Origin of the sequence: Aeromonas caviae (genome assembly GCF_000819785.1) — a bacterium.
GTDB classification, from domain to species: Bacteria; Pseudomonadota; Gammaproteobacteria; order Enterobacterales; family Aeromonadaceae; genus Aeromonas; species Aeromonas caviae.
In genome coordinates, this window is the sequence record NZ_CDBK01000110.1 from 1 (window position 1) to 49,648 (window position 49,648).

Consider the following 49,648-nt stretch of genomic DNA (forward strand, 5'->3'; position numbering starts at 1 on the left):
GAAAACCAGGGGCGATTCACCCACCTCGATTGCCTCGTTCACCTTGTCCATTATTTATTTTCCCTATTGCCAACTACCAACGTAGACATTGTGTCTAGTTCGCCGTTGTAGCCATTTAATGTAACAGGACCGCTACTGCTACAGCTGCCCTTGAAAATAAACTCCCGCTGAATCATGCCCCCGAGATAGCCCAGTTCCAGCTTGATGGCCGAATTGGTATCCACACCCAGCGGCAGGGAATAGACCATATCATCCCAACGCCCTCGTAGCGTCTCTATCACCTTGGGTTTCATTGCAGCCAGATAACGGTCCAGCTCCTGTTTGGAGCGCGCGGAGATCATTTGGCCAGCACTGGCAAGTGGTTGCAAAGTGACATTTAACCCTATGGGTTGTCCTCGTAAATGGGCAGGGAGTGAGAGTTCCAACTGTCACTAGGAACGACCTGTGTCCATCCACCCCTGAGGTGCGGTGCGTACCACAGTCAAACTGCCCCCTGGCTTATTGACCAGCATTTCAAAAGGAACCAGATCATCTACGATAGACTGATTGCACCAGAGTTGATTGAAATCACCACTTTTTTGACACCAATAATTTCTCTATAACTGTCACATCTGACAAATGTATTACTCGAAGGATTTACTTATTGATCTCATCCATCCTTCTTGGCGTGCCAACATCCAATACACCAACGGGAGCTCTGCGAAGAGATAATTCGCTTTTAAACTCTCTATATTCATTACACCCAAGTTCTTTCATTAAGCTTGATAAGATTTTATATAGTTCACCTTCATTACAATATAAATAAGAGAACTCGAACCAACTGAATGGAATGATATCAAAGCGAATAAGGCTTCTATTTTTCACAACTTTCACAACATATTTTTTATCTTTATTAAAAACCGTGTATTCAACTGATACTTTCTTTTCGAAGTTAGTAAAAAAAACAGCAAAGAGCGCCATGCCACCTGCACCAACCAGTGCTAACGGTCCCAATACAGCCACCGCCATCACGCAAACCACCACCCCAAGCCAAGCCAAGCCACGCACTATGGTGTAGGCCACTTCGGGAATGGCATCATGATAAGTGGTGATTAAGCCTTCTGTCGTCAGCCGATAATGGTAGTTTTTATCAGCCATCACCAAGTAACGTAAATAGAGCGTCATCACTATCGACATTCCGACCATCATATAAACAAAAGTCCAATCATTATCCCCAGCAAACCATACCGCTGCACCTCCAAATAGCATCATAGAGCCAACGACTATTAATATCATTGGCCATGCAAATGCTGTAGACACCCGGATATCCCATTCATGAAGAGTTTGTGCCTCACGCACCCTTTTCTGATTGGCATCGATTATGCGTTGTTGCTCTTCCTGCGGTAGCTGATGGAAAGGAGTCTCCTGCTCATTGCCCTCAATAACTTCGTTTTTCTTTTCCATTATTTATTCCCTTGCTTTCCGATTACCAGCGTCAAAAACACCATGGCGGCGAACCAATGTAACAGGACCGATGCTAAGGTTGAGCCAAGAGCAATAAACATGAAAGTCTCTCAGAATGATTATTTTAGCTCATCCAGTGTTCTTGGTACGCCTACATCCAGAGAACTGTGAGGAGCTATATTTAATGACAATATAGTTTTAAATTCCCTATACTCCCGGCAATTTAATATTGGCAACAAGGATGCCAATATTTTTTTCAATTCGTTTTTATAGCAGTAAAAATTTGCAAAGCCTGAATAACCAAACGGAATGGTTTCGAATTGAACGAAGGCTGCGTTATTGACAACCTTAATCACATTGGTTTTATTTTTATTGAACAATGTATATTCTATATGCTCTTCCTTTTTGAAATCAGTGAAGAAAATTGCAAAAATAGCCATGCCACCAGCACCGACCAAGGATAGCGGCCCTAATATGGCTACTGCCATAATACATACAAGTACACCCAACCAAGCAAGACCACGGACTACGGTGTATGCAATCTCCGGGATGGCATCCTGATAAGTCACAATTAGACCTTCCGTAGTAAGTCGGTATTTGTAATTTTTATCCGCCATCACCAAATAACGAAAATAAGGTATCATTACAGCAGTAACGCCCAACATAATATAAACAACGCTCCAATCCTCACCTGCAGTCAATAACAGCCCCCCCCCCCCAAGAAATAGTATCGAAAAGAGGCTCGTTATCATAATGATAATCCAGGCTAATGGCGTGGGAACCCTGATATCCCATTCATGGAGAGTTGGTGCCTCACGCACTCTCTTCTGATTGGCATCGATAATGCGCTGTTGCTCTTCCTGCGGTAACAGATGAAATGGGGTTTCCTGCTCGCTCACCTCGATTGCCTCGTTCACCTTGTCCATCAATTATTCCCCAACTTGCCGACCACCAACGCGGGCATGGTACCCAGATCGCCGCTGCTGCTATTCAATGTGACAGGGCCGCCACTGCTACTGCTGCCCTTGAAAATAAACTCCCGCTGAATCATGCCCCCGAGATAGCCCAGTTCCAGTTTGATAGCCGAATTGGTATCAATCCCCAGCGGCAGGGTATAGACCATATCATCCCAACGCCCTCGTAGAGTCTCTATCACCTTGGGTTGCATCGCAGCTTGATAGCGCACCAGCTCCTCCTTAGAGCGCACCGGTACCATTTGACCGGCGCGAGCAATTAGCTGGCCGATGACCTTCAGCCCTATGCTCTGCCCTCGCAAGTGCGCAGGGAGCGAGAGTTGCAACTGCCACTGGGGACGACCGGTATCCATCCCCCCCTGAGGTGCGGTGCGTACCACAGTCAAACTGGCCCCTGGTTTATTGACCAGCATTTCAAAGCGAGCCAACTCATCTTCGGCAGACCAGTTGGCAGGCTGCTTGCCCCAGGTGGATTGCAACAACCACTTCTCCAGATCCGAGCGTTTAAAAATATTGAGCAGCACAGTCAACACCAGATAGGCCGCACCCAACACAAAGAACCCCACGCCCATCCAAGTTGCACAGATGGCTCCGATGGATGAATAACCCAGTAAACCATTGATACCTAATTGCACAATCTGTGCAAAAAAAATAAAGAACTGCCCGCCCAATACGCCCATCTTCATCTGTGAGAGGGTCTTCTCCATACCACTAATTAGGGGATCATGAGTTGCCTGCAAAGTGTCCCACATCTCTGCCCCTGCTGCTGCCATACCGAGGCCAGCAAATGCCAACATCCGTAGAGAGAAGGCTTTAACTAGGACGCCATGCTCCCCATCTTTTGCCGTCTTTATTGACAATAAAGTCAGCGCCTTATCTCCGGCACTTGATATCTTGATTTTCTCCCAGACAGCCCCCTGATAGAGCGCGGCGATGGCATTGCCCGTCCAGGCAAAGGCAGAGCCCAGCTGCAAATTGGCCCGTTCCCGGCCGATGGACTGGGCGTTTTGCGCCGTCCCTGCGATGACCACAGTCAGATTCCAGAGGTTGAGCAGGGCAACCAGCCCGCCAAAGGTCGCCAGATTGGGAATTCTCTCGTTCATGGCCGTGATGCGTTGATTCACGCCGCTACGTACGCTCGCCAGATAGTCACCAACATATTGTCTGGCTTGTTGCTGGTAGAGATCGCCTTTCAGTTTCACCAGCAGGGGCATTTCGCTGGCAATCAGGGTATCAAGCTGTTGCTGCAAGGTTTTTAGCTGACCGTTGATGGCCTTCACCGTGGTGCTGCGCCCAGGAGGGGGGGAGCTGATGGCCGACATCTCCTTCACAATGATCCAGACCTTCTGCTGGAAGCGGTTGTGGAGCATCCGATAGTCTCGGTTGACCTGCAGCGGCTGGTCGCCGAGCAGGGATTCCAGCAGTACCAGTCTGAGGTTGCCCGCCAGGCTGTTCTTCCAGGCATGGGGCAAGATGGCCGCCATGATCTGGGCGTGAGCCCCCTTGGCCATGGACTTTCCAGCCATTTTCATGGCTTCAATGACGGCTTCGATCGTCTGGAACCAGGACTTTTGCTTGAATCTCTCGTCCCCCAATAGCGTCTCCAGATCAGCCGTTCTGCCATAGAGGGCTGTCATATCCCCAGAGGAGGTGCTGAGCCAAGCATTGTCTACCGTCAGCTCGCTCAATCCCTTGTGCAACGCGGCATCAAAGCCATAAGGGGCTAGCGCCAGCAAGTTGTCGCGGCTCTTTTCGCCCAGCAGCTTCTCCAGCGCTTTCTTCCTCTCCTCCGTGCGGCAGCTAAGAGAGAGAACCGGCCCGGCCTCGGCAAACAGGGTCTGCAGATAGGCTTGTCCTTGGGTCGTTCTGTTGTCCAGACCGAAGGGCAGCGGATCGGCCTTGAGGCGGGTCACACCGTTGAACAGGTCTTCATGAGCCCGCGTCAGGGCCAGCTCCAGCTCATTGAGTGGCACCTGATACTGCTTGATAAAGGCATTGAGCCCGCTCCAGTTGACCTCATCCTGGAAGGCGGCGCGCTCTTTCCATTGGGAAACCTGTTTTTGGGATGGGTTGAAACCATATTGTTCCCGCAAGATTTTCAGCTTCTCATCAGCCCGTTTCTCCATGGGGGAGTTGAACCGCACCATCCCGGGCTCTGCCGTCATGCTCTCCATGTCGGCGAGGTAGCGATCCCCAAGATAATCATCCAGCGCCTCTTCAAAGGCCTGGGTCCTGGCGACATTGCCCCTGACGGAGGCGGGCAACTCCTTCTCGTCGAGCCGCACCCTGGCCAGGTTGCGCGTGACCTCCGCCATCATCAGCTTGTGGCTGTTGACCTTGATGGTGGCATCATCTTTCCCCAGCAGAGCTTCGCGCTTGGCGAGCAGTTGATTGACCTTCATGGAAAGGTCGGCAAGGTCGGCCAGCGGGTCCTCCAGAGCGACCACCATGGCGCTCTTGGGATCCGGTATGCCCGCCTTGTAGGCAGTCGCTGAACTCGCCGGTTTGTGAGCCAGCAACTTGATCCCCTGCTTGTCCTCTTCGGCAGGCTTGGCAAGGGGGGTAGAAGAGAGCACAAATCCCTTGTTGGACATCCCCAGGTCCGCAACCTTGTCGAGCACATCTGGCAGACCGCAATGAGGGGCCTTCATGGTGCTGGCAAAACTGCCCAGTTTCACCTGCCGCATCCAGGTGGTGCGCAAACCGCCGCTCTTTTCCATCTCATTCTTGATGCGCCCCGTCCAGCGCTGGGGAGAATAAGCGAGGGAGAGGGTATGGCTCGCCGGGTAGAGCAGATGCCCCTTGCTTCCCTTGCTCTGGCTGATGAAGGTCGCTCCCTTTATCTCGTACTCATCAAATGTCTTGGTCTTTTCGTCATACACATAGAGCCAGCCATCGCGCAGTTGGCGCAAGGCATAACCGCTCTCTTTCAACTTGAGAGGCACCACAAAGCCTGCTCCGGCGGGGACTGGGTGAGGCTGCTTTTGTGGCGGGGAGAACGGCTCATCCAGGGCATAACGCACCGGGATGATGGCAATCTTCTTGTTCTTGAGCGGACAGACTCCTGCCGGGCTCTTGCTGTCAGTCGTGTTTGCACACTGGGCGGCTTGATTGGGCGTACTCATGCGTCTTGATCCTTGTTGCTCAATGCGGCAGCAAGCTCGGCGGCCTGCTCGATACGTTGCGAAGGGGTCTGGGGCGAACGCTGGGTAATCAACGCCTTGATCCGGGGATGCTCATCTTCATCAAACCAGTCACTGCCGAGATACCCCATCACATTGAAAAACAGCAGCAGATCCCGCTCGCTCTCGAATCCCTGGGCATAGGCGTAATCAGCCCAATGGGCAATCCAGGCCATGGGTTCTTGCAGCGTCAGCATGCGAGCCCCAAACCAGGTGTGCATGTGTGCTCTTATCCCATCGAGGGTGCGCAACCAGCTCACCTCTCCCAGACGGCGCCACTGCACGTCGGAAAGTCGCAGACGTTCCCCCATGGGGGACCCCATTCCAGGCGCGGCAACCTTGTGCTGCCACACCTGCTCCTCCCCCTGCCGGGTCGGGATCCAGACTTGAGCCACCCCCTGCCAGAGCCAGGGTTCATCATCCATAAACAGCCGCCACATGGTCTCCGGCATGGCCAGCTTGAGCAAAATCCTGCTGCCATAGGGACTCTCCACCTCGATAAGCCCACGCAGTCGCTCGGCCAACGGCAACAGAGAAAGAGGGGACGATAACAGGTAACCCCATGATGCATCGCGGTTTTGCATAAACCAATCCAGCAGATTGGGCGTTGCACAGACCAGACAGGGGCTCACTTCTCGCAAGCTGTCCCAGGGGGCGTGAAGGTAAACGGGCTGATAGGAAGGCGATGGGTCCTGCTCGAACAACGCGCGCTCCAGCGCGGGAATGCGCGCCCCATCGAGCAACAGATAGAGTTGCTCACCGCTGTTCAGCTCGATGTCGGGACGCTCTGCGACGAAAGCCATGGCCATCAGCCACCACCCTCCTGTCTGGCCAGTTGCTCACAGATCTCACACACAGGTTCGGCAGACTTGAGCGTTGCAATTTGGCGCACCGGATCCATAGGCACAGGTGGCGCCACCACCTCAACCGCTCCGGGCTGGATCGGCATCTGGCCACCCCAGCCAGAGCCAGACCCCGTGCTGCCGCCTGAGTTCATCTTGATGGAGCCGCCCGAGAGGGTGACACCGCTCGGGTCGATTTTGACAAAACTCCCCCCCACCTTGAGGGTCAGCTCGGCACCCGCCTCCATCACTATCTTCATGCCCGCCTTGTGATGTACCTCGCTTCCAGCCTCAACCAGCAGGGACTGGCCGAGCTTCTGGTGCAGGCTGGCATCCACGGTCAGGGAATAGTCGGCCTTGATGTGATCGCGTTTCTCTCCATTGACGGTGAGATGGTCATTGGCCTTGATGCGGGTCACCCGCTCATTGTCGATGTCCCTGTGTTCGTCGTGCTTGATATGCCAGGCAGCATCGTTTTCGATAAGCACATTCAGGTCTTTCTGACCGTGGATGTAAATCTCTTCCTGCCCCGCCTGGTCTTCAAAGCGCAGCTCGTTGAAACCCTCCCCCTGGTGGGTTTCGGTGCGCAGCACGGTGCGGGTCTTGTTGGCAGGCAGCTCGTAGGGCGGCCGGTTGGTGGCGTGGAAGGTGCGGCCGGTCACGATGGGCTGGTCGGGGTCCCCTTCCAGGAAACTCACGATGACCTCGTGGCCGATGCGCGGGATGGCCATCATGCCGTACTGACCGCCAGCCCAGCCTTGCGAGACCCGCACCCAGCAGGAGCTCTGGTCGTTGGAGCTGCCATATCTATCCCACGGGAATTGCAGTTTCACCCGGCCGTGCTCGTCGCAGTAAATCTCCTCACCGTCGGGGCCCACCACCATGGCAATTTGCGGGCCATCCACCATCGGCTTATGAGGGACTTCCGGGCTGCCGATGCGCGCTCGCCAGGTGGTGCTGGCTTTCACTACGCCAAATTCGTTGTGATAGACGGTAGGGCCGCTCCCCCCCTCCTCCTCCAGCGCCTGGGGCTGCAAGCCGGTGTGCTGGATGCGCACCACTTGCCAGTCGGTGTTGAGGTTGCCGTTGGGATGTTCGGTGAGCGAGAAGCTCTGCCCCGGCATAAGGGCTGCGCTATTCGACTTGCCACTGCCCGCCACAGCATCATTGCGCAGGGCATCCAGCCGGTGCTGGGCAAACGCCTTGCCGCTCTGGTCCGCTTTGTAGCGGCCCGGGAAATCGAAGTGCTGGTAGGTATTCCGTTGATGCGCAAGCTCTGCCCCCACCTTCTTGTGGGAGAGGCCGTAGGCCGGGGTCTTGAAGCTGTAGTCTTTGAGCTCCACATCCGAGGGGCGCACAGCCTCCCGATAGTGGAACTGCCGCACATAGGGCCCTTGTTCCAGGGAGCGGTTGCCGAGGTTTAAGAAGAGCTCGGGGCCTTGAGTCAATGCCGCCGCGTCGTCGGCAAAGACGATGCGGTGCTTGCCCACTTCAAACTCGTGGAAGTAGAACATCCCCTCTTCGGCGGCGAGGCGGTTCACGAAATCGAGGTCGCTCTCCCGATATTGAACGCAGTATTCCCGCTTGGTGTGCTCATTCTTGAGGGCAAAGGCATAGTCGGTGATGCCGTGCTCTTGCAAAAGAATGCTGAGGATTTCATCGGGCTTCTGCGCCTGGAAGATGCGGGAATTCTGGCGCAAAGAGAGTCGCCACAGGGCCGGCTGCACCATGAGCTGATAGCGGGTGCGGCGAAAACCGCAGTCCCCTTGCGCGAAGTCACTGACCACCCCGCACACCCGGCGCTGCAGCTCGCCGTTGTACCACACCAGCAGCTCGCACGGCTGGTCCAGCACGGCGCCAACGTCGATGTCGGGCTGGGCACTCGCCAGCTCCAGGCGCAGATTGAACGGCCGGTTCAGCGCTTCATCCAGCGCAAATTCGGCCACCACGAAGGTGCTCTCGGGCAGAGCCCCTACCTTGACGGTAAATTGTAATCCTGTGCTGTCTGCCATCGCTGCGCGCCCCTGAAATATCGTGCGGCCCCATCAGGTGGGGCACATCAAGCCATGTGAGAGCTTCGCCATCGCCTGGATTTTTCTTTCACCATGGCTGCCGCACGCCCTTGACGGCGTGCGGCAAGACGTAAACTCGGATTTTTTCTTGCACCCGCTCACACTAGGCAAACGGACAGAAGAAAAAATGCGTGGGTTGAAAAACCGGAAAGAAGGTCTCCGGGCAGGTTGTCCTTGCAGAGACGATAAAAGGGCACCGCAAGCAGTGCCCTTGGGCTCGGAATTACGCTTCGATCGGCGCGCGCCAGTCATCCGCACCAGAGGTGCCGGCAACGGTGTGCTCCCAATCGATCTTGCGGTAGGCCATGGAGACCTGGATCAGCTGGGTGAAGTCGGACTTCGCCGGATCCTGGCAGTGGGGCATCTGGCAGTCGATGTCAACGATGGTGGCATCGGTCAGCACAGTGCTGAAGAAGTGCTCCTGCTTGCCCTCGACGGAGGTGCGGTACCACTTCAGGGTCACTTTCGGCAGCATCTCGCCGGAGGCCAGGGAGTTGTACATCAGCGGCACGGCCTTGTTCAGGGCAACGGTGAACTTGAACGGCTTGTGGACGCGCTGACCCGCCGGCTGACCGGATTGCGGATCGGTCGGCACGGTGACGACGTGCTGGAACTCTTGTACCAGCATCTCGTCTTCGTGGCCCTGCACGAAGATGTTGCCGACGGAATCGGAGGTGAAGGCACCGGCGGTGATGTTGCCCTGGGTTTTACCTTCGATGCTGATATAACATGGGGTTGGCATGGAATTGCTCCTGATGGTTGAACGGTTATGACACTCGCCCGAATCCGTTAGCAGCGTCCATGCCACTCTTTTTACCCATTACATTTCAATCAGTTATAAAAAAATCCCCCACAAGGCAGTAGGCTTGGCGCAATAAGTTGTACTTTTCAACACGTTTGACCATCAGTCATTGCACTGGCAGTTCAATCTTCTGGTATGCGCGCAATTTTTTGCGCCAATCCGACGGGAACACTACTGTTCATCCACATTGGCGACGGCGGCCAGCTCTACATTCAACCTCACCACCCCCTGTTTCAGCGCCCAGGAGATCGCCTGGCACTTGCTGCTGGCCCCCAGCTTGGTGACCACATTGTTCAGATGAAAGGTCACCGTGCGCGGGGTGATCCCCAGGATCTGCGCAATATCGCTCGTCTGCTTCCCTTCCGCCGCCCAGCGGCATACCTCCAGCTCGCGCAGGCTCAGGGCATCATGAGAGGACTCCCCTACCAGACAGACCCTCACCACCGCCTCGAAGATATGCATGGATAGCCAGCTGAGAAAAGGCACCGCGGAAAGCCACTGCGCTCTGGTGCGAGGCGTGCTGGTGATCAGGGAGAGCAGGCCCACATGACCGTTGGCTCCGTGCCAGGGAAACGTAATGCCGTCGCGCAATCCCGCCTGCTGCGCGAGCGTCATCACCGCAAGGCGCTCATCGTCACAGACCCCCTGCACCATGAGATCCGCCCACAGGATGGGGGTGCTCTGCTCCATGCCGCGCTGGACGACGGGATCGATGGCAAAGAAGTTGGCCTGGGTATAGGCGTCAACCCACTCCTGAGGACAACCATTGAAGATGGTGACATCCGGTCGCTGTATGGTGCTGGGAGACATCAGGGCCAATCTGAAGTAGTCAAATCCCGCCTGTGTCGTCAACTGGCGCAGCAACGCCACTATGGTGTGCTCATCGTCGGCCTGTTCGAACCGGGAGATGAGATCTAACGCGTAGCTTGTATCCATGTTGTCGAATTGTTTTCAAATGGTGTCGGCATTGTTTTTCATGAAACCCAATGGGAGCTGAATCACGTGCCAACAAATAGAAACGGAACCCGTGAAACCCTGATCTCAGGGCCCGCCACTAGCCTCGGGGGCTCGCTCTCGGCGGGATGGAGGGCATGACGCAGAGCGAAATACCAATAACCAGAACTTAACTGCATTAAAATCACGAGTTTTTGCAAAAAACATCGCAATCATATAACAGCACTCGACGGGGAAGGGATAATAAACTTTCCAGATGAGACCTTGGTCACTGACAGGCCGATCGTTTTGTGTCCCGTCCCCCGTTTCTGGCCCTTTACGGGCTTCCCCGGCCTGGCACCGGCTGTTAACATGCGCCCCTTATGCCTGTTATGTGCTCTGGGGTGGCCGTCACGCCGCCCTGACCCTGCCCTGTGCGGCCTCTGCCGCCTGACTCCGGTTATGCCGACCGGTCGGTTTACCCGGCCACCAACAGCCAATGCAACCCTGTGATCCCCGCCATTTCCCCTGATTTGCGGGCCTGTGGCCATGGACCCTCAACGAGCGAGAAAATCCCCATGCTGGAACGTGCAAGACAAGAGTGGTTCTCCAACATACGGGGCGATCTGCTGTCGGGTATCGTCGTCGCCCTGGCGCTGATCCCGGAGGCCATCGCCTTCTCCATCATTGCGGGCGTCGACCCCAAGGTCGGCCTCTATGCCTCCTTCTGCATCGCCGTGGTCATCGCCTTCGTCGGCGGTCGTCCCGGCATGATTTCCGCCGCCACCGGCGCCATGGCGCTCCTGATGGTGACCCTGGTCAGGGAACATGGCCTGCAGTATCTGCTGGCGGCCACCCTGCTCACCGGCCTCTTCCAGATAGCGGCGGGCTACCTCAGGCTCGGCAGCCTGATGCGATTCGTCTCCCGCTCCGTGGTGACCGGCTTCGTCAACGCCCTGGCCATCCTTATCTTCATGGCCCAGCTGCCCGAACTCACCAACGTCACCTGGCAGGTCTACGTCATGACCGCGGCCGGGCTTGGCATCATCTATCTGTTCCCCCTCGTTCCCGTGGTGGGCAAACTGCTCCCCTCCCCCCTGCTGTGCATCGTCGTCCTGACGGCGGTGGCCATCACCCTGGGCATCGACATCCGTACCGTGGGCGACATGGGCGAGCTGCCCGATACCCTGCCGGTCTTCCTCTGGCCCGACGTGCCCCTCAATCTGGAGACCCTGGCCATCATCTTCCCCTATTCAGCGGGGCTGGCGGTGGTGGGACTGCTCGAGTCCATGATGACGGCAGCCATCGTCGACGAGATGACCGACACCCCAAGCGATCGCAACCGCGAGTGCAAGGGTCAGGGGATCGCCAACATAGGCGCCGCTCTGCTGGGAGGCATGGCGGGGACCCTGCTCATCCTGATGGTGGTCTTCATGGATGAGTGGATCCGTCAGATCCCCATGGCCGCCCTGGTGGCCGTGATGATCATGGTCTCCATCGGCACGTTTTCCTGGGAGTCGGTACGCAACCTGAAGAGCCACCCCCTCTCCACCAACCTGGTGATGGTGACCACTGTCGCCGTGGTGGTCGCGACCCACAACCTGGCACTCGGGGTCTTCGTGGGGGTGCTGCTCGCCTCTCTCTTCTTCGCCCACAAGGTTGCCCGCGTCATGCTGGTCAAGAGCGACAGCGAGCGCAGCGGCGCCGTGCGTACCTATCTGGTGCGGGGCCAGGTCTTCTTTGCCAGCGCCGAGCAGTTCCTGGCCAGTTTCGATTTCAGGGAGGAAGTGGAGAAGGTGGTCATCGACCTGACGCACGCCCACTTCTGGGACATCACCGCCATCACGGCCCTCGACAAGGTGGTCATCAAGTTCCGCCGCGAGGGGAAAGAGGTGGCGGTCATCGGCCTGAACGACGCCAGTGCCACCCTGGTCGATCGCTTTGCCATCCACGACAAACGTCAGGAGGGAGAGCCCCTGCTGGCCGAGCATTGATCCCGGCGCCCCATGAGGGCGCTGCCTGCAAGCCATAAAAAAAAGCCCGTCTCTCCCCATGAGATGGGCTTTTTTTGGGCTGTTGGATCACAGTCAACACACGCGCCTCGGCTCGCCCATCCCGAGCCGATGCGGCAACGCGGGGTCATGACCTGCCGTCAGGGTGCAAGAGGGGCCATGAAAGCAGGAACAGGGTGCCGCCCCGCCCGCCGGGTTGGCAGACCGCACTGCCGCCGTGGGCCTCGGCAATCGCCTTGACCACGGCCAGCCCGAGCCCGCTGCCGCCACTCTTGCGTGAGCGTGACGGATCCCCCCGGCGAAACGCCTCGAAGATATGGGCGGCGACCTCCTCGCTGATGCCAGGCCCTTCGTCTTCCACGCTCAGGATGCACTGGGTGCCCGAACGATGCAGGCGCACGGTCAGCATGCCCGGCACCGCGTGCTTCTGGGCATTTTCCAGCAGCGCCATCAGGGCCTGACGGATGCGAAGTGCATCGCAACAGACACAGAGTTCGGCATCGAGCTCCCGTTTGAGGGTGAAACCGCTCGCAGCCAGAGGGGTGGCAAACGCCTCGAGCACCACGGCAAGCTCGTCGGCCAGCCTGATCGCCTCTCGTTGCAGCTCTAGGTGGCCGCTGTCGTTGAGACTGAGCACCCGCAAATCTTCGATCAGGTGGGTCAATCCCTCCACCTGACGCAGCAACCCTTCAAAGAGCGCACGCTCTGGCGGAAATACCCCTTCGGCCAGCCCCTGCAAGCGGCCACGCAAGATGGTCACCGGGGTGCGCAACTCGTGGGCGATGGCGGCATTCCAGAACTCCCGCTCGCGGGTCATGCTCTGCAGTCGCTCGGCCATGGTGTTGAAGTCCCGCACCAGTTGCGCCGTCTCCCCGATCGCCTGTTCATCCAGCGGCACGCGCGCATCGAGTTTGCCCTCTGCCACCTCGCGCAGGCTGTTCGCCACCGAATTGAGCGGGGTCAGGATGCGCCGAGAGAGGCGCACCGCCACGTACAGCGCCATCCCCAATGCAATAAGAATGGTCGAGCCGATCCAGATCATCTCGACCCTGGAGGGCATCCAGCTCTCGGAGATGCTGCCAGGCACATAGGTCACGGCAATGGCGTAGAACACATAGGTGCCGATCACCGCGAGGCAGATGATGCCGAGTGCCATCAGCCCCAGGGAGCGGATGATTTGCCTGCGCAGGCCGGGTGCCGATGTCACGCATCGCCCCCGAAGCGATAGCCGACGCCCCAGACACTGGCGGGCACCCCCTGGATGCCCTGTGCCTCCAGCTTCTTGCGCAGCTTGCTGATGTGGCTGTCCACCGTGCGCTCCTGGGTATCCCCCTCCGGCAGGCAGTGGGTCAGCAGTTCGGCGCGGCTGAACACCCGCTTGGGTGCCCGCATCAGGGAGGCGAGCAACTTGAACTCGGTCAGGGTCAGATCCAGCATCTGCTGCCCCTCATCGCGGCAAATGCTGGCCTCGTGGCTCTCCAGATCGATCTGGAAGGGGCCGACCCGCAGCACCCGGGCCGTGGCCTGTTTTGCTGCCTGGCTGCGTCTGAGCACCGCCTGTACCCGAGCCACCACTTCGGCCGGGTTGAAGGGTTTGACCACATAGTCATCCGCCCCCATGCGCAGCCCCATTAGCTTGTCGAGGTCCTGATCCAGAGCGGTCAGCATGATCACCGGCGTGTCGCCACGGGCCCGGATCTCGCTGAGCACCTGCCAGCCATCGAGCTGCGGCATCTGCACATCCAGCAACAGGAGCTCGGGTTTGCATGTCTGGTGCATGGCCAGGGCTTCGCGGCCATCGGCGGCATGCAGGGTGCGCAATCCGTGGCGTTGCAGGTAAGCGGCGAGGATGTCGGCTATCTCGGCTTCATCCTCTGCAATCAGTACCAGTGACTGGGCCGCCGGGTTGGCGGAAGCAGGAAGATACGACATGGTCGGCCTCGAAAATGGTGGGTTTGAACTTTATCACCGCCTCCATGGATTCTCCACAAAGCCTCGAATCATTCGCAATAGCCCCTCTCCATAATGCCCGCTCGATGTGCTCTCGCGGCAACACCATGCCCGGGAGGCGGTTTAACGAGGTGAGTATGATGTTTGTCAAACAGCGGTATGCGGGCGCTTTGCTCGCCGTCATTGCCGTATTCGGATTGGCAGGTTGCGATGGGGCGACGCAAGCGCAAGATGCGCCGGCCCTTCCTCAGGTGTCGGTGATGACGCTGGCAGGTCAGGATCTGGTCATCAGCGAGGATCTGCCCGCCCGGGTAGCCGCGGTGCGAAGCGCCGAAATTCGGGCCCAGATCAGCGGCATCGTGCAGCGCCGCCTGTTCGAGCAGGGTGCCGAGATCAACGCAGGCACCCTGCTCTTCCAGATAAATCCGGCCCCCTTCAAGGCGGATGTCGACAGCGCCGCCGCCGCATTGCAGCGCGCGGAGGCCGTGCTGGCCCGTGCCCGCATCCAGATTGACCGTCTGGTGCCGCTGCTGCGCACCGAGGCCATCAGCCGCCAGACCTATGACGATGCCGTCTCCCAGCGTGATCAGGCGGCCGCCGACGTGGCCCAGGCCAGGGCGACCCTGGCTCGGCACCAGCTGAACCTGCAATTTGCCAGCGTGGAAGCCCCCATCGCCGGGCGCATCGATCAGGCGCTGGTGAGTGAAGGGGCCCTGGTGTCCCCCACCGATGCCACCCCCATGGCCAGGATCCAGCAGATCGATCAGGTCTACGTCGATGTGCGTCAACCGGCCTCTGTGCTCGACACCCTGCGCCAGCAGGCTGGCTCGACGGCACCGGAACTGGCGGTGGACATCCTCGGCAGCGACGGCAAGCCGCTCGGCATGCAGGGGCACATCCTCTTCTCCGGCATCGAGGTGGATGCCGGGACCGGTGACGTACTGCTGCGGGTACTGGTGGACAACCCGGAGCGGCGGCTCTTGCCCGGCCTCTACGTACAGGCGCGCATTCCCCGTGCCCGCTATGCCAACGCCCTGAGCGTGCCTCAGCAGGCGGTGGTGCGCACATCGGGCCAGACCAGCGTGTGGGTGGTGGATGGCCAGGGGCAGGCACAACTGGTTCCGGTCAACACCGCTGAACTGGTGAATAGCCAGTACCGCATCGCGTCCGGGCTCAACGCCGGACAGCGGGTGGTGCTCGAGGGGATCGACCGCCTGACCCCGGGGACGCAAGTCATTGCCCATCCCTGGCAATCCCCCGCCGTCAGCCAGCAGGCTGACGCCGGTAACCGTTGAATCGGAGACATTTCATGCCGCAGTTTTTCATTCATCGCCCGGTGTTTGCCTGGGTGATCGCCCTGTTCATCGTGCTGGCGGGGGTCATCGCCATCCCCAAGCTGCCCATCTCCCGCTATCCCTCGGTGGCGCCGGTGTCGGTGACCCTCTATGCCACCTATCCGGGCGCCACGCCGCAGACCCTGAACGATGCGGTGGTGAGCCTGATCGAGCGCGAGCTGTCTGGGGTGAAGAACCTGCTCTACTTCGAGTCGTCGGTAGATGCCTCCGGCAGCGCGCAGATCACCGCCACCTTCAAGCCGGGCACCGATCCGGAGCTGGCCCAGATGGACGTGCAAAACCGCATCAAGGCGGTCGAGCCTCGCTTGCCACAGGCGGTGCGGCAAACCGGCCTGCAGGTGGAGTCCGCCTCGTCCGGCTTTCTGATGATGGTCGGCATGACTTCACCGGATGGCCGCTTCGATGAGGTCGTGCTGAACAACTACATGGCGCGCAATATCGTGCAGGAGCTACGCCGCATCGACGGGGTGGGGCGAGTGCAGCTGTTCGGCGCCGAGCAGGCCATGCGCATCTGGGTGGATCCGGGCAAGCTCGCCGCCTACGGGTTGACCATCAGCGAGGTGGCGCAGGCCATCGAGCAGCAGAACGTGCAGATTGCACCGGGGCGCCTCGGCGACGAACCCGCCCTGCCTGGCCAGCGACTGACGGTTCCCCTCACGGTAGAGGGGCAGCTGACCACTCCCGAGGCATTCGCCGCCATCGTGCTGCGGGCCGGTAGTGATGGCGCCAAGCTGGTGCTGGGTGACGTGGCCCGGGTCGAGCTGGGGGCGCAATCCTACGCCTTTTCCAACCGCGAGAACGGGGTGGCTGCCACCAGCGCCGCCATCCAGCTCTCCCCCGGCGCCAACGCCGTGCGCACCGCCGATGCGGTGCGCACTCGCCTTGCCCAGCTCGCCCCCACCCTGCCGGCGGGCATGGCCTATTCGATCCCCTTTGACTCGGCCCCCTTCGTCAAGGTCTCCATCGACAAGGTGATCCACACCCTGCTGGAAGCCATGGTGCTGGTGTTCCTGGTGATGTTCCTCTTCCTGCAGAACCTGCGCTACACCCTGATCCCGGCCATCGTCGCCCCCATCGCCCTGCTCGGCACCTTCGCGGTGATGCTGCTGGCCGGCTTTTCCATCAACTCCCTGACCATGTTCGGCATGGTGCTGGCCATCGGCATCATCGTCGACGACGCCATCGTGGTGGTGGAGAACGTCGAGCGCCTGATGGCCACCCAGGGGCTATCGCCCAGGGAGGCGACATCGCGGGCCATGAAGGAGATCACCGGGGCGGTGATCGGCATCACTCTGGTGCTCACGGCGGTGTTCATCCCCATGGCGTTCGGCAGCGGCTCCGTGGGGGTCATCTACCAGCAGTTCACCCTGTCGATGGCGGTGTCGATCCTGATTTCCGCCTTCCTCGCCCTGACCCTGACGCCGGCGCTCTGCGCCACCCTGCTGCGTCCGGTCAGCCCGGATCACCATGAGAAGCGCGGTTTCTTCGGCGCCTTCAACCGGGGCGTCGAGCGGCTCACCGCAGGCTACAGCGTTCGGGTCACCCGGCTGGTCGGGCGCAGCGGACGCATGATGGTCACCTTCGCCGCCCTCTGCGCCGTGCTGGCCATTGCGGCCACCCAGCTGCCCTCCTCTTTCCTGCCGGACGAGGATCAGGGCTACTTCATGACCTCCATCCAGTTGCCGACCGGCGCCACCAGCGAGCGCACCCTGGCCGTCATCAAGGAGTTCGAGGCCCATGTGGCCTCTCGCGAGGCGCTCGACACCAACCTGGTGGTACAGGGCTTCAGCTTCTCCGGCGCCGGCCCCAATGCGGCCATGGCCTTCACCATGCTCAAAGAGTGGGACCAGCGTCATGGTGCCACGGCCACCGAAGAGGCGGAGCTGGCACAGGCCGCCATGGCCAACAACAAGGAAGGCACTGTGATGAGCCTGTTGCCGCCCGCCATCGACGAACTGGGCACCTCTTCGGGTTTCACGCTCTTCCTGCAAGACAGGGCCAACCAGGGAGAGGCCGCGCTGCAGGCCGCCCAGGCGCAACTGCTGGCACTGGCGGCCCAAAGCGAGCTGGTGAGCGATGTCTATCCCGACAGCCTGCCCCCCGGCGAGAGCATTCACCTCGAGATCAACCGGCAGAAGGCCGAGGCCATGGGACTCTCGTTCACCAGCGTGAGCAGCACCCTGTCGGCGGCGATGGGATCGCTCTACATCAACGACTTTCCCAACGGCGGGCACATGCAGCAGGTCATCCTGCAGGCCGACGCGTCGGCGCGCATGCAGCTCGATGACGTACTCGGCCTGCGGGTGCGCAATGCCAGCGGCGGCATGGTGCCCCTGCGGGAGGTGGTGACGCCGACCTGGCGCCAGTCGCCGCAACAGATGATGCGTTTTGATGGTTTCCCCGCCGTGCGTCTTTCCGGGAGTGCCGCCCCCGGGGTGTCCAGTGGCGCCGCGATGGCGGAAATGGATCGCCTGGTGGCGCAATTGCCGCCAGGCTTCGCCCTGGCCTGGACGGGACAGTCGCTGCAGGAGCGCCAGTCGGCGGCCGAGGCCCCCCTGCTGATGCTGCTGTCGGCGCTGGTGGTCTTCCTGGTGCTGGCCGCGCTCTACGAGAGCTGGTCCATTCCGCTCTCCGTGATGCTGGTGGTCCCCCTGGGCCTGCTCGGCGCCGTGGCGGCGGTGATGCTGCGCGGCATGCCCAACGACGTCTTCTTCAAGGTGGGCATGATCACCATCATCGGCCTGTCGGCCAAGAACGCCATCCTCATCGTGGAGTTTGCCCGCCTGTTGCACGGCGAAGGGCGCTCGCTGCTTGACGCTGCGGTGACCGCCGCACGCCTGCGTCTGCGCCCCATCCTGATGACGTCGCTCGCCTTCACCCTCGGCGTGGTGCCGCTGATGCTCGCCAGTGGTGCCAGCGCGGAGACCCAGCATGCCATCGGCACCGGCGTGTTCGGCGGCATGATCAGCGGCACCCTGCTGGCCATCTTCTTCGTGCCGGTCTTTTTTGTCTTCGTCATCGGCACCCAGGCGCGCATTCAGGCCTGGCGAGCACAGCACCGATCATGCTGACCGCTGTGCGGGTTTGCTGGCCCTGGGGAAGCGATGAATATGCAATGCATGCCTGGCACCATTCTGCGTTCCTTCGAAGAGGATGAGCGCGCCATGGTGCCGGGCCTGTGGTTCATGACCGATGCCGCGGGGACCGCCTTATCGCGGGTTACCTCTCCAGGATTTGTGACCAGCCCTCCGTCGCCGGTGCATCCTTGGACTTCTCCAAGATGGCAATCTGCTATCTGGCACAGGGGGCTTGCACCATCCCGGGTTGGTGCCGACCCAGCAGGAACCCGGCCTCAGCATCGCTCTGACGACCGACTCCCTTGGCCTCATCGACTGCATGCTGTCTGCCATCACCAGTCAAGGCTGGACACTCCTGGTGCTTGAACCGCTGAAGAGGCCCCGCAAGGTTGATGACACCCTGGTTCTCATGCAATACACCATGAAATCGAAGTCAATTTAAGTGTTGCTCAGAAATCGACACATCGCAATCACCTCAGATACATTGCAGATCTACTCCGATACTTTCCCTCTGATCGTCAGTCTCAAGAGAAAAATAAAATAAACCATTAAAAACAACATCATAAACTCTTTTCATTTAAGGATAACTCTTTCTTGCACATCCCATCAGCTGGTCGTCAGGACACGTTTTCTGTGATTTGAAACACAAACTTTGATCATCACAGGGGATAAGCATTGCATTGGAAATCGATTTCAAGAAAATGAAGCCAGCATGATTTGTCTTGGCATCGATTGCATAGTGTCTGTTTGAGTCTTGACGGTTCATCGCGGTGGATATTTTTCCCATTGATTGGAGTGGTCAGTATGAATGCATCAAAAAAAGGACTTTTGGCGTCGTTGATCGCCGCTGCCCTGCTTGGCGGGTGTGGTGGGGCCGATAATATCGACTCGAATAGTGGCAACACCGGTGGTAATAACGGTGGCGACAACGGTGGCACCACGCCCCCTGGCGACAGCACCCTGATCCTGTTCGGGGTCGGTGCCAATGGGGGTACAACCCCCAGCATCCAGTCAGAGAAGGACAACTGGAGCTTGCAACCGGTCACCGCTTCTCCCGTCGCCATGACCAGCATCAGCGCCGTGCTCATCAACAATGCCGGTACCGATGACACCGCCGATGTGCAGGTAGCCGGTGACGGAGATGGCACCTTCATGCTCAAATCCGCCACCCCTCTGAACCTGAGCAAATACGCCTCCGGTTTCATCGAGTTCCAGCTGCGGACCAAGAGCAAGGTGCCGGAAGTGCTCAATGCCTCCATCGACAACGAGTATCCCAACCGCAGCAGCCTGCCCATTGCCAGCGCCCTGACCGGTTCCGGCGACTGGGAAACGCTCACGCTGCCCATCAACTGCATGAAGCCCTTCCCCGGTGCCACGGCCATCAACCTCGCCACTGTGGGCACACCGTTCCACCTGGCCACCAAAGAAGCCTTCAACTACGAAATCACCAACATCAAGTACCTGCTCACCACCTCGGCCAAGCCCGTTGTCGACCCGGTCACCTGTGAAGCGCCTGGCGGCGCTACCGACCCGGGCACAGACCCAGGCACCGACCCGGGAACCGATCCTGGCACCGATCCAGGTACCAATCCGGACACAGGCTCCGGCGTCAACAATGCCCCCGCGCTGGTGGCCACCGATGCCGCACTCTACTACTCCGGTGACAAGAGCCAGGCCTTGGACCGCAGCGCCGATTACCCGGCAGCCAGCTTCGGCGGCACCCTGACCGATGAAAACCAGGTCATCACCATGGACCTGCCAGGCAATGGCGCCGCCTTCCTCGGGACCGACAGCGCCAATGGGGATCTCTCCGCCTATCAGGACGGCGCCATGCTGCTCGACCTGAAAGTCTCCAGCTACGGTGACTCCCCCAACATCCAGATCCGCATGGACGGTACCGCAGGCCCGGACTTTGGCACCTTCTTCACCATGGACAGCAACATCGTGCCCGATGACGACACCTGGTACCGCTGCATCCTGCCGGTCGCCTCTCTCATTCCGGCGGCCAACACAGGCTCGGTGCAAAAGGCGCTCTACCTGAGCGGGGCCTGGGACTCCATGGCCGGTCTGCGCTTCGCCTTCACCAACGTGGCCCTGAAAACAGCCATCCCGGCAGACTTTGACAGCAATCAGCCCTGCCAGCAGATCAAGTGACAAGGCATTGAATCTTCGAGAAATCGATTGAAAATTATTTTCTACGGATTGGAGCAATAAGATGAAATTGAAGTCACTCGCCTTGTTTGTCGGGGCATGTTGCGGGCTGGCAATGCCCGCAGTATCGAATGCCGCCGAGAGTTTTGGCTTCCACGGTTATATTCGTGCCGGCTCGATGTTTGACGCCAAGGACAACTTCGCCAAGGCGGGGTACGAATATGAGATGGACAAGACCATGGGGCGCCTGGGCTCCGAGCTGGACAACAGCTGGGAAGCGGGGCTGAACAAGTTGTGGGATCTGGGCAGCAACAAGTCGGTCAACATCCACTTCAAGGTGGAGTCCGATGCCGATGGCCTGCAAACCCGTGCCGCGCCTCGCGAAAGCGGTGTGTCAGAAACCTATGTGGAGCTGGGTGGCATCACCCCGACCGGGACCATGTGGGGTGGCCTGCGCTATTACGACCGCGAGAACTACATCTGGACCACCGACTATTTCTACACGGACTACTCGGGAACCGGCGTCGGCATCAAAGCCATGGAGATGGCGGGTGGCAAGTGGGACTTTGCCTATATCAACAGCAACGACACCAGCCACTCCGACCGCGCCAATGGCACTGAAGCCACCATGCACACCCTCCACACCAGCGCCCTCTACGGTGCCTGGGACATGGAGATCGCACTCAAGCAGATGCCCAGCAACGAGTTCACCGGCGACAACAAGCAATATGCGACCAAGGGGGCAGAAGGAACCGTCATCTATTCCCGCGACGACTTCTTCTTCATGCCGGGGGGCTTCTCCAAGTTCATCGCCCAGGCAGGACGTGGGCTGGGTTCAGGGGACTTGCTGGGTGCCAACCTGACCAATACCGCCATGTATCGCAAGGGCTCCCTGTATCAGAAGACACTGCAGGACAAGGCGGATGGCTATAAACCCTACCAGTCCAAGGTGATGGAAGGCGATCAATCCTACCGCCTCTTCCTCTGGGGTGGCTGGTATGGCGCCAATATTCATCTGCTGCCGACCCTCTCCTACCAGTACAACGACTACGAGCTGGGTGGCCATGATTCCTGGTATGCCGCATCTCTGCGCCCGGTATTCCCGATCAATGAGTTCTTCTCCATCCAGACGGAAGTCGGATATGTGAAAAACAACCTGATCATCGACAACGTCGAACGGGGTGGCACCTCTCACAAGGTCAGCATAGTGCCGACCTTCACCGTCAATACCGGCATGGGGCCCTCACCGGAGATCCGCATTCTGACGACCTATGTCGATCACAACAACGAGACCCCCTGGCAGGAAGACCGGGAAGATTTCCTGGTCGGTGTACAGGCGGACATGTGGTGGTAGGTTAGGTCGCGATACTTATCTGCACTATAATCTCGGGTCCCTTGGGGGACCCGCATTGCATACGAGGAAACACGATGAAGGGAACGAAGCAGTGTCTGCCTTTCCTGGTCAGTCTGCTGATGGCCGGATGCGCCGGCATGGGCCCGGAGCATTCGCCAGGATCGGCAGTCTCCGCCCTGCAGCAACAGGTTGAGCAAGGTCGGGAACAATTGTCGAACAAGGTGGCGGTCGAGTCGTTCAAGGAACTTCGCTTCCAGTCCCTCGGGCAGGAGAGCCGCTGGGTCGATGTGAGCACCGACAGCCAGGTCTATGCATTTGATTCAGGCAAAAGCTATGTAATGGCCTTCTCGCTGCCCGAAGTCAGCCAGGCGACTCGCGTCAAAATAACCATTCCGGTCGACTATACCGTCTTCCTGCCCAGCATCCTGTTGCTGGACGAGCAATACAACGCCGTTCAAACCATTCCCGGTTCCACATTCAGTTATGACGGTCGTTCGTTAATTTCAGGGCAGAACATTCAGGGGGAATTCACCATTCCAGCCCCCATCGGCAGCGCTCGGGCCGCCTATATGGTGATCTATTCCACGGCGAAGGACATGCAGGGCAGTACCCGGCTCAACCCGGACGATCTCCAGCGCGCCATGCAATATGATCGCACCACGGATGTCGCCCGCCTCATCAATGTGGAAGTGCCTCACTCTGCTACCGGGCGCCTATATTTGACGCTGGACGCAGAGCCCGCTGCAAATGCGACGCAGATCGCAAAAACCATATCGCCCGTGATGGTCTCACCAGATAAATCGTTGGGTGAACTGGATTATTATCAGCATATTCGCACTGCCGTTCAGAGCAAAAACTATGAGCAGGCGCTCGCCTGGGTCAAAGCCGCCGAGCAAGCCGGTTTTACCAAGGCAAAAGAGGTCTTTTTTGCCGCCCAGCAGTAGCATTCCCTCCCCTGGCAAGGCGCATCATCGCTTGTCACCACCAGGGGAAACGGGTATCCTAACTTGCTGATTTATTAAGAAGATATTCATATAACACTGGCCATGACCAGGGGTTTTCACAGTCGAGTACGGAGGGGGGATGTCGAAGTCAGCTCAGGAGAAAAAAGCCACTGTCTATGATATCGCCCGCCGAGCCGGTGTCTCGGCAAGCACTGTATCCCGGATATTGAACGGCTCGGCCAAAGTGGCCGCAGATAAACGTCAGGCGGTGGAAGATGCCATTCAGGAATTGAATTTTCGTCCCAACCTGATGGCGCAATATTTGAAAACGGGTCAGTCCATGACTCTGGGTGTTTTGACCCAACATGTGGAGAGTCCATTTTCCAACGAAATGTTGCGGGGTGTTGAACACACTCTTCAGGGCATGGAGTATGTGCCGCTGATTGTCAGTGGTCACTGGAATGCGGAAGAAGAAGTTGAGCGGTTGCGCCTGCTGGTGGCCCGGCGGGTTGATGGCCTTATTATTTTGACCGGCCACGTCAATCAGCAAACACTGCTCGAGTTTTCCCAGCAAATACCGATTGTGGCCACAGGTCACAATATCATGACCGAGCGGGTACACTCCTTCAGCATCAATAACCGGCTGGGTGGCTACATGGCGACTCGCTATTTATTGGATCTGGGTCATCGTGACATCGCCCATATCGTCGGTTTACCGGATCATAACGATGCCATCGAGCGTCATCATGGCTATCGCCAAGCCCTAGTGAGCGCAGGTATCGAATATGACCCCTCCCTGGTCATCCAGGGGGATTTCGCCGAGGTCGGCGGGCTCAATGCCGTCAAGAAGCTGGTGGAGAGCGGCCGGAAATTCTCCGCCATCTTCTGCGCCAACGATCAGACCTGTTACGGGGCCATTCTGGGGCTCAAGCAGTGCGGCTTGCGGGTGCCTGAGGATGTCTCTCTCATCGGTTTTGACGACCTGCCCTTCTCCACCTTTTCCAACCCGCCATTGACCACGGTGCGCCAGCCCATCTACGAGATGGGAGTCAAGATGGTCAAGACTCTGTTGGGTTTGATTGAGAACACGGAGCTGAACTCGGACGAACTGCCCGAATTGAGCATTGTGGTGCGTGATACCACACTGCCCTACAAGGGGTGAACACAGACCGGGGCAGTTCCCTGCGCAGCATCAGATCCCTGCACAGCATCAGCGCAAAGCGGCCTTCGGGCCGTTTTTCTTTTGTCAGCCACCTGTCCAGCGAGCGACGAGTCCCTGCCGCGACTTCCACCTTGGCTCTCTGACATAGCACAGAGACCACACACAACCTGGCGTCCCTCTTCTGCCGGCCCCCAATCCGGCCTGGCCCCATGACACCAGCCAAAGCCTGGCAATGGCAACCCGATGGACCCGGTCGACCTGAATGAAACAAGGCGCCTGAAGGCGCCTTGGGGAGTGTGCAGATCCCTGCGGGAGCGTGGCCACCGTCAAGGCGCTGCGAAGGGGGATTCCGTCCCGGTGGCCGCGCTGGTTGCCAGCGTGGGGAGAGGCTCGTCCGCTTCACACAGACTGGCTCTTCTCGTGGCCGCCTTCTGGGGGGGATACCAGCTTGCCAACCCCTGCTGGATGCGCGCGGCAGCCGCTTCCGGCTTCATGGTGCCGAGCACCACGGATTGCGACACCTCCGCAAGCTCTGTGGTAAGCAATGGCTCACCCCGGGTGAGGAACTGCGCCCCCAGACGCAAGGTGGAATCGCAGGTATCCCGCCAGCCCATCATGGTGCTCGCCACCGGATCCTTGAGCTCGAAGAAGTGATTGGAGAGGGAGAAAAAGCCGGGCACCGAATTGGAGAAACGCTCGGCAAAGTCGGCGCTAGCCATCCACTCCACCAGTTTCAGGGCGGCCTCCTTGTTCGGGCTGGCGGCATTGATGCCGATCCCCATGTCGGTGTGATCGGTGAAATAGCAGGTGTCCCCCTCCCGCGCGACGGGGGGCGGGAAGGCACCAAAATTGACCTTGCCGGTGAACTGGGCCAGCGACCAGGAGCCCGCCACTATCATGGCGGCCTTGCCCGCGGCAAAGGCATCCACCGCCTGTGCTTCGGTGGCATCGGCCGGATGGTCCCCTATGTAGGGCCGCCAGCTCGCCAGCTCACGAAACGCCGCCACATAAGGGGCATCGGTCACTCGCGCCTGACCGTTGATCAGCGCCAGGCGGCCATCTTCCCCATGCCAGTAATTGGGACCGATATTCTGATAACCAAGCTCGGAGACCACCCAGCTGTCGTGAGCCGCCAGTGCCAGCGGCAGATAGCGGCCATCCTGCTTCACCTTCTCCAGCACGGCGAAGAAGTCGGCACGGGTTCGCGGCGGTGTCAGCCCAAGGGCGTTGAAGATATCGACATTGAAGTAGAAACCCTGGATCACGGAGGCAATGGGCAGGCAGAAGGTCTGGGCCCCGGAGTCGGTCTGCCAGGCGGCCTTGGCAAAGCTCGGGAAGTTCTCCATCCCGGGCAGGTCCGTCAGATCCAGCAGATGCCCCTGCTGGAACAGCCGCAGGGACTGATCATAAGGACGGCAAGTGATGAGATCCCCTGCCTTCCCCGCCGCCAGCCGCTCGGCAAGCTCCCGATCATAATCCGCCGAGCGCTGCGAATGCAGCTTAAGGGTGATCTCGGGATGGATCGCCTGAAAACGGGGCAGAAACTGCTCCTTCCAGAGCGCCTCGTCATCCACGCGCCAGGTTTCCAGCACCAGCTCCTGGGATACCGCCGCCGTACTCAGCCCCCAGACCAGCAGGGCACTCACAGATTTCCACATCGCCTCTCTCCTACACCTTGAAACGGGCCACCAGACTCTGCTGCTGGCTGGCCAGCCCCGACAACACCTCACCACTGCTCGCCGATACCCGGGACGCCTGCTCGGTCTCGTGAGCCACGTCTGCGATGGCCGCCACGTGCTGGGCCACTCCCTGACTCACCGAAATCTGCTCCGCTGCGGCATAAGCCATGTGATCCGCAATATCCTTGATGGCCTCCATGCGCGAGGCGATCCCCGCCAGGGCACTCTCGACATCCCGGGTCTGCTGCACACTCTGCTGGGTCTGCTCATGGCTCTGGGCCATCACGCTCGCCACATCGCGGGCGCATCCCTGCAGGTTGTCGATCATCACCTGGATCTCCTGGGTCGCCCCTTGTGAACGGGTAGCCAGCGCCCGCACCTCCTCGGCCACCACCGCAAAGCCCCGCCCGGCCTCCCCGGCACGGGCCGCTTCGATGGCCGCATTGAGGGCCAGCAGGTTGGTCTGTTCAGCCATGCCACGGATCACCTCGAGAATGTTGCCAATGTTGCTGCTGTAGCCTTCGAGCTTGCGGGTGATCGCCATGGCCCCGGCGATGTCGGTCGCCAGTTGCTCGATGCCATCCCGATTGGCCTGCATCAGATGACGTCCGCGCCGGCTCTCGTCATTGGCCTCCCCCACCTCCCGACGAACATGATCGCTCGAGCGCGCCACTTCGGTCGCACTGGTCTCCAGCTCGAAGATGGCGGCCGCCACCTGATCGGTCTGGGCCTTCTGCGCCTGCACCTGCGACATCACCTGCTCGCCGATCTCCGCGGTCTTGCGCGTCTCGCTCACCAGGTACTCAGAGCCGGTCTGGACCTCCATCAGAAGCGTCTTGGTGTGGTGGGCCAGCTGGTCGATGGAGTTCGCGACCTCACCAAGCTCGTTCCTGGCGGGGTAGCGAACCCGCAGCGTCATGTCCCCTTGTGCCATCAGACCGAGAACCCGATTGATCCGCCCCAGCGGCACCTGGATGCTGCGGGCCGTACTCCAGGCAACTATGAGGGCGATGAGCACGGAACACAGGGCCACCATCACGATCCAGGTGCGGGCGCTGTCAACCGCGACGTCGGCACTCAGCCTGTCCTCCTGCATGCTCTGGTTGCTGATGGCGATAAGCCTGTCCAGGACCTCCCCCAGTTGCTGGCTCTGCGCCTCCTGCTGTTCACGCAAGCCATGGAGTTGCTGGCTGATTTGCTGACGGCGCATCAGGGTGGCAATCAGCCCCTTGTCGCCAAATACCAGCTGGGGAATGCGCGCCACATGGCGGGTGAACCTGGCCTTGACGTCATCGGGGACAACAATCCGCTCCAGACGCTGGTTCGCAATGTCGATGTCTTTGGCCAGCACCCCCTGTAGCGCCACCAGATCCGTGTTGCCGTCGGCACGCAGGATCAGCTTGAGATCCCGTGCAATACCGCTGGTGATGAGCTCCGCCTTGTTCTGCAAAGAGCGCCGCCCCGCCGTGTAACGCACCAGCAGGTCCGCCGCCGAACGGTAGTTGTCGTCCAGGTGCAGCAGCTCGTTTCGCATCCGTGCGAGCACCCGCTCCAGCTCGACCGACTCTTCGTGCAGGCTCATCAACTGCTCAGAGATGGTAAACAGCCGGGGGGCCTGGTCGGTGACCCGGGCGAGTTGCCGCTCACTCTCGGTATCGAGTGTCAGGGCCGCGAATGCCTTGATGTGCTGCTCATAGCGGACCTTGTCATGGGCAACACGCTGACGGGACTCGGGGAACGCCGACGTCTCCCGGATGGCGAGATGCGCCAGGCTGTCCCTGTCAGCCATCAGCAACGCGGCGCGCAGCCGGCTGGCGGTCAGGGCCTGAGGCGTCGCCTCTTCGGTCACCTGCTGGAAACGACCGTGAATGGAGGTCGTTTTCAGGTAACTGATGGCCCCGAGCAATAGCAACAGGACCAGCAGCAGCGTAAAGCCCAATCTGATCCGCTGTACGATCGACATCCTTCTCTCCCACCTCTCCCTCCGCATCGGTGCGGAGCCGGTTATCAAGGCACCAGGAGCCCGACAGGCATCCTGGTGCATCTGGCTGACGGCTTATCGACTCAACCTGCCCTGGCAATCGAGCCTGACCACTTCCCCTGAGGCCCCCAGCAGAGAAGCCGGTACCCAGCGTACGGTCGCCATGTCGATACGCGCCTGTCCACTGGTGCCCAGGATGAAGGGGGTATTGACCTTCGCGAAGTCCATGCCCTCTTCGAGGCAGCGCAGGGGCAGACTCAGGGTCACCCACTTCTGCGGGGGCAACTGGCGCAAGGCCGGAGCAATCTCGATGGACTTGCCGCAGGGCCAGCCACACTGCAGCCCCAGCGTCATGTCCCCCGCTGGCGCCTGCTGCACCCGCAGCGTCACCTGCAGCTCGCTCTCGCCCTTCAGGTAGGTGCGACGATCCGCCCCCTTGACCTGGGTGGTCTGCAACTGGATCGTGGCCCCGGAGTCGACACCCGGCTTGTCCGCCCCGAGGAAGGTGACCGCTCGCGCATCCTGCTGGCGCAGGTAGTCGATGGGCTGAACCTTGATGAAGGTCATCTCGGTCACGCTGTTGCCGGAGACTTCAGTCCCCGTCCAGTTGCTGGCATCCCCCATGCGCAGACGGTGTTCTTCACCCGCCTTTGGCCCGAACAGCTCGAGCACCTTGTCAGCAGCGCTCAGTTTGGCGGGGTCGCTCTCGTTGCAGCCGAAGGTGCGTTTATCCAGGGTCAGGGTATTGAGGTTGCTGACCCGGGCCGCCACAGGGGAAGGCTTGCCGTAGCTGAGCCCGTAGCCATAGGGGAAGAGCGGTGCGTACTCACCCGCTGGATCCTGCTCGAAGGCTGGACGCTGCCAGCCCGGGATATGGGTGGGCGTGCGATTGATGGTGGTGGCGCACTTGCTGAAGGGCCACGAGAAGGAGAGGCGTCCCTGGAAGTCATGGGCCACCTTGCCCTTGGCATCCCTGAACAGCAGATCGGTGATCCCCTCCCCCTCGGTGCCCGGCAGCCAGGCGGCGACAAAGGCGGAAGAGAGATTGAGCTCCTCATTGACGTAGAGCGGACGTCCGGAGAAAAGCACGGTCACCACGGGGATGCCGGCCGCCTTCAGCCGCTTGAGGGTCAACAGGTCCTCGTGATAGCTGCTCTTGAGATCCCCATAGGCAAGGGTCTTGTTGTCAGGAATGTCGCCGAACCACTCGGCATAGGGATCCTCCCCCATGACCAGGATGGCGACATCGGGCTTGGCTCCCGCAAACTCACCGGATCCCGTGCTCACCTGCACATGATCCGCACCGACGGTGGCGGTCACCGCATCCAGCACGCTCTGGGCACCGGGGAAATCACCGCGCCCGTTCTCGCTGCCTTGCCAGGTCAGGCTCCAGCCCCCCACCTGCTTGCCCAGATCGTTGGCGGCGCTCCCAGCCACCAGCACCCGGCTCTGCCGGCTCAGGGGCAGGATCCTGCCCTCGTTCTTGAGCAGCACCAGCGACTTGCGTACCGCCTCCCGGGCCAGCGCCTTGTGCGTCACGGCACCAAGTTCACCCTGCTTGCCCGCCAGCTCACGGGCCGACGGCATGGGTTTCTCCCACAGCCCGGCCCGCATCTTGACCCGCAGGATACGCGTCACGGCATCGTCGATCCGGCTTATCGGGATCTGCCGGCTCGCCACGCCATCGAGCAGGCTCTGGCGAAACTCCATCCAGTCCTTGCGCGCCGTGACCATGAAGATGTCGACCCCGGCCAGCACCGCAGGCAGGCAGCTCCCCATGGTGCAACCGGCGATCTCGCTGTGACCGTTCCAATCAGAGACGACAAGGCCATCAAAGCCCATCTTGCCCTTGAGCACGTCGGTCAGCAGATAGCGGCTGCCGTGCAGCTTGCCGTTGTACTCCACCCCGTCTTCTGGCAGCACGTCGCGGTTGAGCTCGTTGTGCCAGCTGTTGAACGAAGCCATGACCACCTGGGCACCGGCATCCAGCCCCGAGAAGTAGCCCACCGCGTGCAGGTTGCGCAGGTCCTCTTCCGAATAGAAGTTCTGACCCCGGTCGACCCCGTTCAGGGTGCCGCCGTCCCCCACGAAGTGTTTCACGTTCGAGATGACATGGCGCTGGCCGCGCAGATCCGTCGCGGAACCTTGCAGGCCACGCACCATCTCGCCGGCATAGTGATAGACGATGGCGGGATCTTCGGAATAGCCCTCATAGGTCCGGCCCCAGCGATCATCCCTGGGCACCGCCACCGTCGGGGCGAAGGTCCAATCCAGCCCGGTGGCGGCCACTTCCCGCGCCGTCACCTGGCCGATACGGTAGATGAGATCCGGATCCCGCGCCGCCCCCAGGCCGATATTGTGCGGGAACAGGGTCGCCGCGAAGACGTTGTTGTGGCCGTGCACCGCATCGGTCGCCCACATGAAGGGGATGCGATACCCCCTGCCCTCAAAGCCCGCTTCCGCCGCCTGCCAATAGGTGTCGGCCTGGTGTGCCCAGTCCTGGGCCGACGCGTGTTTGTTGTTGCCGGGCCAGCCCCCTCCCCCGTTGAGGACGGAGCCAATCTTGTAGCGCGTCACCTCCTCAGGTGTCACTTCACGAAAGTCGGGCTGGATCATCTGGCCAACCTTCTCCTCCAGGGTCATCCGGGAAAGCAGAGCCTGGATCTGGCGCTCCATCCCCTCGTCCCTGGCAATGGCGCTGTGGATCTGCGGCCAGGTGGAAAAATAGGGCATGGTCGACAACTCATCCGCCATCCCGGCACTCCAGATGCCGCACCCCACGAATAGGCAGGTCATAGACCTGGTGAGACCTGTAGTTTTACGCATTTTCCTTATGACTCTCCGGATGTTCTCGTTCATCGCCTGGACTCATCGTTCATGGCGAGTCGTCTTGAAAAACAGTCAAATCTGAAATCGATTGCAAGAATATTAAATGGTAAACAGAAATCTCTTCGTCATTCCAGCAGTATCTTTGTCATGCCATGACAAAGATCCCGCTGAAAGAGAAAATAGTGATGCAACTCACAAACTCGGGGGCGTGCCTCATCAGCAGAATACCCAGGAAGGAACAGAGAGAACGGGTAGACTCATGTCAGAAAAATCAACAAAATAAAATTAAAACAATAATTTAAATGCAATCGATCACATTGATTTGCCGCATGAGCTGTCTGGAACGACACCGATATGGCCAAACGGCTCGGGAGTCAGAGGAATGTTGAAAGGATTCAATGGAATTCAATTCAAGTGCATGAATATATCAATAAACGAAAATTTGCCGTCTCCATCACATTTCATAAAAGCAAACTTGATCTGCCAAAAAATTTACTGTTACCTGAATCGTGAAATCGATTTCCACTCAAGGATTGTGTGTGAATCTTGACAGTGAAATGCGGGCCGCAGGATGACTCGGTCATTTTCTGCGTGAGTGCGAAAATCGACGCCATTATTTCCGTCTGTGATCAAAGGGGTAACAATGAAAACATCTCGGCTTAGTGCCCTGACGCTTGCCATGTCTTGCGTCATTGGCTTGCATGGCTGCTCACTGCCCAGCGCAGGAGCATCTGGTTCAGCGACCTCCTCGGCATCTGCCGGGCCTGTGGGTGAATTGCTGACCAATGGGGGCTTCCAGGGAACCGATGGATGGTGGACGGCCGGGGGGACCCTGAACGCCGAGAACCAGATGGGCTGTATCACCTTCACCGAGTCGGGCTCCAATCCCTGGGATGTCATCCTGGGTCAGTCCAATCTCGGCCTGGTGCAGGGGCAAACCTACAAACTCCATTTCACTGCCATGGCCAAGAGCGACATCAACGTCAAGGCCCTGATCCAGCATGATGGCGCCCCCTACACCAACTACATGGTGCAGGACCTCGCCCTCGGCAGCACGCCCAAACCGTTCGATATCCAGTTCACACCTTCTGCCACTGACGAGAAGACCCAGTTCCAACTTCAGATGGGCACCCAGACACCGACCACTGTCTGTATCGGTGAAGCCACACTATCGGGCCCCTCCTTGATCAAGAAATCGGAGCTGGGCAGCGTGCGCGTCAACCAGGTCGGCTATCTGAGCAAGGCTCTGAAACGGGCGACCATCGCCACCGACAGCAAGGACGCGCTCCCCTGGACCCTGCGCAATGCCCAGGGTGAGACCATCGCGGAAGGCAAGACCACGCCCTTTGGCCTGAATGCCGCATCCGGCGAGAACGTGCAGATTGCCGACTTCAGTCAGGTCACCACCCCGGGCACCGGCCTGGTACTGGAGGTCGCCGGCCAGAAGAGTCATCCGTTCAGCATCGGCGATGACATCTATCACACCATGAAATTCGATGCCCTCTCCTTCTTCTATCAGCAGCGTAGCGGCATCGACATCGAAGCCAAATATGTCCAGCGCCCCGACCTTGCTCGCCCGGCAGGACACAAGCCCGAGAACGTAACCTGCTTCAACAAGCAGGACGCCAAGGGCAACCAGTGGCCTGGCTGTGACTTCACGCTGGATGTGACCGGCGGCTGGTACGACGCTGGCGATCAGGGCAAGTACGTGGTCAACGGGGGGATCTCGGTATGGACCTTGATGAACCTTTATGAACGGGAGCAGCTGGCGAAAGAGGGTGACAAGAGCGCCTTTGCCGACGGCAAGGTCAAGATCCCGGAACAGCACAACGGCTACAACGATCTGCTGGACGAGTCCCGCTGGATGATGGAGTTCTTCCTCGCCATGCAGGTGCCCGAAGGCAAGAAGGCCTGGGTGCCGGTAGGCGATCAGTCCAAGCAGCTCGACAGCCTGAAACTGACCGAGATCGATGCCTCCGGCATGGTCTTCCACAAGGTCGCCGACGAAGCCTGGACCGGGATGCCGCTCCCGCCCCACAAGGATCCACAACCCCGTTTCCTGAGCCACCCCAGCACGGCTGCGACTCTGAACCTGGCGGCCACCGCCGCCCAGTCTGCTCGCGTATGGAAAGAGCTGGATCCGGCCTTCGCACAGCGCAGCCTGCAGGCAGCGGAACGAGCCTGGAAGGCGGCCAACCGCCATCCGGACGTCTATGCCTATGACAACTTTGTGGGATCCGGTCCCTATGATGACACCAACCTGAAGGACGAATTCTACTGGGCTGCCGCCGAGCTGTTTGCCACCACCGGCAAAGCCGAGTACAAGCAGGCCGTCCAGCAGTCCCCTCTCTATCTGGCCGCCCCCAAGGGGGATCGCAGCGCAAGTGGTGATCTCTACTGGCAGGATCTCAGCAGCGCAGGGACCATCACGCTGGCCATGGTGCCCAACAAACTGGGCAAACAGGAAGTGGAGAAGGCACGCGCCGCTATCATCGCCGCAGCTGACGGCTACCAGAAGAGCGTGGCGACGGAGGGTTACCTTATCCCCTATCAGGCGACCGAATACCCCTGGGGCTCCAACTCCAACCTGATGAACCGCAGCATCTTCCTCGGGTTGGCCCATGACTTCACGGGAGAGCGCAAATACCTGCAGGCCATGTCCGATGCCATGGACTATGTGCTCGGCCGCAACCCCCTCGATCAGTCCTATGTGTCGGGCTACGGCAGCCGTCCGCTGAAGAATCCGCACCACAGGTTCTGGGCTCACCCCATCGACCCCGCGTCTCCCCTGGTTCCGCCAGGTGTACTCTCGGGCGGACCGAACTCCATCAACTTCAGCGATCCCGTTGCCTCCACCCTCAAGGGCAAGTGTACCGGCCAGACCTGCTGGAAAGATGAGATTGGTGCCTGGACGCTGAACGAGGTCACCGTCAACTGGAATGCCCCCTTCTTCTGGACGGTCAGCGTACTGGATGAAGGTGGATTGACCCGCTGATCACCCTTCCAATGCTCCGTCCCCGTGACGGAGCATTGTTTTACTCTCCTGCCGACCTTGCCCAGGACAGCTCCCGCACCGGTCGCCGCCCTCCACTTTACGTTTTCCGTTTCCCTTTTCCGTCATCATTCAGAGGCTGACGGCAGCAGAACCCTCTCTTATCGATCATTTCATTGCATCTGACCGCACCTTCGCAACCCTGCCTTTACATGTCCGTCTCTTGGCCACCTTATTTGCGCATCCACTTGATCCCTCATTTGCCATCAGATCTGCTGACGCCATCTGGGCATCACCCGCTCCCCGCCTCTTCTACAGTGCCCCGCGCGAAGAAGGCGGGAAAGCAGGATACCCGGCTCCTGAATCGGGTTTCGTGACCCTCAGCGAGAACCACAAGGCAACCCCAGGCTGAGCCCGCCATCTGAGCAAGACACTGTACAGAGCCCCTTAGCCGCCACCATGACCCCCTGCCACCAGGGGGTGAGGGAGCACGGCGATGGGCTCGGTTATCCGGGGTTGCTGGCATGGGCGCCGGATCGGCACCATGCCGAAAGCGCCCCCTGCATCATGCAGGGGGGAGGGGTAGCATGAAAACCACGACAGACTTGAAATCGATATTTCAAAATACCAAGTCGAACAAACATGGCGTAAACCACATCATAAAAACAATTGCAATTAATTGATAAATAACGATATTTTATTTTATCGACCTTATATCGAATATCCATCAAGTGATCGCGATCACAATTACAAAACCCTATTCGTGAAATCGATTTCCCACTTTGTTGCATCGATCTATAGTGAGCCCAGCTTAATAACTGAGGAATGATCATGAAAAAAATCATGTTGTGCTGCTCTGCCGGGATGTCCACCAGCCTGCTGGTGAAAAAAATGCTGGTAGAAGCCGAAAAACGGGGCCTGGCTGCCGAGATCAAGGCTTTTGGCGCATCGGAGTTCGATGACCAGATGCCCCATTACCAGGTGGTCTTGCTGGGACCGCAGATCAAGTACATGCAACCGGAGTTGCAAGCCAAGGCGGCGGCTCACGGCATCAAGGTACAACCTATCGACATGATGGATTACGGCATGCAGCGCGGCGACAAGGTGCTGGACTACGCCCTCTCCCTGATTGGTTAAGCGTGCTCACAAGGAAGGACACACACTATGAGTTCACTCTATGGGATGCTGGTCAAGTTGATCGAACAACGGATCGGCCCATTGGCAGGAAAACTGGGCCAGCAACGCTATGTTCTGGCCATCCGTGACGGTTTTATTGCCGCACTGCCGTTCATGATCGTCGGCAGCTTCATGCTGGTCTTCATTTTCCCACCCATCTCCAGCGAAACCACCTGGGGCTTTGCCAGAGCCTGGCTCGATTTTTCCAACACCTATCGTGCCGAACTCATGTTGCCCTTCAACATGAGCATGGGGCTGATGACGGTCTTCATCTCGGTGGGCGTCGCATCCAGCCTGGCCAAGCAGTACTCCCTGGACCCCATCACCACGGGCCTGCTGTCGCTGATGTCGTTCATGCTGGTGGCGGCGCAATATAAAGACGGCACCATCTCCACCCAGTATTTCTCCGGTCAGGGCATCTTTACCGCTCTCATTTGTGCCATCTATTCGACCGAGGTCTACGCCTGGCTCAAGCGCAACAACATCACCATCCGTCTGCCCGAGCAGGTGCCGATGGGAGTGGCGCGCTCCTTCGAGGTGCTGATCCCGGTCCTGGCGATTATCCTGACCCTGCACCCCTTCAACATGCTGCTGCAGGAAACCACTGGCATGATCCTGCCCGAGGCGATCATGTCCATGCTCAAACCGCTGGTGGCGGCTTCCGACAGCCTGCCTGCCGTCTTGCTGGCGGTGCTGTTGTGCCAGATCCTCTGGTTTGCCGGCATCCACGGCACCATGATCGTCACCGGCATCATGAACCCCTTCTGGATGGCAAACCTGGCGAGCAACCAGGCCGCATTGGCCGCCGGGCAAGCCATTCCCCACACCTTCCTGCCCGGTTTCTGGGATCACTTCCTCTTTATCGGCGGCGTGGGCTCCACCTTGCCACTGGCATTCCTGCTGATGCGCAGCCGCGCCGTGCACCTGCGCACCATAGGGCGAATGGGCGTGGTCCCCGGGTTCTTCAACATCAACGAGCCGATCCTGTTTGGTGCTCCCATCATCATGAACCCGGTCTTCTTCCTGCCCTTCATTCTGGTGCCGGTGATCAACGCCATCCTGGCCTGGTTCGCGGTGGATCTGGGTCTGGTTGAGAAGGTCGTGATGCTGACCGCATGGACCACACCGGCCCCCATCGGCGCCTCCTGGGCGACCAACTGGGCCTTCAGTCCGGTCATCATGTGCTTCATCTGCATGGGGATCTCCGCCCTGATGTATTACCCCTTCGTGCGGGCTTACGAACGCACCCTGCTCAAGCAGGAAGCCGAGACGGCTGAAGCGGAAGAAGCCGCCAGATCAGAAAAAGCAGACACAATCACACCGATTCAGAGTCAGGCGTAAGCGCCAGGCGTGCGGGCGCCACGCCGCCTGCACGCCGGTCATCAAGAGGAAACTGCAATGCAATATACATTCCCCGAAGGCTTCTGGTGGGGTAGCGCCTCGTCGGCCGCACAATCGGAAGGAGCTGCCAATGTGGGCGGCAAGGCACCGACCATCTGGGATCACTGGTTCGAGACGGAGCCACACCGTTTCCACGGTCAGGTTGGCCCGGCCAACACCTCCACCTTCTACGATCGTTATCGTGAAGACATCGCATTGATGGAACAGATTGGCCACAACAGCTTCCGCACATCCATCTCCTGGGCCCGGTTGCTGCCGGATGGCCACACCGTCAATCAGGAGGCCGTCGACTTCTACAACAAGGTTATCGATGAGCTACTGGCCAAGGGGATCAAACCCTTCATCGGCCTGTTCCACTTCGACATGCCGATGTACTGGCAGGAGCAGGGGGGCTGGGAGAGCCGCGAAACCGTGGCGGCTTATGCCGAGTACGCAGCGCTCTGCTTCAAACTGTTCGGTGATCGCGTTGCCTGCTGGATGACCTTCAATGAACCCGTTGTGGTAGTGGAAGGAGGGTATCTGTATGACTTCCATTACCCGAACCAGATGGACTTCAAACGGGCAGCCCAGGTGGCCTATCACATGATGCTGGCCCACAGTCTGGCGGTGAAGCGTTATCGCACACTCTCCCTGCCCGGCCAGATCGGCATCGTCCTGAACCTGACCCCCTCCTATCCGCGCTCTTCAAACCCGGCAGACTTGAAGGCCTCGTTCATTGCCGACCTGTTCTTCAACCGCGCCTTCCTCGATCCTGCGGTGAAGGGGGTTTATCCCCAGGAGCTGATCGATATCCTGCGCGAGCACGATCAGATGCCCGTGGTGCAAAGCGGCGACTGCGAACTGCTGGCCGCCGGCAAGATCGATCTGCTCGGCATCAACTACTACCAGCCGCGGCGAGTGAAGGCACGCATGACGGCCATCAATCCGGACTCCCCTTTCCTGCCTGACTGGTTCTTCGAGAATTACGAGATGCCAGGCCGCAAAATGAACCCTTATCGCGGCTGGGAAATATATGAGCGCGGTATTTATGACATATTGATCAACCTGCGCGACAACTATGGAAATATCCCAAGCTATATCTCCGAAAATGGTATGGGTGTCGAAGGGGAGCACAGATTTATTGGTGAAGATGGTCAGGTAAAAGACGATTATCGTATCGACTTCATTCGCGGCCACCTCCAGTGGATTCATACCGCCATTGCCGAAGGAAGTAATTGCCGTGGTTATCACCTGTGGACCTTTATTGACAACTGGTCCTGGATGAATGCCTACAAGAACCGTTATGGATTCATCAGCCTTGATTTGGAAAGCCAGCAGCGCACCGTCAAGAAAAGTGGTGAATGGTTCGCCAACGTCTCTCGTAATAATGGATTTTAAGGAGTCATAAATGATGGATCTTGAAGAAGCAGTCATGGGCATCATCGTCAATGCCGGCCAATCTCGCAGTCTCTGTTTCGAAGCCCTGCGTCAGGCTCGTGCTGGCCAGTTCAGCGAAGCGGATGCCTTGCTGCTCCAGGCCACCGACGCGGGGAAGGCTGCCCATGCCGTACAAACCAAACTGATTGAAGCCGATGAGGGCGAAGGCAAGACCAAGATGACACTGGTCATGGTACATGCCCAGGATCACCTGATGACCTCCATTCTGTGCCGCGAACTGGCCACCGAACTGGTCGAGATCTATCGCCGCCAAGCCAGCTGATTTTAACTCATCGGATCGGGAGTCCGTGCTTTTGCCACCGTTATATACGGTGGCTTTTTTTATTCTGGTTATACCAGCCAGCCGTCATGTCTTTCATACCTTTTTCAGGCAATTTCAAAAATATGAAACTGTCATGACGCGATACCAGTATAAGTTTCAACATCTGTTTATGGCTATTCTGATGCTGCTTGTAGTCATCAACAAAACACTCATTAATAAACACACAGGAATGTGGATAATATGCGTAAACTTGGACTGATGTCAGTATTGCTGATGGCGGGAGGATTATATTCCACTCAGGCATCGGCATGGTGGTGGAGCAATCAGGATTGGCAGGTCTCTGATGGTTGGCGCAATGGCGGGTCAGAATTTGACTGCACCTGGCGCGCCGCCAACGTCTGGATGGAGTCCGGCACAGCCATCCTCCATGCGAAATCCGACAAAGGAAACAAGAGCTGTGCTGAACTGCGAACCTACAACTACACCCGCAAGGGTCGTTATGAGGTGCAGATGCAGGCAGGATCGGTGCCCGGCACCATCAGCTCCTTCTTTACCTATACCGGAGATGCAGGCACCAGCTCTCACTATGAAGTCGACATCGAGCTGATGGGGGGCACCAACCTGCTCCATACCAACGTCTGGATCCAGGGGCGTCAGTATCCCCAGGACATCGACCTGGGCAAGTACGGTATCTCCATCTGGAACATGGAGCGCTACGCCTTCAACATCGACGAGGCGGGAGTCACCTGGCAGGTCTTCAGCCGCACCCAGAACAAATGGGTGAGCGTGCGCCGCGAGAGCCGCCCCGTCACCAGCTGGATGCAGACGTTTGTGAATAACTGGATCAGCGCCAACCCGAGCTTCCCGCCCAGCTCCTACAACGGCCAGCCCGTCTACGCCAAATACAAGTACGCCAATGTGACGCCCTGGGAGTGATCGCGATGGTCAACTAAATCCGGGCACACGGCGGCATACCCAAAACCGAAGACACAAAAAAGCCCAACTGAATAAATCAGTTGGGCTATATGGATGGCGGAGGAGGTGGGATTTGAACCCACGGATGGTCGCCCATCGCCGGTTTTCAAGACCGGTGCATTCAGCCGCTCTGCCACCCCTCCGCAGCAGTGCGACGCATATTACCCATGCCCCCAGCCCTTGTAAATCCCCACTCCGTTTGTTTGCCCATTTATTGGGCTATCTGGCGCACAAAACCGGCAAAACCGCTGCAAACCGTGCTTTTTCAAGCGTATGGCTTGACTTGAAAACAGACTCACCCACTATAGGGGCCACTACCACATCCCCAGCAAGATGGACTTATGAGAATCAAACATGCCCTGTTCGTCGCCCTGACCGGCGCGACCCTGCTTGCGGCGCCCGTGCAGGCGAGCGAGCTGACCAAGAGCGATGTCGAGCAGATCGTGCGCGACTATCTGGTCAAGAATCCGGAGATCCTGGTCGAGATGTCCAACGCCCTGCGTGCCAAGCAGGAGAGCCAGCAGGCCGAGAACGACAAGACGCTGATAGAAGCCCATGCCAAGCAGCTCTTCGCCAACCAGGATCCCGAGAGCGGCAATCCCAAGGGCAGCCTGACGGTGGTGGAGTTCTTCGACTACAACTGCGGCTACTGCAAGCGCGCTCATCCCCTCATTCAGCAACTGCTCTCTGAGGACAAGGAGATCCGCTACATCTACAAGCAGTTCCCCATCCTGAGCGAAACCTCCTACTACGCCGCCCGCGCGGCGCTGGCGGTGAAGCTCGGCCAGCCCGACAAATACCAGGCCTTCCACGACAAGCTGTACGCCCATCAGGGGCCCCTCTCCGACGAAGCCCAGGTGAAAGACATCGCCAGGGCCGCCGGCGTGGACTGGAGCAAGGTAGAGGCGAAGATCAAGGACGGCAGCATCGATCAGAATCTGGGTACCAACCGGGCGCTGGCAGAAGCCATGGCCATTTCCGGCACCCCGGCTTTCATCATCGGCGATCAGATCCTGCGCGGCGCACCACGGGATCTGGCCAGCCTCAAGGCCATCATCAAGGATGTCCGCGCCGGCAAGAGCATTCAGTAACCCGCGCGTTGTTCATGAAAAAACGCCCCGGCATGCCGGGGCGTTTTGCTATTCAGGCTGCAAACCATCAGGCCTGATGGGCCGTCGCGAGAAGCTGTCAGCAAGGCGAAGAGCAGCGCAGGGACCCGAGTTTATATGAATAAATGAGGTTCCTGAGCAGCCCATGACCCTTGATCACGGCTTCGCAGCAGGGCCATAACCGTTCGGATTCTGGCTTTGCCAGCGCCAGGTATCCACCATCATCTGCTCCAGACCCCGCTCGGCCTGCCAGCCCAGCTCGTCACGGGCCAGAGCAGGTTCAGCCCAGCACTCGGCAATGTCGCCGGGGCGACGGGGCTTGATCTGGTAGGGAATGGCACGGCCACTGGCTGCCTCGAACGCCTTGACCATCTCCAGCACGGAATAGCCCTGACCGGTGCCGAGGTTATAGGTGAAGACGCCGGTATCACTCTTGATGCGGGCCAACGCTTTGAGGTGACCGATGGCGAGATCCACCACGTGGATATAGTCGCGCACCCCGGTGCCGTCCGGCGTCGGGTAGTCGTTGCCAAAGACCCCCAGCTCCTTGAGCTTGCCCACGCCGACCTGACTGATGTAAGGCAGCAGGTTGTTGGGGATGCCGTTGGGATCTTCACCGATGAGGCCGCTCTCGTGAGCCCCCACCGGGTTGAAGTAGCGCAGCAGCACGATGGCCCAGCGAGGATCGGATTTGGAGAGGTCACGCAGGATCTCTTCGACCATCAGCTTGGAGCGGCCATAGGGATTGGTGGCGCTGGTGGGGAAATCTTCCCGCAGCGGTACCGAGGCCGGATCCCCATAGACGGTGGCCGAGGAGCTGAACACCAGCCGGAACACGCCGGCCCTGGCCATCTCTTCGCACAGCACCAGGGTGCCGGTCACGTTGTTCTGATAGTAGGTAAGCGGGATCTGGCCGGATTCCCCCACCGCCTTGAGGCCGGCGAAGTGGATCACGGATGCTATCCTGTGCTCGGCAAACAGCCGCTGCAGGCAGGCTCTGTCCAGAATGTCCCCTTCCACGAAGGTGACCGGCTTGCCGGTGATCCGCTCGACCCGTTTGAGCGATTCGGGGGAGGCGTTGGAGAGGTTGTCCAGTACTACGACCTGCTGCCCGGTACCAAGCAGCTCGACCAGGGTGTGGGAACCGATGTAACCGGCTCCCCCCGTCACCAGAATTGTCATTTTTTATCCCGTACTTTGCTGAAACTGGGGTTGAGTCTACCCGCACGACCCGCCCGGGAAAAGCTCGGGATACCAATGACGCCCGTCAATACTCCAGGCTCACATCCCCTCTGGCGGTGCAGGAACAGGCCAGCGCCACCCCGTTCTCGAGATCTTGCGCGCTCAGGGTCATCACGCTCTGGCGCTCGATTTCGCCTTCCGTGGTGCAGCGACAGGCGCCGCACACCCCGGCGCGGCAAGCGGCCATCATGGTCTCCCCCGCCCCCTCCAGTGCCGCCAGCAGGGTCTGGCCAGGCAGTATCTTCACTTTCTTGCCGCTCTTTTTCAGTGTCAGCCAGAAGTGGTCGCTATCGGCCGCAACTGGCGCCGCGCCCGATGTAACAGCAGGCAGACCGAATGACTCCTGGTGCAACTGTGCTGCCGGCAGTCCCAGCTCCGCCAGCATGGTGCAGACGGCGGTCATGTAGGGGGCTGGGCCACACAGATAGACATGGCGGCTCAAGAGATCCGGCGCCAGTTCCTTGAGCATCCCCGGTGTGAGCCGGCCAACCCAGGGATGAGCCGTTAGCGCCTCTTCCCCTACTTTCTCCAGCACTAAAGCATGGCGCACACCGGCATGATCCTCGGCCAGTGAAGCCAGTTCCCTCGCGAAGATCACATCCCCGGGGGTTCTGGCGCTGTGAATAAAGCGGATATCGGCGTCCGGCCGCTTGGCGAGCTCGTCCCGCAGCATGGCCCACATGGGGGTGATACCGGAGCCGGCGCTGAGCAGCAGCGGCCGCTCGCAGGGCAAAGCAGTCAGGTGGAAGTCGCCGAAGGGGCCGTCTACCCGGATCTCGTCCCCCACTTGCAGGCTCTGGTGCAGATGGTGAGAGACCAGCCCCACATCCTTGATGGTGACCTGCCAGAAAGGATCCTGCGGGCTGGAGGAGAGGGTGTAGGCACGGCAGTGGGGCTTACCGTCAATCATCGTGTGCAGGGTGACGCACTGGCCGGCCAGCACGGGGGGCAGGTCGCCAGCCAGGGGTTCAAATTGCCAGCTCGCCACGTCGTGGGTCTCTACCCGGCGGGCTATACAGCGCAGGCTCAAAGAGGTGGAGGTCATCGCAAGGCTCCTCTTGCTCGGAAATAGCGTTGAAAAAAGGCGAGCCATCAGGCTCGCCAAAGGCTTACAACATGCTGAGCGTGTAAGGCTGTGTCTTTGCTCAGGCCGCCAGGATCTCGGCGAGATCCGCGTCTGCCGTGGTGGTGCCTTTCAGGCCGAACTGCTCCTCCAGCACCTTGAGCAGGGCCGGGGTGAGGAAGGCCGGTGCGGTCGGGCCGGTGCGGATGTCCTTCACACCGAGCGCCAGCAGGGTGAGCAAAATGACGATGGCTTTTTGCTCGAACCAGGAGAGCACCAGGGTCAGGGGCAGATCGTTGACGCCGCACTCGAACGCGTCGGCGAGCGCCAGGGCCAGCTGGATGGCAGAGTAGGCATCGTTGCACTGACCCACGTCCAGCAGGCGCGGAATGCCGCCGATGTTGCCGAAATCGAGCTTGTTGAACTTGTACTTGCCGCAGCCCAGGGTCAGTAGCAGGCTGTCCTGCGGGATCGCCTTGGCAAACTCGGTGTAGTAGGCGCGCTCGGCACGGTCGCCGTCACATCCCCCCACCAGGAAGAAGTGGCTGATTTCGCCAGCCTTGACCTTGTCGATCACTGCGGGAGCGGCCTGCATCAGGGCGTTGCGGGCAAAACCGATGGTAATGAAGTGCTCCAGCTCAACGTGCTTGAAGCCTTCCAGCGCTTGCGCCTTGGCGACCACGGCGGAGAAATCGTCCCCTTCCAGGTGGGTCACGCCCGGCCAGCCGACGATGGAGCGGGTGAAGATGCGATCGCTGTAGTTGCCCACGTTCGGGTCGATGATGCAGTTGGAGGTCATCACCACGGCGCCCGGGAAATTGGCAAACTCCTTCTGCTGGTTCTGCCAGGCGGAGCCGTAGTTGCCCACCAGGTGCGGGTACTGCTTGAAGAAGGGGTAGGCCAGGGCCGGCAGCATCTCGCCGTGGGTGTAGACGTTGATGCCAGTGCCCCTGGTCTGCTCCAGGATGAGCTTGAGATCCACCATGTCGTGGCCGGAGACCAGGATGCACTTACCCGGTACCGGAGTGACGCGTACCTGGGTCGGCTCGGGGTGGCCAAAGGCGGTGGTTTCACCGAGATCCAGCATCTCCATGATCTTGAAGTTCAGCAGGCCGATCTCCATGGCGCACTTGAACAGGGGATCCAGAGCGCAGGGATCCGTGCCGAGCCAGCTCATGATGCGATGGAATTCGGCGGCGACCCCGGCATCCTGCTGATCCAGCACCCGGGCGTGTTCCATGTAGGCGGCGGCACCCTTGAGGCCATAGAGGCAGAGCAGGCGCAGCCCCATGATGTCTTCGTTGACCTCGTTTTTGCCCCGGTTGACCGCGGTCTGCGGCGCCTGGGCAAGCTGGGCCAGCAGATCGGCACCCGGCTCGAAGCGGGCGGCAGCGGGCAGTGCATCGGCCTGTACCGCCAGCGGTGCCAGCTTGGCGGCCAGTTGCTGGCGATAGGCCAGCGCCTGGTTGACGTAGGCGACGATGCGAGCGGAGTCGAAGTTGACGTTGGTGAGGGTGGCAAAGAACGCCTTGGGCACGAAAGCGTCTATTTCGCTGTCGACGATGCCGTGCTCGCGGGCCGCCAGGGCCCAGGCGCTGAGCCCTTGCAGGGTATAGATCAGCACATCCTGCAGATCAGAAGTTTCAGCCGTCTTGCCGCACATGCCTTGTGCATAGGCGCAGCCGTTGCCTGCCGGGGTACGAATTGTCTGTTCACATTGCACACAAAACATCATGCCTCTCCTAATTGGACATTTCAGTTGTCTGTTTTGTGGCGATTCTATTCCCCTCTTGGAAAACTTAATAGGCATTCAATTTACCAATTAACATTTCATTGATGCAGATCAAATAGAAAAAAGCCGCCCAAATCGGGCGGCAAGCGGGTGGGAAATCAAGGAGAGACAACTCGGGTTTGCAACAACAGGGGCAATGATACGGGCCGGAGCATGGGCAGCCGGCCCCAGGTTCATCAGGCCAGATAGGCGCGCAGCATCCAGACCAGTTTCTCCTGCTGCTGCACATAGTCGGAGAGGATGGACGCAGTCCCTTCATCACCGGCATCGGCGGCCTGACCCAGGATGCGGCGCTGGGCAACCAGCAGTTCGCGGAAGCTCGCTAGCAGGGATTCCACGCAGGCACGACCGTCATGCAGCCCCTTCTGCTCGGGGATGGCAGACACCTGGATGTAGTCGCTGAAACTGTGCAGGGGCACCCCATCCAGGGTCAGAATGCGTTCGGCCAGGGCATCGACTTTCAGCAGCAGGTCGTTGTAGATCTCTTCGAATTTCAGGTGCAGCTCGAAGAACTGGTTGCCGCGGATGTTCCAGTGGAAGCCACGGACGTTCATGTAGAGGATCTGGTAGCTGGCCAGCAGCTTGTTGAGCTCGGCGGCCAGAGCTTGTGATTGAACGGTATCAAGACCAATGGGGCTCTTCATGATTCACCTCCAGGTGGTAAGCATTATCGGGAACGGAGTCAGCTTATCCAGAAGCAGACTCAAAGGACAATTGTCTGTGCCTTGCCGATCCATAGCCAATGGCTATCGTCGGCAAAAAATGCACCGGCTTTCATTGCTCAAGCCGCTCGATATAGAGGATCACCTCGCCGAGGTGAATGCCGAACTTGCTGATCTTCGCGCGGTTGATCAGGCGATCGTCGTCCAGCAGATACATCCAGTCATCAAAGCTCACCCTCACCACGCTCTCATCCGGCAGTGCCAGATCGAGTTGATAACGCCAATTGAGGGCAAAGCCCTCTGTCTTGCCTACCGCCTCCCCCACCACGTCTGAAGCCGTGCCGCGCCAGTGGCCATCCGCCCCCTTGCTCAAAAACCAGGTGCGGGTCTGCCGACGGCCATCATCGAAGTAAAACTGCTCGAACAGCTCCCCCTTGCCCTCTCGCCAGTGCCCCTGCATCTCGACCCGAAAGCGACTGGTCACTTCGCCGCTGCGGTCCGTCACCAGGCCGTGGGCCACCAGCTTGCCATTGAAGAAACGGGCGAGATCCCAGCCCGGCCGGGAGCCGCGATAATCGTCAAGACCCGCGCCGCAACCAGAGAGCCACAGCAGGGGCAGCAACCAGGCAAGACGCCACCAGGAAGAGAACTTCATGGAATACTCCATCAGGATTGGCCGCGCAGACGGCGGGTCAGAGCGGGATCCCGGCTGTCGTCAGTCAGCCAGATAGCAAGAAACGCGGGGGCGAAGGCGGGATCATCAAGAGAGCCCAGGAGGCGATCTCGCAACCAGAAGTGGCCCGTGCCTTGCTCGTCCACATAAAAAACCAGCTTGTCGCCGGGGGCGACATCCGGCCAGAACGTGGCCAGTCGAGCCAGCCAGCGTTGGCGCTCACTCTCGCTGCCAAGGCCGAGCCGCTGCCACTCGGCGGCGGTCGCCTCCAGCAGATCCTGGCGCTCGATGGCCCTCGCGTAGGTAATGCTGAGGGCCTGCGGGTAGCGCCCCGGCTGATAGCGACCGCTCTCGCTGTAGAGGGTGGCGTCATAGAGCTTGAACCAGAGCCAGCGCATCTCCCCCTGTCCCACGGTACGCAGCCCCTGCCAGGGGGCGGCAACGCTCTGGGCGGTCGCAAACAGTGGCAGGCTCAAGGCCGCCAGCAGCAGGCTAGTTCCACCCCATGTGCCAACGGGCGGGATCCTCCAGTTCATGCCAGTCCATCTCCTGTTCCTGCAGGGTGTTGATATCCTGCATCACCACGCTCGCCAGATGCCCCTGGGCATCGCGCTGGCAGGCCACCACCAGGTAGAAACGCTCGGCCAGCTCGCACTGGCCATCCCTGGTCCACTTGGAAAACAACAAGGTGTCGGTCGAAAAGGTGTTCATCTCGTCTCACCCTCCAGCTTGACCGTTACCCACAGGAGTACGGGTAACCACCACATCCAGATCACCGCCAGCAGCACTGCGCTTGTCCAGATGCCCCAGGGTAAGTTTACTGCCCCCATGGCGGCCCCCGCCATATAGGAGGAGGCGCCCCCTACCATGCCGAACAGCCCCTGTTGCCAGCGCGGCAAGAGGCGAAGCCAGGGAAGGCCGTGGGAGAGGGTCAGGGCGAAACCGCACCAGAGCAGCAACAGCCAGAGCGGAAAACCGGACGGAAAGTGAAACAGGCCGAGGCGCCAGAGCAGGATGTCGAGCAGGCAGCCTGCCAGGGCGACCGGGATGAGGCGCCAGTCCTGCCCGCGGCGTGGGGAGAAGATGAAATGGAGCAGCAGCATCCCGAGCAGCGGGCCCGGTTGCTGCCATGTCACCGCCAGCAACCAGTAGAGGTTGAATCCCAGCAGGTGGGCCCACTGCCACATGATCAGCGACCGTGTGCCGGCAAGTCCCCGGACCAGCCATGGGGCCCCGGCTTGGCGGCCTCCAGTTGCACCAGGCTGATGGCCCGCTCCCAGAATCCCCCTTCACAGTAGGCGAAATAGAAGTGCCAGAGCCGGATGAAATCCTGGCTGTAACCGAGCTTGGGCAGCTCCGGGGCCAGCGCCAGGAAGCGTTCGCACCAGTGGGCCAGGGTACGGGCATAGTGGTGGCCGTGATCGTGCAGCCGTACCAGCTGCATGTCGGTCTCCCGCGCCAGCAGACCCGCCATCTGGGAGACGCAGGGCAGGCAGCCTCCCGGGAAGATGTAGCGCTGGATGAAGTCCACCCCGCGCAGATACTGGGCGTGGCGCTGATCGGCGATGGTGATGGCCTGGATCAGCAGGCGTCCGCCGGGCTTGAGCAGGCGCGACAACTGGCGGAAATAGTCGGGTAGGAAGGCGTGCCCCACCGCCTCGATCATCTCGATGGAGACCAGCTTGTCATAGCGTCCCTCCAGCTTGCGGTAATCCTCCAGCAGCAAGGTGATGCGATCTCCCAGCCCCTCCCGCTCGATCCACGCCTTGGCATAGTCGTGCTGGGCCCGGGAGATGGTAGTGGTGGTGACCCGGCAGCCGTAGTGACGGGCCGCATAGACGGCGAGACCGCCCCAGCCGGTGCCTATCTCCAGCAGATGGTCGTCCGGCCCAAGCTCAAGCCGCTCGCAGATGGTGCGCAGCTTGGCCTGCTGCCCCTCCTCCAGGGTGGCATCCGGGTGGGGATAGATGGCGCTCGAATACTGCATGTGATCGTCGAGAAAGCCCTGATAGAGGGTGTTGCCAAGGTCATAGTGGGCGGCGATGTTCGCGCGCGAACCGGTCAGGGTATTGCGATTGAACCAGTGGCGCACCTTGTTGAACGGGAAGCTGAGCCAGCCGAGGCGCCGTTCCAGGGCGTCGAGCAACGGCAGATTGCGGGCCAGCAGGCGCACCAGTGCCACCGGCTCCGGGCTGGTCCAGAGACCCTCCACCCAGGTCTCTCCTGCGGCGATGCTACCCCCCAGCAGCAGGCGGCGATAAAACGCCGGATCCTGCACCACCAGCTCGGCATGCAGGTCGCTGCCCGCCTTGCCGAAACGGTGGCACTCGCTGCCGTCGTGGAGTACCAGCTGGCCCTGCTCAAGGCGCGCCAGCAATTTGAGCAGCAGTTGCTTGGCCCCCTTGTCGATGAAAGAGGCAGAGAGGGTTGATTGAGCAAGTTCCATTAGCGGCTCTCCGAATGGGTCAAGAGTGAGGTCGTTCGGTTGGGATGAACCCGCACCATGGGCTGCTGACAACACCAGGAAGCGGAATTTAACGGGTGTGTCAGCGTCACGGGCGGCTCTCCGGATGGGTGAAGACGGGGGTGCGTTTGATAAAAAGGCGCAGGGCCTGCCAGTAGATCCCGAGCAGCACCTTCAGGGTCATCCAGGGCCAGCGAGCCAGCAGCGCCGCCAGCCCCTTGCGCGACAGCGGCGCGCGGCGCAGGGCCAGGGTGGCGTCAAACAGCTTGCTCTCACCGGATACGGGGTGGCTCTCGATATGGATCAGCGCCTCCTCTTTCGGCGCCCGGATGCGCCAGTGGTAGCGCATCCCCAGTCCCATGAAGGGGGAGACATGAAAATCCTTGTCATGGGGGGAGAGCGCCGCCAGATCCAGCAGGTAGTAGTGGCGCTCGTTCCAGGGGGTATTGGAGACCTCCGCCAGCAGGTAGCGGGTCTCCCCCGCCCGATCGCAGAAGTAGAAATTGACCGGGCTGAAATAAAACCCGAGGCAGCGCACGTTGCCAAGGAGCAGCACCCGCCCGCCGGGCTCCGCATCCCCCCCAAGGGCCGCCACCTTGTCCCAGACCGCCTGCTTGAGGGGCCCTTCGCTGCCCCGCAGATAGTCCTCGCGGCGAAACGAGAGCAGTCCGGCCCGCTCCACGGCAAACCAGCGCCCCTGCTCAAGCCCGGGCAGTTCGTCCAGATCCAGCCCCAGCATGAAGAGGCTGTATGAAAAAGCATGGGCCCTGGGGGCGAAGCGGCGATGGCGCACCGAGCCTTGCCAGATGGCGCTGATCCCCTCCCCCATTCCCTCGTCCCCTTGCGTCAAGGCCGCGGCGCCGCTCATAGCTCGGCCCCGAAGCGTCTGGCCACGTCCAGGGCGCTGCGCACCCCGTCCTCGTGAAAACCGTTGTACCAGTAAGCCCCGCAGAAGTGGGTGCGCTGATGGCCACAGATCTCGCCCCGTCGCTGCTGGGCGGCGATGGAGCCCTGATTGAATACCGGATGATGATAGACGAAACGGCGCAACACCTTGCTCTCGTCCACCCGTCCACGGGGATTGAGGCTGACGCAGAAGGGCGCGGGGGAGCTCACCCCCTGCAGGATGTTCATGTTGTAGCTCACCAGGGGGCGCGCCCCGTCATCCTCACCGAGCTGGTAGTTCCAGCTCGCCCACGCCTTGCGGCGCATCGGCAGGCAGGAGGCGTCGGTGTGCAGCCAGACGTCGTTGGCCTGATAGGGCATGTTCCCGAGGATGGCCCTCTCTCCCTCGCTCGCATCCGCCAGCAGGGCCAGGGCCTGATCGCTGTGACAGGCGAAGATCACCTCGTCAAAATGGGCCTCCTGCCCCTGGCTGGTAACCACGACGCCATCCGCCACCCGGCGCACCGCCTCCACCGGGGTAGCGAGGCGGATGCGCGACTGCCAGCCCGCCGTGAGCGGCTCTATGTACTCTCGCGAGCCACCCGGGATCACATACCACTGGGGCCGGTTCGCCACCTCCAGCAGCCCGTGGTTGGCGAAAAACCGCAGAAAGAAGCTCAAGGGGAAGGCACGCATGTCCGCCAGGGTGGAGGACCAGATGGCCGCCCCCATGGGCAGGATGTAGTGGCGGGCGAAATAGTCGCTGAATTTCC

The 49,648-nt window shown here is 59.7% G+C and carries 38 protein-coding genes and 1 tRNA gene; 14 read left to right on the forward strand and 25 right to left on the reverse strand.

All coding sequences use genetic code 11. The features are described 5' to 3' along the window. Positions 1-50 precede the first annotated feature (50 nt). The 8 genes from BN1120_RS19805 to BN1120_RS19840 all read right to left on the reverse strand — a co-directional run bounded on the left by BN1120_RS19805 (position 51) and on the right by BN1120_RS19840 (position 10,251). Positions 51-368 (reverse strand): hypothetical protein, encoded by a 318-nt coding sequence (locus tag BN1120_RS19805; RefSeq protein ID WP_145983735.1) that lies wholly within the window; start codon positions 366-368, stop codon positions 51-53. Between the two features lie 268 nt (positions 369-636). After that, the gene (locus tag BN1120_RS20465; protein WP_052455438.1) at positions 637-1,443 is read right to left on the reverse strand and encodes a hypothetical protein; all 807 of its coding nucleotides are present in this window, start codon (positions 1,441-1,443) and stop codon (positions 637-639) included. Between the two features lie 119 nt (positions 1,444-1,562). Then, positions 1,563-2,369, reverse strand: a complete 807-nt coding sequence (locus tag BN1120_RS19815; protein ID WP_042017689.1) for a hypothetical protein — start codon at positions 2,367-2,369, stop codon at positions 1,563-1,565. Beyond that, the gene (locus tag BN1120_RS19820) at positions 2,369-5,542 is read right to left on the reverse strand and encodes a T6SS effector BTH_I2691 family protein (RefSeq protein WP_042017690.1); all 3,174 of its coding nucleotides are present in this window, start codon (positions 5,540-5,542) and stop codon (positions 2,369-2,371) included. The genes BN1120_RS19815 and BN1120_RS19820 overlap by 1 nt, the downstream gene beginning before the upstream one ends. After that, complete coding sequence (locus BN1120_RS19825; RefSeq protein WP_042017691.1) at positions 5,539-6,408, reverse strand: DUF4123 domain-containing protein; 870 nt, start codon at positions 6,406-6,408, stop codon at positions 5,539-5,541. The genes BN1120_RS19820 and BN1120_RS19825 overlap by 4 nt, the downstream gene beginning before the upstream one ends. Continuing rightward, positions 6,408-8,453, reverse strand: a complete 2,046-nt coding sequence (locus BN1120_RS19830) for a type VI secretion system Vgr family protein (protein ID WP_042017692.1) — start codon at positions 8,451-8,453, stop codon at positions 6,408-6,410. Before BN1120_RS19830 ends, BN1120_RS19825 begins: the two co-directional genes overlap by 1 nt. A gap of 283 nt (positions 8,454-8,736) precedes the next feature. Beyond that, complete coding sequence (gene hcp1, locus BN1120_RS19835) at positions 8,737-9,255, reverse strand: type VI secretion system effector Hcp1 (protein WP_005332563.1); 519 nt, start codon at positions 9,253-9,255, stop codon at positions 8,737-8,739. Positions 9,256-9,486: 231 nt separating this feature from the next. Beyond that, complete coding sequence (locus BN1120_RS19840) at positions 9,487-10,251, reverse strand: LuxR family transcriptional regulator (protein WP_041214665.1); 765 nt, start codon at positions 10,249-10,251, stop codon at positions 9,487-9,489. Positions 10,252-10,826: 575 nt separating this feature from the next. Here BN1120_RS19840 and BN1120_RS19845 point away from each other — a divergent pair. Next, entirely contained in the window at positions 10,827-12,242 is a 1,416-nt protein-coding gene (locus tag BN1120_RS19845; RefSeq protein ID WP_042017694.1) for a SulP family inorganic anion transporter, read from the forward strand. A gap of 145 nt (positions 12,243-12,387) precedes the next feature. Here BN1120_RS19845 and BN1120_RS19850 read toward each other — a convergent pair whose 3' ends face one another. Beyond that, positions 12,388-13,467, reverse strand: a complete 1,080-nt coding sequence (locus BN1120_RS19850) for an ATP-binding protein (protein ID WP_080768130.1) — start codon at positions 13,465-13,467, stop codon at positions 12,388-12,390. Then, on the reverse strand, positions 13,464-14,192 hold the full coding sequence (locus tag BN1120_RS19855; RefSeq protein ID WP_042017695.1) for a response regulator: 729 nt from the start codon (positions 14,190-14,192) through the stop codon (positions 13,464-13,466). The genes BN1120_RS19850 and BN1120_RS19855 overlap by 4 nt, the downstream gene beginning before the upstream one ends. A gap of 155 nt (positions 14,193-14,347) precedes the next feature. Here BN1120_RS19855 and BN1120_RS19860 point away from each other — a divergent pair, with 155 nt between their 5' ends. The 6 genes from BN1120_RS19860 to BN1120_RS19890 all read left to right on the forward strand — a co-directional run bounded on the left by BN1120_RS19860 (position 14,348) and on the right by BN1120_RS19890 (position 24,253). After that, positions 14,348-15,505 (forward strand): efflux RND transporter periplasmic adaptor subunit, encoded by a 1,158-nt coding sequence (locus BN1120_RS19860; protein ID WP_042017696.1) that lies wholly within the window; start codon positions 14,348-14,350, stop codon positions 15,503-15,505. A gap of 14 nt (positions 15,506-15,519) precedes the next feature. Beyond that, positions 15,520-18,636 carry a multidrug efflux RND transporter permease subunit gene (locus tag BN1120_RS19865; protein ID WP_042017697.1) on the forward strand — a complete coding sequence of 1,039 codons (3,117 nt, stop codon included), beginning with the start codon at positions 15,520-15,522 and terminating at the stop codon, positions 18,634-18,636. 810 nt (positions 18,637-19,446) lie between these two features. Beyond that, a complete protein-coding gene (locus tag BN1120_RS19875) occupies positions 19,447-20,796 on the forward strand; it encodes a putative glycoside hydrolase (RefSeq protein WP_139739425.1) in 1,350 nt (449 codons plus the stop codon). A gap of 61 nt (positions 20,797-20,857) precedes the next feature. Then, the gene (locus tag BN1120_RS19880) at positions 20,858-22,147 is read left to right on the forward strand and encodes a carbohydrate porin (RefSeq protein WP_041214661.1); all 1,290 of its coding nucleotides are present in this window, start codon (positions 20,858-20,860) and stop codon (positions 22,145-22,147) included. A gap of 74 nt (positions 22,148-22,221) precedes the next feature. Then, a complete protein-coding gene (locus tag BN1120_RS19885) occupies positions 22,222-23,091 on the forward strand; it encodes a MalM family protein (protein WP_039041337.1) in 870 nt (289 codons plus the stop codon). A 139-nt stretch (positions 23,092-23,230) separates the two neighbouring features. After that, positions 23,231-24,253: a LacI family DNA-binding transcriptional regulator gene (locus BN1120_RS19890; protein ID WP_039041338.1), complete on the forward strand. Its 1,023-nt coding sequence runs from the start codon at positions 23,231-23,233 to the stop codon at positions 24,251-24,253. A gap of 326 nt (positions 24,254-24,579) precedes the next feature. On the opposite strand, the gene BN1120_RS19895 is transcribed toward BN1120_RS19890, so the two are convergent. From BN1120_RS19895 to BN1120_RS19905, 3 genes are all read right to left on the reverse strand, one after another. Next, positions 24,580-25,911 carry an ABC transporter substrate-binding protein gene (locus tag BN1120_RS19895; RefSeq protein WP_042017700.1) on the reverse strand — a complete coding sequence of 444 codons (1,332 nt, stop codon included), beginning with the start codon at positions 25,909-25,911 and terminating at the stop codon, positions 24,580-24,582. A gap of 10 nt (positions 25,912-25,921) precedes the next feature. Then, positions 25,922-27,895: a methyl-accepting chemotaxis protein gene (locus BN1120_RS19900; RefSeq protein WP_162183367.1), complete on the reverse strand. Its 1,974-nt coding sequence runs from the start codon at positions 27,893-27,895 to the stop codon at positions 25,922-25,924. A 93-nt stretch (positions 27,896-27,988) separates the two neighbouring features. Further along, positions 27,989-30,667, reverse strand: a complete 2,679-nt coding sequence (locus BN1120_RS19905) for a glycoside hydrolase family 3 protein (protein ID WP_052455440.1) — start codon at positions 30,665-30,667, stop codon at positions 27,989-27,991. 754 nt (positions 30,668-31,421) lie between these two features. Between BN1120_RS19905 and BN1120_RS19910 the strand changes: the two genes are divergently transcribed. The 6 genes from BN1120_RS19910 to BN1120_RS20470 all read left to right on the forward strand — a co-directional run bounded on the left by BN1120_RS19910 (position 31,422) and on the right by BN1120_RS20470 (position 38,946). Then, on the forward strand, positions 31,422-33,737 hold the full coding sequence (locus BN1120_RS19910; RefSeq protein ID WP_330217870.1) for a glycoside hydrolase family 9 protein: 2,316 nt from the start codon (positions 31,422-31,424) through the stop codon (positions 33,735-33,737). A gap of 828 nt (positions 33,738-34,565) precedes the next feature. Then, positions 34,566-34,871 (forward strand): PTS sugar transporter subunit IIB, encoded by a 306-nt coding sequence (locus BN1120_RS19915; protein WP_010673339.1) that lies wholly within the window; start codon positions 34,566-34,568, stop codon positions 34,869-34,871. Between the two features lie 27 nt (positions 34,872-34,898). Then, positions 34,899-36,251: a PTS cellobiose transporter subunit IIC gene (locus BN1120_RS19920; protein WP_010673338.1), complete on the forward strand. Its 1,353-nt coding sequence runs from the start codon at positions 34,899-34,901 to the stop codon at positions 36,249-36,251. A gap of 57 nt (positions 36,252-36,308) precedes the next feature. Further along, the gene (locus BN1120_RS19925) at positions 36,309-37,688 is read left to right on the forward strand and encodes a glycoside hydrolase family 1 protein (protein WP_010673337.1); all 1,380 of its coding nucleotides are present in this window, start codon (positions 36,309-36,311) and stop codon (positions 37,686-37,688) included. Positions 37,689-37,698: 10 nt separating this feature from the next. Further along, on the forward strand, positions 37,699-38,010 hold the full coding sequence (locus tag BN1120_RS19930) for a PTS lactose/cellobiose transporter subunit IIA (RefSeq protein WP_010673336.1): 312 nt from the start codon (positions 37,699-37,701) through the stop codon (positions 38,008-38,010). Positions 38,011-38,250: 240 nt separating this feature from the next. After that, on the forward strand, positions 38,251-38,946 hold the full coding sequence (locus tag BN1120_RS20470; RefSeq protein ID WP_080560416.1) for a family 16 glycosylhydrolase: 696 nt from the start codon (positions 38,251-38,253) through the stop codon (positions 38,944-38,946). A gap of 94 nt (positions 38,947-39,040) precedes the next feature. On the opposite strand, the gene BN1120_RS19940 is transcribed toward BN1120_RS20470, so the two are convergent. After that, a tRNA-Ser gene (locus BN1120_RS19940) sits at positions 39,041-39,128 on the reverse strand. Positions 39,129-39,326: 198 nt separating this feature from the next. Here BN1120_RS19940 and BN1120_RS19945 point away from each other — a divergent pair. Further along, a complete protein-coding gene (locus BN1120_RS19945) occupies positions 39,327-40,076 on the forward strand; it encodes a DsbA family protein (RefSeq protein WP_042017703.1) in 750 nt (249 codons plus the stop codon). Positions 40,077-40,250: 174 nt separating this feature from the next. Here BN1120_RS19945 and galE read toward each other — a convergent pair whose 3' ends face one another. The 11 genes from galE to BN1120_RS20000 all read right to left on the reverse strand — a co-directional run. Further along, on the reverse strand, positions 40,251-41,276 hold the full coding sequence (galE, locus tag BN1120_RS19950; RefSeq protein ID WP_042017704.1) for a UDP-glucose 4-epimerase GalE: 1,026 nt from the start codon (positions 41,274-41,276) through the stop codon (positions 40,251-40,253). 85 nt (positions 41,277-41,361) lie between these two features. Next, positions 41,362-42,381 carry an FAD-binding oxidoreductase gene (locus tag BN1120_RS19955; protein WP_042017705.1) on the reverse strand — a complete coding sequence of 340 codons (1,020 nt, stop codon included), beginning with the start codon at positions 42,379-42,381 and terminating at the stop codon, positions 41,362-41,364. Between the two features lie 100 nt (positions 42,382-42,481). Continuing rightward, a complete protein-coding gene (gene hcp, locus BN1120_RS19960; protein ID WP_042017707.1) occupies positions 42,482-44,131 on the reverse strand; it encodes a hydroxylamine reductase in 1,650 nt (549 codons plus the stop codon). 236 nt (positions 44,132-44,367) lie between these two features. Continuing rightward, a complete protein-coding gene (locus BN1120_RS19965) occupies positions 44,368-44,835 on the reverse strand; it encodes a Dps family protein (protein WP_010673329.1) in 468 nt (155 codons plus the stop codon). A 130-nt stretch (positions 44,836-44,965) separates the two neighbouring features. Then, the gene (locus BN1120_RS19970) at positions 44,966-45,508 is read right to left on the reverse strand and encodes a DUF3833 domain-containing protein (protein WP_080768134.1); all 543 of its coding nucleotides are present in this window, start codon (positions 45,506-45,508) and stop codon (positions 44,966-44,968) included. 11 nt (positions 45,509-45,519) lie between these two features. Further along, entirely contained in the window at positions 45,520-46,062 is a 543-nt protein-coding gene (locus BN1120_RS19975; protein WP_042017708.1) for a chalcone isomerase family protein, read from the reverse strand. Next, entirely contained in the window at positions 46,019-46,237 is a 219-nt protein-coding gene (locus tag BN1120_RS19980; RefSeq protein WP_010673326.1) for a TIGR02450 family Trp-rich protein, read from the reverse strand. Before BN1120_RS19980 ends, BN1120_RS19975 begins: the two co-directional genes overlap by 44 nt. Beyond that, entirely contained in the window at positions 46,234-46,713 is a 480-nt protein-coding gene (locus BN1120_RS19985) for a DUF2878 domain-containing protein (protein WP_039041351.1), read from the reverse strand. Before BN1120_RS19985 ends, BN1120_RS19980 begins: the two co-directional genes overlap by 4 nt. 2 nt (positions 46,714-46,715) lie before the next feature. Beyond that, positions 46,716-47,972: an SAM-dependent methyltransferase gene (locus BN1120_RS19990; protein WP_039041352.1), complete on the reverse strand. Its 1,257-nt coding sequence runs from the start codon at positions 47,970-47,972 to the stop codon at positions 46,716-46,718. A 106-nt stretch (positions 47,973-48,078) separates the two neighbouring features. Then, positions 48,079-48,858 (reverse strand): DUF1365 domain-containing protein, encoded by a 780-nt coding sequence (locus tag BN1120_RS19995; RefSeq protein WP_042017709.1) that lies wholly within the window; start codon positions 48,856-48,858, stop codon positions 48,079-48,081. Beyond that, the coding region (locus BN1120_RS20000; RefSeq protein WP_042017710.1) for an NAD(P)/FAD-dependent oxidoreductase at positions 48,855-49,648 on the reverse strand (794 nt) is incomplete at its 5' end. The genes BN1120_RS19995 and BN1120_RS20000, both read right to left, overlap by 4 nt.

Coding starts and splice junctions, on each gene's coding strand:
- BN1120_RS20465 (WP_052455438.1), bottom strand. CDS start 1,443: ATGGAAAAGAAAAACGAAGTTATTGAGGGCAATGAGCAGGAGACTCCT.
- BN1120_RS19815 (WP_042017689.1), bottom strand. CDS start 2,369: ATGGACAAGGTGAACGAGGCAATCGAGGTGAGCGAGCAGGAAACCCCA.
- BN1120_RS19820 (WP_042017690.1), bottom strand. CDS start 5,542: ATGAGTACGCCCAATCAAGCCGCCCAGTGTGCAAACACGACTGACAGC.
- BN1120_RS19825 (WP_042017691.1), bottom strand. CDS start 6,408: ATGGCCATGGCTTTCGTCGCAGAGCGTCCCGACATCGAGCTGAACAGC.
- BN1120_RS19830 (WP_042017692.1), bottom strand. CDS start 8,453: ATGGCAGACAGCACAGGATTACAATTTACCGTCAAGGTAGGGGCTCTG.
- hcp1 (WP_005332563.1), bottom strand. CDS start 9,255: ATGCCAACCCCATGTTATATCAGCATCGAAGGTAAAACCCAGGGCAAC.
- BN1120_RS19840 (WP_041214665.1), bottom strand. CDS start 10,251: ATGGATACAAGCTACGCGTTAGATCTCATCTCCCGGTTCGAACAGGCC.
- BN1120_RS19845 (WP_042017694.1), top strand. CDS start 10,827: ATGCTGGAACGTGCAAGACAAGAGTGGTTCTCCAACATACGGGGCGAT.
- BN1120_RS19855 (WP_042017695.1), bottom strand. CDS start 14,192: ATGTCGTATCTTCCTGCTTCCGCCAACCCGGCGGCCCAGTCACTGGTA.
- BN1120_RS19860 (WP_042017696.1), top strand. CDS start 14,348: ATGATGTTTGTCAAACAGCGGTATGCGGGCGCTTTGCTCGCCGTCATT.
- BN1120_RS19865 (WP_042017697.1), top strand. CDS start 15,520: ATGCCGCAGTTTTTCATTCATCGCCCGGTGTTTGCCTGGGTGATCGCC.
- BN1120_RS19875 (WP_139739425.1), top strand. CDS start 19,447: ATGAATGCATCAAAAAAAGGACTTTTGGCGTCGTTGATCGCCGCTGCC.
- BN1120_RS19880 (WP_041214661.1), top strand. CDS start 20,858: ATGAAATTGAAGTCACTCGCCTTGTTTGTCGGGGCATGTTGCGGGCTG.
- BN1120_RS19885 (WP_039041337.1), top strand. CDS start 22,222: ATGAAGGGAACGAAGCAGTGTCTGCCTTTCCTGGTCAGTCTGCTGATG.
- BN1120_RS19890 (WP_039041338.1), top strand. CDS start 23,231: ATGTCGAAGTCAGCTCAGGAGAAAAAAGCCACTGTCTATGATATCGCC.
- BN1120_RS19895 (WP_042017700.1), bottom strand. CDS start 25,911: ATGTGGAAATCTGTGAGTGCCCTGCTGGTCTGGGGGCTGAGTACGGCG.
- BN1120_RS19900 (WP_162183367.1), bottom strand. CDS start 27,895: ATGTCGATCGTACAGCGGATCAGATTGGGCTTTACGCTGCTGCTGGTC.
- BN1120_RS19905 (WP_052455440.1), bottom strand. CDS start 30,667: ATGGCGGATGAGTTGTCGACCATGCCCTATTTTTCCACCTGGCCGCAG.
- BN1120_RS19910 (WP_330217870.1), top strand. CDS start 31,422: ATGTCTTGCGTCATTGGCTTGCATGGCTGCTCACTGCCCAGCGCAGGA.
- BN1120_RS19915 (WP_010673339.1), top strand. CDS start 34,566: ATGAAAAAAATCATGTTGTGCTGCTCTGCCGGGATGTCCACCAGCCTG.
- BN1120_RS19920 (WP_010673338.1), top strand. CDS start 34,899: ATGAGTTCACTCTATGGGATGCTGGTCAAGTTGATCGAACAACGGATC.
- BN1120_RS19925 (WP_010673337.1), top strand. CDS start 36,309: ATGCAATATACATTCCCCGAAGGCTTCTGGTGGGGTAGCGCCTCGTCG.
- BN1120_RS19930 (WP_010673336.1), top strand. CDS start 37,699: ATGATGGATCTTGAAGAAGCAGTCATGGGCATCATCGTCAATGCCGGC.
- BN1120_RS20470 (WP_080560416.1), top strand. CDS start 38,251: ATGCGTAAACTTGGACTGATGTCAGTATTGCTGATGGCGGGAGGATTA.
- BN1120_RS19945 (WP_042017703.1), top strand. CDS start 39,327: ATGAGAATCAAACATGCCCTGTTCGTCGCCCTGACCGGCGCGACCCTG.
- galE (WP_042017704.1), bottom strand. CDS start 41,276: ATGACAATTCTGGTGACGGGGGGAGCCGGTTACATCGGTTCCCACACC.
- BN1120_RS19955 (WP_042017705.1), bottom strand. CDS start 42,381: ATGACCTCCACCTCTTTGAGCCTGCGCTGTATAGCCCGCCGGGTAGAG.
- hcp (WP_042017707.1), bottom strand. CDS start 44,131: ATGTTTTGTGTGCAATGTGAACAGACAATTCGTACCCCGGCAGGCAAC.
- BN1120_RS19965 (WP_010673329.1), bottom strand. CDS start 44,835: ATGAAGAGCCCCATTGGTCTTGATACCGTTCAATCACAAGCTCTGGCC.
- BN1120_RS19970 (WP_080768134.1), bottom strand. CDS start 45,508: ATGAAGTTCTCTTCCTGGTGGCGTCTTGCCTGGTTGCTGCCCCTGCTG.
- BN1120_RS19975 (WP_042017708.1), bottom strand. CDS start 46,062: ATGAACTGGAGGATCCCGCCCGTTGGCACATGGGGTGGAACTAGCCTG.
- BN1120_RS19980 (WP_010673326.1), bottom strand. CDS start 46,237: ATGAACACCTTTTCGACCGACACCTTGTTGTTTTCCAAGTGGACCAGG.
- BN1120_RS19985 (WP_039041351.1), bottom strand. CDS start 46,713: ATGTGGCAGTGGGCCCACCTGCTGGGATTCAACCTCTACTGGTTGCTG.
- BN1120_RS19990 (WP_039041352.1), bottom strand. CDS start 47,972: ATGGAACTTGCTCAATCAACCCTCTCTGCCTCTTTCATCGACAAGGGG.
- BN1120_RS19995 (WP_042017709.1), bottom strand. CDS start 48,858: ATGAGCGGCGCCGCGGCCTTGACGCAAGGGGACGAGGGAATGGGGGAG.